Below are 56,664 nucleotides of genomic sequence, written 5' to 3' on the forward strand. Positions count from 1 at the left end.
TGGGGGTGTTTCAAACTTTGTTTTTTTTGGTTTTTTTTTTTTTTTTTTTGTCATTTTTTTTTTTTGGGGGGGTTTGTGGGGGGGGGGGGGGGGGCCCCCCGGGGCCCCCCCCCCCCCCACCGGCCTGTCCCGGCATGCGGGCGACCTATGGCGCCACGTCCTCCAGCCGCCGCCCGCTCGTCTCCTCCGCCGCCACCCCTGCCGTGACCGCTCCGACCAGGGCGACCGCGGCGAGGGTCACGAAGACGGTGCCGAGGGCGCCGCCCGCGTACACCGCGCCGACGACGATCGGGCCGAGGATGACGCCGAGCCGGTTCACGGCGCCTCCGAGGCTGGTGCCGAGGGCCCGCATCCGGGTCGGGAAGAGTTCGGGCGTGTACAGGTACAGGCAGATGTTGGCGCCGAAGAAGAACACCGCCGACAGGGACGTCCAGATCAGCACGCTGCTCGCCGAGCCGCCGGCGAAGAGGCCGAGGAACAGCAGGCTGAGGGCGGCGCCGCCCAGACACCAGGTGACGGTGTGCCGGCGGCCGACGCGGTCCACCGTCAGGGCGACGGCGAGGCAGCCGAGGAAGCCCGCGCAGGACGTCACGGTCGAGTACAGCAGCGCGTCGGACAGGCTCAGGCGGTAGTCCAAGGCGGCGCAGCAGTCCGGGACGGTCGCGGCGGGTCCGGCCGTGTGACGCCCCTGGGAAGGGCGCGGCCTGTTGGTCAGCCGGCCGTGCCCTCCCCAGCCGTATCGGATTCGACGATCGAGAGCTCCAGCCCGGACAGCAGCCGGGCGAGCTGACGGCGCTCGGTGAGGGTGAGCCCGCCGAGCATCCGCCGTTCGTTCTCCAGGTGCTCCGTGAACACCTCGTCCACCTTCTTCAACCCGGCGTCGGTGAGCCGCGAGTAGACCACGCGGCGGTCCACGGCGTCGCGTTCGCGCACCAGGAGTCCGTCGTTCTCCAGCCGGTCCAGACGCAGTGTCACTCCCGCCGAGGAGATCAGTCCGGAGGCGGCCAGCTGGCCGGCGGTGAGCCGGTAGGGGGCGCCGGCCCGGCGCAGCGCCGTGAGCACGTCGAACCCGGCGACCGACAGGCCGTGCTTCTCGATCTGCGCGGTGAGCCGCGACTGGTACTGCAGGTAGGCGCGGTGCAGCCGGGCGAGCACCTCCAGCGGCGAGGTGTCCAGACCGGGTCGCTCGCGCGCCCAGTCCTCCACGAGCCGCGCCACGGCATCCGGCCGCTTCGCCCTGCGCTGAGCCATTTCGTCCCTTCGCGGATTCCTGTCGGGAAACGCGGGCTCCGTGGCCTCGCGCAATCCCCGGAGAAATCTTAGCCCTGAAGCAACACCGAGCGACATCCACGGTCAGACCCGCAGGCCACCGCCCCCATGGGTTCACCGAATGCGGCGAGGGCTTCGCCCGAACGGGGGCGGCCGCGTCGTCGACGATCTCCCACCCCGACGGTGCGTGTTCCCGGCCACCGCCCGGCCACCGCGCGGGCGCCGGTGCGTCTCGCGGTCACCGGCGGGCGCGGCGTGCACCAGCAGGCTCAGAATGCTCATCGAATTCGAGTCTCCCGTACAACCCTTCGGCCGCGACGGACGTCTCCTGTGGAGGACCGGTGTTCCCCCACAGTTCACCCGACCGTCACTGTCGTTCGATCAGAGGACCTCATGCTCCACACCGCCCCCGGGCTCCGCGTGTTCCGCCAGACCGCCGGCGCCATGGGTGCCGTCGCCCTGATAGCGCTGGGCGCCACACCCGCCGCCGCCGAAGGCCCCACCCCCGGACTGGTGCTGGAGGAGATGACCCCGTACGAAGGGGTGAAGCCGGGCAGCACGCTCAAGGTGCCCGCCCGCTTCACGTACACGGGCTCCGAAGCCCTCGACAAGGTGTGGGTGCGGTACACGGTCAGCCACGGGATGAGCGTGGGGGACGTGCCCTCCAACTGCCGTTCCTGGCAGACCTGGGGCTACGACGAAATCCCCACCGGCGCCACAGCACTCTGCGCGTTCGACCAGACGGTGAAGCCCGGTGTCGTGTACGCACCTCAGGGCGGTCTGCGGGTCGATGTCCTGGACCGAGCGCTCTACGAGAGGCTCGGTGTCGTGGTCACCGACTACGACAACGTTCCGGGGGACGAGGCCAGTTCGGGTCCCGTGCAGGGCACCGGCCCCGCCCTGAAGCTGGCTGAGCAGCCCGACGCCCCCACCACGGAACCCGGTTCCGCGGTGGGCGAGGACGCGAACGTGCAGCAGGTCGCGGTGACCGCGGCGAACACCGCCGACTTCCAGGTGACGGGTGCCGGGCTGAAGGGACGCGTCGGACAGACGGTGGATCTGAAGGTCGGGTTCACCAACGCCGGGCCTGCCTGGGTGAACGAGGACAAGGGCGGCATCCCGTCGACCAAGGTCCTGGTCAAGATGCCCCCCGGCACGACGGTGACGAAGAAGGGCAGCTGCACGAAGGTCGCCTCCGGGGCCTACGAGTGCGGCTTCCGTCAGGTCTGGCTCGACGAGGGCGAAAGCACGTCCTACCCCTTCAAGCTGAGGATCGACAAAGCCGTCGCGGGTGCCAAGGGTTCCGTGACCCTGCCGGACGAGCCCCGGCCGTTCGACCCGGACAAGGCCAACGACAAGGCTGCCATCACGCTCGACGTGACCGGCGCCGGAGCGACCGGTGGTGGCTCGTCCTCCGGCGGCGGCTCCTCGTCCACCGGGGGCAGTGGTTCCACCGGCGGTTCCGGCGCCACGGGAGGATCCGGCACCGACGGGGGCTCCTCCGGCAGCGACGGGGGCTCCTCCGCCACCGGCGGGTCGGCGACCGGTTCCACCGACGCCGGGGTCTCCGGCGACCTCGCCAGCACCGGCTCCGGCTCGGTCCTGCCCATCGCGGGCGCCGCTGCCGCAGCCGTGGGCATCGGCTCGGGCGCCTTCCTGCTGGTGCGCCGACGCCGTACGGCACGCGGATAGCACCCCCGCGGGCGGGCCGGGCTCAGGGCAGTTCGGCCCGCGCGGGAGAGTCGTCGAGGAAACCTCCCGACTGGTGCTGCCACAGCTTGGCGTAGGCACCGTCCAGGGTGAGCAGTTCGTCGTGGGACCCCTGCTCGACGATCTGTCCGCGATCCAGGACGACGAGCCGGTCCATGCCCGCGACCGTGCTGAGCCGGTGCGCCACCACGAGCGCGGTCCGGCCGTCCATGAGCCGCCACAGCGCCTCCTGGACGAGGATCTCGCTCTCGGAGTCCAGGGCACTGGTCGCCTCGTCGAGCAGCAGGATCGGTGCGTCGCGCAGGATCGCCCGGGCGAGGGCGACCCGCTGGCGCTGGCCGCCGGACAGCTTGATGCCGCGCTCGCCCACCATGGTGTCGAAGCCGTGGGGCAGCGCATCGGCGAACTCCGTGACATGCGCCGCCTCCGCCGCGTGGCGGATCTCGGCGTCGGTGGCGTCCGGCCGGGCGAAGGCGATGTTGTCCCGCAGCGTGCGGTGGAACATCGCCGGGTCCTGCGGCACATAGGCCATCAGACCGCGCAGGTCCGCCTGGCGGAGCATGCTGATGTCCTGACCGCCGATCAGGATCCGGCCGCCGTCGATGTCCGTCATGCGCAGCAGCAGCCGGGTCAGCGTGGTCTTGCCGCCGCCGGAGCGGCCCACGAGGCCGATCTTCGCCCCGGCGGGCACGGCCAGTTCGAGGCCCTCGAACAGGGGCCGGCCACCGGCGTGGGCGAACGTGACCTTCTCGAAGCGGACGTCGGCGGGCGCGGGCAGCAGCGGCTCCGGCAACGGCGGATCGAGCACGGTCGGCGGCGTCAGCAGCAGTTCGGTGAACTGTGCGGCCTCCGTCATCGAGCTCTCCAGCCGACGGTAGATCTGATTGAAGTCGAACATGATCCGCGTCGCGTTGTTGTAGTAGGTGAAGGCCACCACGATCGCCTCCACACCGTGCGCGCCCCCGGCCAGCGTGACCGCGAGCAGCAGCCCCAGCGCGTTGGTCAGCACCGACATCGGCGCGACCAGCGTGTCGATGCGCAGATTGCCGTAGTCCCACGCCCGCAGGGTGAGCCGGCGTGACACCGCGACCCGGGAGCGGTGCTCGGCCGCCTCGCGCTCCTCGGCGCCGAACGCGCGCACCGTGTCCATGTTCATCAGGCTGTCGGCCACGTGCCCCGACACCCGGGCGATCGCCTCCTCCCGCTGGTCGACGAGGGCCTGACGGCGCCGGATGAGGGGCACCACACACCCCGCCGTCAGCGCGATCATCGCCAGCAGCCCGACGACGAGCAGCGGTTCGTAGCGCCACAGCACCACCGCGCCGAACACCAGCGGCACGAAGCTGCCCACGATCTGGAACGTCAGCGTGTCGACGAACTGCTCGAAACGCGAGGCGAAGCTCAGCACGCGCTTGGTGAGCGACCCGGCGAAGTTGTCGTGGAAGAACGCGGCGTCCTTCGCGAACAGCTCGTCCATCCCGATCACGTACAGATGCTCGATGCCGAGGGCGTCCAGCCGGTTCAGGCAGTGCAGCGCGACCCGCCACAGCGCCTCGGCCAGCAGCAGCACACCGACGAAGCCGAAGACGTACGGCAGCGTCGAACCGACCGTGACGTCCCCGCCGTCGGCGATGTCGCCGACGAGCTTGGCCACGATCAGCGGCGCGACGTAGTTGATGCCGATGTTGCCCAGCGCCGACAGCACCATCGCGGGAGCCGTCAGCAGGCGGAGCCGGGCCAACTCCCGTCCGTAGTAACGAAGTGCCAGAAGTACCGAGCGCCTGCCCGGCTGAACCTTGTGCGATTCAGGAGTTCCCATTTCGTCCCGAGTGTCCCGTGGCGGCGACCGCGGAGTCCAAGCGTTTTCCGGTCGGTGAGGGGCTCACAGGGGGCGCTCGGTGACCCGCGCCGGAGCGTGCGGTCGCACGGGAATCACGACTTTCCCGTACCACAAGTAACATGATCAACTTTGTCCTCAGGTGGACCTCGCAGTCACCGCGGCACCCGCTCCGCCACCGACCCCCCTTCCGTCGTCAACTTCGAGGACCTCGATGTCGTCTCAGACCGATGCCCTGCAACAGGCACGTGCCGACTACGAACACCACATGCAGACCTGTCGGCAGTGCTACGCCGACTCGGCTGCGTGCGCGGTCGCCAAACACCTGCTGCGCCTGTACAACAACACCCGTAGAAGCGGCGCCCAGCCGGGCGCGAGAGGCCGCTGACCCGTCACCCATGGAGGACCGCGTGCGACGCCTGCCCCGCTCCCCGTCCGGCTGGACCATGGCGGTGTTCGGCGTCCTCGCCGCCGTCATGGGCGCGGTGGGGCTCCTGGCCCCCGACGTGCTGCTCACGGTCATGGGCTTCGCCCCTGGGACGGGTTCCCGGCGCGCGGAGGGAGACCACACCCTGGTCTTCCTGACCGCTTCATCCATGGCGGCGCTCAACATGGGCGTCTACTACGTGCTGGCCGCGCTCTCAGACTGGAAGGCGTTCTTCCGCTGGACGGTCCCCTTCCGCCTGCTGACCTGCACGGTCTTCACGCTGGCGGTGATCACCGGCCGTGCCCCCGCCGGTTTCCTGGGCGTGGGCCTGTGGGAGGGGATCGGCGCGGTGGTCACGGGCGCGGCCCTGCGCCTGGAGAGCCGGCGCGCAGCGGGCTCCGGCCAGGTCGAGGTCGGGGTCAGCTGAGCACCGTCTCCCAGGTGTCGACGGCGTAGTGCACGGCCATGCCGTGCCGGGCGTACAGCGCGGGCGCCCCCGTGGGGTTGGCGGTGTCCACGCCCAGCCCCACCGTGTCCCGCCCTCGCGCCGCGAACGCGGCGAACGCGTGCCGCAGCAGCAGACCGCCGAGACCGGAGCCGCGTGCCTCGCTCAGCACGCCGATGCTCCGGATCCAGCCCATCGCCTCACGGTCGTCGCGCGCGAGCAGGAAGCCGACGTCCCCCAGATCCTCCGTACCGGCGATCCACACCAGCGACCAGTCGAGCCCCTCGGCGTCGACGTCGTGCAGCCACTGGTCGTAGCTGCGCGGCTGGAAGTCGAAGTGCTCGGCGAAGCTCGACTGGTACAGCGCGTGGACGCGGGCACGGTCCGCCTCATCGGCGCACGCCCGCAGCCGTATGCCGGTCGGGAGTTCCGGTACGAGGTCCACGGCGGCGTCAACGGGCCGTTGCAGCACGTGATAGCGCCGTACGACGCACCAGCCCCGTCGCTCGATCAGTTCCGTGTCGAGCGTGGGCTCGGTGTTGAGGTGCAGATGCACCACCGCCCTCGCCGCTCCGTTCGCACGGGCCTTCTCCAGGGCACGCGCCTCCAGCCGGTCCAGGATGAGTTCACCGGCCTGCTGGTGGTCGGGCAGCACATAGTGGTCGACGTCGACGCGCTCACTGGCCGATTCGTCCCACAGCAGGCCGTACGCGACCAGCCGGTCGCCGTCGAAGGCCAGCCAAGAGTCGCTTTCCAGAACCACGTCGGGCCGCTTCAGGTCGGCCTCGACGGTGTGCAGGTCGGTCTCGGGCCTGCCTATCTCGATGCGGTCGACTTCGTTGAGCAGTTCGGTGATGGCGGCCGCGTCGGTGAGGCCGGCCGGCCGAAGGGCATAGGGCATGGGCCAAGGGTCGGGGGAGGGGAGGCCGGCCGCAACGGATTTTCGGTGACCGCCCGCCCTCCCCGCCACTGACCCGAGGCCGATCAGCAGGTCGCGGTTGCGGGCAGGTCCCCGTACTCGTTGCCCTTGAGGTAGACCGCGCTCACGTAGCCCTCGACGAGCTTGACCCACACGTTGTTGGTGTAGCCGTTGTCGCGGATGGTCTCGCCGCGCACCCAGCAGTACGCGCCGCGCGGCTGGTTCGCCGCGACACTGCCGACCTTGTCGTACGAACGCGCAGGTCCGGAGCGGACGTTGACGGTCTCGTACGGTACGACGGCGTAGGGCGCGGCCATGATGCGGGCCCCGCCTGCGTCCTCGTCGGATGCCGCCACGGCGGTCGCGGCGGTGAGCGGCCCGAGCAGGGCCAGCGCACCGGCGCCGACGAGCGCGGCCCGGGCGAGGATACGAGTGGACATGATGTGTTCCCCCTGTTTCGACGGTCACGTGCCCGGCACTCGGCCGGTGCTCGGAACTCTAGGGAGACGCGAGGATCCACGGACCCTGAGATGTGTCAGGTACCGCGGACGGTCGGGGCCGGCGGCAACCGAGAGCGCCACGAACTCGTCTTCGGGATCATGGTCACCACAAGCATCGCCGGCACCCTGACGGCATCCTTGCGCCAGCTGCTCGATTTCGCCTGGATACAGACACGGTCCTGCGCCTTCGCCATCGCCCTGATGTCCGGCGTGGCCGCCTCCGCCCTGCTGCCCGGCCTTCCCGTGGCCCGCTACGACCTGCTCGTCGTCTACGGCGTGCTGCTGACGCTGTTGTTCTGGCTGCGCGGCTGGGAGAACGGGCGGGACGTCGCCGTCATCGCCGTCTGCCACGTCATCGGCCTGGCCTTCGAGCTGGTGAAGGTGTCCCTCGGCTCGTGGAGCTACCCGGAGCCCGCCGTACTGAAATTCGCGGGCGTCCCGCTGTACGGAGGTTTCCTGTACGCCGCGGTCGGCAGCTATGTCTGCCGCGCCTGGCACCTGTTCGACCTGGAGCTGGTCCGGTACCGCCCGCGGGCGACGGCCGTGGTCGCCGCGGCCATCTACGTCAACTTCTTCAGCCACCACTGGCTCCCCGACGCCCGCTGGCTCCTCGCCGCCCTGCTGCTGGCCGTCACCGCGGGCACCTCGGTCCGCTACACGGTGCGCACCACCCGCCGCCGGATGCCCCTGGCGCTTTCCTTCGTCCTGATCGGCTTCTTCCTGTGGGTCGCGGAGAACCTCGCCACCTACCTGGGCGCGTGGCGCTACCCCTACCAACTCGACGGCTGGCAGCCCGTGGGAGTGGAGAAGTTCGGCGCCTGGGCCCTGCTGATCAGTGTGACGTTCGTCCTCGCGGCGGTGACCCGGTCGCACCGTCGGCCTGCATCAGCTTGCGAGTGAAGCGATGCAGGTGGGGGTCCATCGAGTCGAGCGACTCGGCGAGCACCTGCTCGCGAGTCAGCCGGATCGCCGTGAACTCCTCCTCGTCGTAAGAGGTGAGGGTTCGCGCGTCCGCGGTGATGACGTACCAGAGCGAGTCGTCGGTGTGTTCCCCCTGGTTTTGTAGGCGAGAGTGGGCAACGTTTATCGACGGTTTCGGGCAGCACTTAGCGATCACAGGGCTCGAGATTGTCGATGAGAACTGGCAACGTTCTGCCGCCGTCCAGTGATTGCCCGTCGGGCCAGTAGGAGTGGAGCGCCGCGCTCCAAGTCGTGCATCTTGATCGTCTTTTGAGCGGCGCCTAGGCTCCCATGCTCATGGAGATGGGGGAGCCGGACTACGGTCGCAGGCCGTGGCGCGACCGGCTGGTCAGGCATCGTGCGATCGGGGGCCTGCTGGCCGGGGCAGCGGGGCTGGCCGTTCTGGGCGCGGTGCTCGTCGTCCTGCCGGGTGTGGTGGTCGACCACGATCTCGCCGGGGCGAGCGTCGCTGCACAGGACCGGTTGAAAGCGGTGAACGACGTCCGCACGACACTCCTGCAGGCCGTGGGCGGCATGGTCGTGTTGTTCGGCGCGTACGCCACCTGGCGGCAACTACGCGTCAGCCAGGACAGCTTGCGCGCCACCCAGGAAGGCTATGTCACCGACCGGTTCAGCACGGCCGTCGATCAGCTCGGCAGTGACAAGCTGGAAACACGCATTGGCGGGCTCCACGCGCTGTGGCGGATCGCGGAGCACTCCGCCCGCGACCGCGAGGCCGTCATCTCCATCCAGGCTGCTTACCTGCGCACACACCTGCCCTGGCCGCCCGCCGGACCGGAAGCTCCAGCGAGGGACGTCCCGATCAATGACGTCGTGCCCCTGGAGGTCCGTGCAGCCGACGCCCAGGTGGCGCTGACCGGGCTCGGCGTGTTGCTGCTGCAACCCCGGGAGCTGTCCTGGGTCAACCTCAGCGTCACGGACCTGCGCCGGGCCGACTGCGACGGGCTGTGGCTGCATGAGGTCAACCTCGACCGGTCCTGTATGGAGGCGGCGGGCCTGTACCACGCCAACCTGACGCAGGCGTCTCTCGTCTCGGTCAACCTGCGGCACGCCGACCTCAAGACGGCGATCCTGCGCCGGGCCCGCTGCGTTCTGGCTGACCTGCGGGGCGCCCGGCTGGTCGAAACGGACTTGCGTGACGCGGACTTCACCGAGGCCGACCTGCGCGAGGCGAACCTGCGCAAGGCCGACGCAGGTGGCGCTGTCTTCCGCCGCGCCGACCTGCGCCTGGCCGACTTGCGTGGCTCCGACTTGAGCACGGCCGACCTTATCCAGGCACGTCTGACCGGCGCGGTGGCCAGCGAGCACACTCGCTGGCCAGCTGGTTTCGACCACGCGGCGGCCGGCGTCGTTGTTACCGAGGATCCCGGCCCCGAACCTCCGCCACTGCTTCAGCCCTCAGGGATAACGACTCAGCACCCGCCCCTGCAGTCCATGCCGTGACCGGGAGTCCCGGGTGAAGACCGTTGCGTGCGGGAGGACCTGGCCGCCTTGACTCCTCCTCTGCGGCGTCAATGGGTCAGCTCGTGGCAGGGTCCTGCCCGGCGACTCGGGCCCTGGTGCTCGCGAGCCGGTAGGACTCGGTGCCGGTCTCGATGATGTTGCCGCCGAAGGTGAGCCGGTCCACGATGGCCGCGCAAAGCCGCGGGTCGGTGAAGGTCTTTGTCCAGCCTCCAAGCGATGCGTTCGAGGCGATGGCGACGCTGTTCTTCTCCTCACGCTCAGTCAGAACCTGGAACAGCAACTCGGCTCCGCGGCAGTCCAGTTCCATGTATCCGAGCTCGTCGATCGCGAGGAGGTCCACGCGGCCGTAGCGGGCGATGGTCTTGGTCAGCACCTTCTCGTCCGCGGCCTCGACCAGCTCGTTGACCAGCTTGGTGGCGAGTGTGTAGCGGACCCGGTAGCCCGCCATGGCGGCCTCGGTGCCCAGGGCGATCAGCAGGTGCGACTGCCGGTGCCGGAGTCGCCGATCAGGCAGAGCGGCAGTCCCTTCTTGACCCAGTCGCAGGTGGTGCGGGTGTGGATGACGGCCGGGTCGATGTGGGGTTGGCCTCGAAATCGAAGCCCCGCAGGGTTTTCTCCCGCGGGAAGGCGGCGGCTTTGATCCGTCGTTCGGAGCGTCGGCGGGCCCTGTCGTCGCACTCGGCCATCAGCAGTTCGGCGAGGAACCCGCGATACGACATCTGATCCCGGGCGGCGGCTTCGGCCAGGTCAGGGAACTGAGCCCGGATGGTCGGCAGCCGCAGCATGCGGCATGCCTGGTCGACGGCCGCGTCAGCGGCCTGCTCGGTCAGCCCGCGATGGCGTTGGAACGTCACGGCGTCACTCTCCCTGGATGGCGGGGCGGTCGGTCGACAGCCTGGCTTTCAGCAGCTGGTCGTAGGCCGCCACCGAAGGGGGCGGCCGGTTATCGGGCGGCAGATGGGCCAGCCGCCGATGGGTCAGGAACGTCACCGTCGCCCGGTCTGACGGGGCGGGGGCGGGTGGCTCGTCCACGTCGTCGGCCTCGGCCGCCTTTCGCGCCTCCAGCGCGACCGCGTCCGCGGTCAAGGCGCCGGCCCGCAGGGCGGTGGCGAGCCCGGCGACCAAGTGCTCGTGGGTCAAGTGGCGGTCCATCAGGAGCACCTCGATCAGCGCCCGGGTGCCGTCCCTGTCCCCGTGGGCCTTGCAGGCCGCGGCCCACCCGGCGTCATGCACCGGCGTGAACTTGCCCGCGGATTTCGCCTGTTCGAGCGCGGTCGTGCCCGGGAAGGCGCCGGGCTTTTTGACCAGGGCCTCCAGGTAGTGGTCCAGCAGGAGGCGGGCCTGACCCTTGGCGATGAGGCGCTCGTGCCGGGCGGCGGGTCCTCACCCGGCTCGACGTGCCCGCCCGGGGGCAGCCACAGGCCGGCTTTGCGGTGCGCGACCAGCCCCGCGCTGCATCTCGCATCGAGCGCGCGACCGGAGCCGAACACGGCGGGGGCTTCGCCACAGCCCCCGCCGCCTACCGCCAACCGCTCGTCGTCACTCGCCCTTCGGCCCCGCCTGCTGCACGACCTCGAAGGACCACAGCGTGGACCCGCTGGCCGCCGGCTTCGGGCGCTCGGCGCCTTCCTGGCCGCCGCCCTGGTGGGCCGACTTCATGGGGCCCTCCATCCAGGCCTGGAAGGACTCCTCGTCGCGCCAGCGCGTGTACACGAGGTAGGTGTCGGTGCCCTCGACCGGCCGGAGGAGCTCGAACCATTCGAACCCGTCCGAGTTCTCCACGGCGTGGGCACGGGAGGCGAAGCGCTTCTCCAGCGTCTCGCGCTGCTCGGCGGGCACGGTCAGTACGTTGATCTTGACTACGCTCATGGTCCTCATCCTGCCGCACGGCCGCCGGCAGCGGCGCGGCGGCTCGTGCTTCACAGGTGTGGCGCCACGAATCAGGTCCGGTGGATCAGGTCCGGTGCATCAGGCCGTGTGCAGGGTCAGCCCGTACCGGCCGAGTATCTCGTTCACCGGCTGGAACCAGGTCTCCCCGCCGCCGGAGCAGTTGCCCCAGCCGCCCGAGGTGACCCCTTGGGCCTGGTCACCGCTGATGAAGGAGCCTCCGGAGTCGCCGCCCTCGGCGCAGACGCTGGTCTTCGTCATCTGGTGCACCGCGCCCTGGCTGTAGTTGACCGTCTCGTTCTTGGCCAGCACGGCTCCGCAGTGCCAGTGCGTCGTGGAGCCGGAGCGGCATATGGACGTGCCGACGGGTGCCTCGGCCGAGCCGCGCACGAGCCGGTCCGGGACCGTGCCCCAGCCGAGGACCACCGGCACGGTCCACCAGCCGCTGCCGACGCTCACCCAGGCGTAGTCGTTGCCCGGGAACGAGGAGCCCTGGAACGTTCCGATGTGGCTGCCGTCCCAGCCCCGGACACTCGCTCCCTGTCCACCGCAGTGCCCGGCCGTGACGAAGCCGCCGTGCACCGAGAAGCCTATGGAGCAGCGGACGTTGCCGGTGTAGTAGGGATCGCCGCCGACCGTTCCGGCCGCGAAGGTGCGCGGGGCCGCCGCGACCGTGTCCACGGTGACGGGTCCGGCCGCACGGGCACGGGAGACGAAGTCGCGGACATCGTTGTCCGACCGCTGGTCGCGGACGACCTTCACGACGACCGTGTTGGCCACCGGATCGACGTGCCAACTGCTCACCCCGGACGGTGCCGGGAGGCGGTCGATGCGTGCCTTGGCCGCGTCGAGGTCGCGCGCACTGTGCGTGACGGTGCGCACCGTCACGCCGGCGGCGCGGACCGCCCGTACGGTCGCGGGCGCGGCGTCCGACGTGACGGCTACGGTGAGCCGCTCGCTCCTCGCGTCGAACCACGAGCCGCCGTAGGCGGACCCGGCGGCCTTGCGGGCCTTCGGTGCGACGTCCATGGCGGTGCGTTCCGCGGCCAGACGCGCCTCGGCCCGCTCCTTCGACAGGCCGAGGTCGCGCTGCATCGCCTGCAGCAGTGCGGGGGAGGCCGGTTCGGCATCCGCCACCGTGGGGGAGTCGTCCGCCGTGGCCTGCGCGGTTCCGCCCGCGGTCCAGCTGCCGAGGACCAGGAGCGCGGCGAGGCCGGCGTACGTGAGTCTGATGCGTCTCAAGGGAGTTGCCCTTCGTCGTTCCAACAAGGTGGGGTGGAACAACCGCAATCTGAGAGCGCTCTCATTCAGGGTTGGGCAGAGCCTAGCCCTGACGACGCATCAGGTCCATACCAGCGACCGGGTTCGAATGGGGGCCGGCGGCCCGGATGCCTCAGCCGAGGTTTCCGGTCCGCGCGTCCTGCCACAGGTCGACGCCGCCGTCGGTGGCGTACTTGTCGATCTCGGCCAGTTCCTCGTCGCTGAAGTCGAGGTTCTCCAGCGCGGCCACGTTCTGCTCCAGCTGCTCGGTGCGCGAGGCGCCGATGACCAGCGAGGTCACCCGCGGGTCGCGCAGGGCCCAGGCGAGCGCCATCTGGGCGAGGCTCTGGCCGCGGCGCGCCGCGATGTCGTTCAGCGCACGCAGCCTGCCCAGCATGTCCTCCGACAGCCACGTCTCGTCGAACGACTTGCCCTGCGTGGCACGCGAGTCGGCGGGGACGCCGTCGAGGTAGCGCCCGGTCAGCAGCCCCTGCGCGAGCGCGGTGAAGCCGATGACGCCGAAGCCCTCCTGCCCGGCGGCCTCCAGCAGGCCCTCGTTCTCGATCCAGCGGTTGAGCATGCTGTACGACGGCTGGTGGATGAGCAGCGGTGTGCCCAGCTCCCGGAGGATGGCGGCCGCCTCCCGGGAACGCTCGGCGTCGTAGGAGGAGATGCCGACGTACAGGGCCTTGCCCTGACGGACGGCCGTGTCGAGCGCCCCCATCGTCTCCTCCAGCGGCGTGCTCGCGTCGAGCCGGTGGGAGTAGAAGATGTCGACGTACTCCAGCCCCGTCCGCCGCAGCGACTGGTCGAGCGAGGCGAGCACGTACTTGCGCGAGCCGCCGCCCTGGCCGTACGGACCGGGCCACATGTCCCAGCCGGCCTTGGTGGAGACCACCAGCTCGTCCCGGTACGGCGCGAGGTCCTGCTTCATCAGCCGGCCGAAGTTGATCTCGGCGGAGCCGTACGGCGGACCGTAGTTGTTGGCGAGGTCGTGGTGGGTGATGCCGAGGTCGAAGGCGCGCAGGGCGATCTCGCGCTGGGCCTCGAAGGGCCGGTCGTCACCGAAGTTGTGCCAGTACCCCAGGGACAGCACGGGAAGGTCGAGTCCTGAGCGTCCGGTGTGCCGGTATCGCATGGTGCCGTTGTACCGCTCGGGATCCGCGACGTGGTTCATCGAGTGTTCTCCGCAGGGTCGGGGTGGTTCGGTCCAGGTGAGGACGTGTTCACTGTGCTCCTGCCTGATTCTGACGTCCAACGCATCCTTTTCATCGGATTCAGCGATGCCGTTTCTGAATGGCGCTCCGACCTCACGTGCGGGCCCGGCCCACGGTCGTCGTCGGCACGTTGTAGCCCTCCAGCCGTACGGCCGGCCTGCCGGAGGCGAGGGAAGCGGCCGGCCAGGACAGCGTGACGGTGCGGGACTCGCCGGGGAGCAGCCAGAGGTAGTTGTCGCCGTACAGCGTGGGCAGGACCCGGTGACCGGACCCGGCGTCGAGCAGGGAGAGCCGCACCATCGCCGCGACCGTCGTGCCGCGATTGCGTATGCGGGCGGTGAGGCCGTGGCGGTCGCCCGAGTGGTCCGTGTCGGTGATCTCCACCGACACCCTCGTCCGCGCGACCTGGTTCAGGGCGCGCATGTCGCCGGCCTCGCGGTACCGCCAGTAGGTGTTCTCGGCCAGCAGCTCCCCGCGCGCGTCCACCAGGCGCAGCCGCAGCAGATGGAGGCCGGGCTGGTCGTCCGCACGGCTCGCGGTGAACGCCGGCGCGGTCGACGAGGCGGCGACGTCCACGGTCGCGCGCTGCTCGGCGCCGAGACGACGTCCGGAGAGGTCGTAGCGGCGCGCCGAGAGCGTCGCACCCGAGATACGGCGCGGGGTGTGGTTGACCGCGATCACCTCCCCGCTCACCGGATCGGCCTGCACATGCACGGCCTCGCTCGCCTTGCGGACCCCGTAGTAGGCACCGTTGACGTCGAAGTCGTAGTCGTACGTCTGCCACACCGTGCTGTACCAGGCGGGATGGGACATCCACAGCATCAGCCCGCTCGCGTCGTCCCACAGCCGGCCGTTCCACGCCTCGAACATGGCCCGGAAGTTCTCGTAGTTGACGAACTGCGCCTTGCGGCAGAAGTCGTCGAGGTCCTTCGCCTCGCCGAGCCTCGCCTCGATGGCCGCCCGGTAGTTCTGCGGTGCCTGGTTTCCGCGGGTGCTCCAGTCGTGGTAGTACCAGGCGCCCTTGACGGGCCACTCCGGCTCGTCGCCCACGAGCCGGCGCATGGTCTGCGCGGTCGGCAGCACCGGCATGCCGATCTCGGTGTGGAAGCCGAAGCTGCCGCTGCCGTAGGTGGTCGCGGAGGAGTAGCGCTGCGGTTCGACCCAGCCGTACGGGCCGCCGCCGGAGACGATGCCGCCCGCCGAGTTGTTCTGGTACAGCAGGTCGGGCGCCTCCGCGCGGACCGCGGCGCGCATGCCGTCGTCGACCGGGCCGGGAGGGTTGCCCTCGTTGGCGCCGCACCACACGACGATGCTGGGGTGGTTGCGGTAGCGGCGCACGGTGTCCTGCGCCAGGCTCAGGAAGGCCTCGTGGTCGGGCGGGTCCATGGCCCAGGCGTTGGGGAAGTCGTTCCAGACCAGCAGGCCGTGCTCGTCGCAACTGGCGTAGAACTCCTCGCGGTTGCTGGACCCGAGCCAGTTCCTGATCATGGTGAAGTTCATGTCGCGGTGCATCCGCACGGCCGCGTCCATCCGCTCGGCGGGCATCCGCCGCAGCAGCTCGTCCCAGCCCCAGTTGCCGCCCCGGCAGAACACCCGTACTCCGTTGACGCTGATCTTGAGCGGCACGGTCGAGTTGTCGACGGACTTCACGTCCGTCCAGTCCTCGCCGTCGTCGGACACCTGGACGGTGTACTTCTTCGCGTACGCCTGCTCCCACAGGATGACCACGCGGTCGAACGTCACCCGCTCGCCCAGGTCGACCTGGATCGACTGCTCGTCCTCGTACGCCGAGGACCAGCGGGTGCCCGGATCGCCGTCCACGGCGTTGGCCGCTCTGCCCCCCACGCCCTCCTCCGAGGACGCGGTGGCCGCCTTGCGCAGCGCCAGGTCAGTGCCGGGGGAGGAGCTGTTCACGACCGACAGGTTCCACATCGACGCGCCCCAGCTCGTCGCCCGGCTGTGGCACAGCACCCGGACGTGGCGCGCGATCCGCGCCTCGAACTCCACGTTCTGAAGGGCCGCCGCGCCCGCGGTGCGGAAGGGGAGCGGAGCAGCGGTGTTGTCGACGGCCGAGGCATCCCGCCAGTCGGTGCCGTCGTCGGAGACCTGGACGGTGTACGTCTTCGCGTACGCCTGCTCCCATGTGACGACCACGCGGTCGAAGGACACGGCGGCCCCGAGGTCCACCTCGATCCACTGCTCGTCCTCGAACTCGGACGACCAGCGCGTCTTCGGATCGCCGTCCGTCACGTTCCCGGGCCGATGGGCAGGGTCGTCCACGGACGACGACGTAGCAGGCTTGTGCAGGGCCAGGTCGGTGCCGGGCGACGTGCTGTCCACGACCGACAGGTTCCACATCGACGCGCCCCACTCGGTGGCCCGGGTGTGGCACAGGATCCGCACGTGACGTGCCTTCTGCCGGGCGAAGTCGACGGTCTGTGCGTAGGCGTCGCCGCCGGACTGGAAGGTGAGCGGGACGTCGTACTCGTAGCCGAACTGGCGGATGCCGAACCGGGTCGTGCGCCGGTCACTGACCTCGCCCGCGACCGAGGCGGTGAGGGTCAGGCGGTGCAGGGCGGGCTCACCGTAGCCGTTGGGCCACCACAACTTCGGCTTGCGGACGCGCAGTTGCGGGTGATCGGCCGGGCTGAAGGTGACGTCGGCAGTCTCGCCCGCGGGAACCGTGACCGTCCGGGTCAGCCGTACGTCGTCGAAGGCGGCGGAGACGGTGACGCTCCGGGCGGCGGAGTCCGCGTTGCGCACCGGGACCACCACGGTCAGCTCGGCCGTGCCGGTGTCGGGCAGGTCGGGCAGCCGGGTGTCCACGCGCGGGTCGCCGATGACGGCCGCTCCCGTCGAGCGGAGCCGGACGTGGTTCCAGATCCCGGCGGCCCGGTCGCGCACCGCCGGCATCCAGTCCCAGCCCGAAGCGGCCAGATACGTCGGCGAGTTGCGGTTCATCATGTTCGCCCCGGCGTCCACGAACGCCAGACCGGCCGGACCCTTGTCGCCGGGGCTGCCCGGGTACGGCATGGGCTTGATCCGCACGGCCAGGGCGTGATCACCGCCGCCGGTCAGGAACTTCGTGACGTCAAAGGCGGCGCGCGCGAAGGGGAACACGACGGTGCCGAGCCGGCTGCCGTCGAGCCACACCTCGGCCTCGTGGTTGACGCCGTCGAACTCCAGCCAGACGCGGCGCCCGATGCCGGTGCGCAGTCCCTTGGGCAGGCGGAACTCACGTCTGTACCACCAGGCGTGCCGGGAGAGAGCCTCCGGTACGTGGAGGTTGTTGAACCCGGCGACCGGGTCGGGCAGATGTCCCTGGTCCACCAGGGAGGACAGCACGGTGCCGGGCACGGTGGCCGGCAGCCAGCGGCTGGTGTCCACCGACGGCTCCGACAGGTCGGTGCCCTCCCCGCCGGCCCAGTCGTCCATCGTCAGGTCCCAGCCGGACTCCAGCGGTACGGTGCCGTCCGCGGCGACCTTCAGCGCCTCAGGCGTGCGGTGCCGGACGCCCCAGTCCGTCCAGCCGGTGGCGTCCGGGCGGCGCTCGCCGCACGTGCCGTACACCTGGAGGCCGTTGAGGCCCAGAGGGTTGGCGTTGGAGCGCTTGTGGACGGTCATGCGCACCCACCGCGCGCTGACCGGCCGGGGCAGCGCGATCTCCACGACGCCGCCCCGGCCGGACTCGGTGCGGTACACGGACGTCCACGAGTCGCGGTCGCGCGAGGTCTCGATCACGAAGCCGACCGCGCAGCTGGACAGGATCTCCTGTCCGGTGGTGTTGTCCCGCGGATTGCCCCCGGGCGCGTCGACGTAGGGCGGATCGTCCACCGTCGCCTCGAAGGTGAGCCGCATCGACTCCACCTCGCACAGCGCCTGGAGATCGACGCAGATCCACTGCGGGTCACCGCCTGCGGCACGCCAGCCCGTCCCACGCACCCCCACGCCGTCGAGGCCGTCCACCGCGAACTCGGCCGGCGTGGGGGCATAGTCGGTGGAGGAGACCGACACCGGTCGGTACGCGGCGAGTTCGCCTCGGGTGGGAGCTTGGCGCGGTTGGCCGGTTCCGGCCGCGGCGGCGCCGGGCGGCAGGCTCATGCCGATCCCGAAGCCCGCGAGGAGGGTGGACCCGGCGGTGAGTACGGCACGGCGGGACGGCACAGAAGGCTGATCCGGCATGGGACAAGGGCTCCGATCAGGGATGTCCGGTGAACGAGGCGACCTGTAAGCAGGGTTGTGACAACGTTGTCGAGCGGCGGCTGACAACGTTGCCAAACCCTGCACCGCGGGCGTGAGCCCGTCAAGACTTCCAGCACGGCCGAATCCGTGTTTCTTTAAATTAGTAATTAATATTGACAGGGTTCCGGCCGCGCGCCACAGTCATCGCCGTGACGCCGACGGCCCCGGCCTCCGGCGCGGCCCGCGTCACACCTCCTCCTGTTTCCCAACCTCCGGGAGAGGCACGTGACTTCACTCGCTCTCGCGACCGCGATCTCCGTGGTCCTGACCGCGTCGGCGGCCCCCACCGCCACCGCGCACACCACCGTGGACCAGGGCGCGCCCGACTACTACGACAGCGGTCTCGCCCCCACGCCGTACATGGGCTGGAACACCTACTACGGGCTCGGCGCGCCCACCGAGAAGGAGGTCCGGGCCGTCGCCGACAAGCTCGTCAGCAGCGGGCTGCGCGACAGCGGCTACGACATCGTGTGGCTGGACGGCGGCTGGCAGGCCGACAACCCCCGTGACGCGCAGGGGCGGTTGACGGCCCACCCCGACCGCTTCCCGTCCGGCATCCCGGCCCTGGTCTCCTACCTCCACCGGCGCGGACTGAAAGCGGGCATCTACACCGACGCCGGCGCCTACGACGGCGGCAAGACCTGCGGGCTCGGCAGCCGCGGCCACTACGACCAGGACGCACGGCAGTTCGCCGACTGGAAGGTCGACGCGATCAAGGTCGACTTCCTGTGCGGAATCGGCGCGAAGCTCGATCCCGGGCCCGCGTTCAAGGAGTTCAGCGACGCCGTCGCCAAGTCCGGCCGCAGGATGCTGCTCAACCTGTGCAACCCGCTCACCGACGACTGGGGCCTGCCGCACACGCCCGAGCAGGACGCGCACAACACCTACGCCTACGCCCCGACCATCGCGGACTCCTGGCGCACCGGGACCGACATCGCCTGGGGCACGCCGAGCCCGGGCCAGTGGCCCAACGTGCTGCGCAACATGGACGCCAACGCCTGGCACCCCGAGGCTCAGGGGCCCGGTCACTACAACGACCCCGACTACCTCATCCCGATGCGTCGCATGAGCGACGGGTCGTACGAGCTGACGCAGGAGGAGTCCACCACCCAGTTCGTGATGTGGGCCGAGATGGGCTCGCCGCTCGTCCTCGGCTCCGACCCGCGCACGCTGTCCGAGTCGATGATCAAGACCCTGCGCAACCCCGAGATCATCGCCGTGAACCAGGACCCGCTCGCCGTACAGGGCGTCCGCGTGGCCACCGACTCCGTGGGCGACGTCTACAGCAAGGTCCTCTCGGGGCACGGCCGGCGCGCGGTCGTTCTCCTCAACCGCTCCGACCAGCCGGTCCAGCGCACCGTGAACTTCGCCGACGCGGCGCTGGGCGGCGCGGTCGAGGTACGTGACCTGCGGGCGCGCGCCGATCGCGGCACGCACACCGGGTCGTACACCGTCGAGGTCCCCGCCCACGGCACCGCGTTCCTGAAGCTGACCGGGGAGGACGACCTGCCAGGCACCGGCCTGGGCGAGAAGGCCACCGCGAGCCCTGCCGTGGTGCGCGACGGCCACACGCTGACCACTTTCTACCGCGGACCGCGCGGGAACCTCGTGCAGCACACGGCGTCCACGAACGGCGACGGCCCAGCGCGTACGAGGGACCTCGGAGGCCCGGCCGGGGCCGGGATCCTCGGTCAGCCCGCCGCCTACGCGTCCTCCGGCGGCCGTATCGACGTGTTCGTGCGCGGCGCCGACTCCCGTGTGTACCGCCGGGTGTTCGCCGACGGGCGCTGGGTCGGCTGGCAGAGCCTGGGCGGACGGGTGACCGACGCGCCGTCGGTGGCGTTCACCGACCCCGCGCACTGGACGCTCGTCGCGCGCGGCGCGGACGGGCGGATCGTGCAACGAGGGCCGTCCTCCGGCTGGTCGTCGCTCGGTGCGCCGGGCGACCGGCCGACATACGGCAGGCCGTCCGCCGTCGTCGACGCGCGGGGGCGGGTCCATGTCGCCGTGCGGACCTCGGCGGACGACGTGTGGACACGGGTGCGGGACGCCTCGGGGGAGTGGTCGCAGTGGAGCTCGCTCGGCGGGACCGTGAGCGGCAGTCCGACGCTCGTCGCCGTGGGGGATGCCGTGGTGCTGTACGCGCGGGCCGGTGACTACACGCTCTGGCAGCGCCGCTACGACGGTGCCGCGTGGCAGGACTGGTCGAAGCGGGAGGAGTTCCCCGGCGCGGCCTTCGAGGGCTCGCTCGGGGCGGTCGCGGGGGAGGGCGGCGCGGTCGACGCCGTGTTCCGCGGGGTCGACGGGTACGTCCACCGGACCCAGTTCAAATAAATTAGTAATTAATCTTGACGTGGTGGAAGCGCCACGCGAACCTGGATCCGCCGCGCGGACCCACAGGGAGCCCTCCATGACCAACCCCCAGCCCAGCCCACGGCGCTTCCTCGCCGGACTCGGCGCCGCCGGGACGGCCTCGCTGCTCAGCGGCTGTGTCACGTCCACCTCCTCCTCGAAGTCCTCGTCCACGGGCGCGGTCACCCTCCAGTCCAACCTGTCCGCACCGCAGGCCAAGGCGGCGATGGAGGACATCGTCGCCGCCTACGGCAAGAAGGACGCCGGGAGCGTCAGCCTGAACACGGTCGCCGCGGAGACGTTCCGCACGCAGTTGCCGACGTATCTGACCTCCGCCAACCCGCCGGACGTCTACACCTGGTACCCGGGCTCGGTGGCGGACGCCTACGCGAAGAAGGACCTGCTGCTCGACCTGGGCGAACTCTGGGACTCGCCCGACCTGGGGCGCTACTCCAAGGCACTGAACTCGCTGTGCACCGCCGGCTCCGGCAAGAAGGTCTTCGTGCCCACCACCTACTACTGGTGGGGCATGTTCTACCGGAAGTCCAACTTCGCCAAGTGGGGCGTGAGCGAGCCGAAGACCTGGGACGACTTCCTCGACCTGTGCGACAAGCTCAAGAGCCAGGGCGTCGCCCCGATCGGGCTGGGTGCCGGCGGCAACACCGCCTGGGTGGCCTCCGCCTGGTTCGACTACCTCGACATCCGCATCAACGGAGCCGAGTACCACCGCCAACTGCTCGCCGGACAGCACCGGTTCGACGACCCCGAGGTCCGCAAGGTCTTCGACCGCTGGCAGGAAGTGCTGCCGTACTTCGACCCGAACGGCACGGCCGGCGCCTTCCAGGACGCCACGACCGCCCTGCTGAACGGCCGCAGCGGCATGATGCTGATCGGCACCTTCTTCGCCGACGCGGCACCCAAGGACGCCCTCGACGACATCGACTTCTTCCGCTTCCCGGTCATCGACGCGAAGGTCCCGCTCGCCGAAGAGGCCCCCACCGACGGCTACTTCGCCAGCGCCCGCACCGGCCGCCGCGACGGGGTGCTCGACCTGCTCGGCTACCTCGCCACGGCCGAGGCGCAGGAGATCTACATCAAGGGATCGTCCGGCACGGCCCTGCCCTGCCACCCCGACGCCGCCGACGCCGGCACCGCGCTGGTGAAGAAGGGCCGTAAGCACATAGAGGAGGCGGCCGAGATCACCCAGTTCTTCAACCGCGACTCCAGCGACGCCCTCCAGCCCACCGCCGACACCGCACTGACCAAGTTCCTCGCCAGGCCCAAGGAGATCGGGAGCATCCTCACCGACTGGCAGCGTGAAGCCTCGAAGATCTGGAACGCCTGACATGGCCGTCCTGACCGCCCCCCACCGCAAGCTCCCGGTCCCGGCGCCGTCCCGTGGCGGCCGGGGCCGGGGACCGAGGCGCACATCCCCCATGGTGGTCGCCTTCGTCCTCGTCCCGCTGCTCGCCGAGGCGGTGTGGGTGTTCTGGCCCGCACTGCAGGGCTTCTACCTCGCCCTGACCAGCTGGGACGGCGTGTCGGCGCCGAAGTTCGTCGGCCTGGACAACTTCCGGGAGATGGCGGGCGACGACGTCTTCCGCGGCGCGGTCGGGCACACCGTGCTGTGGCTGGTGCTGTTCGGCGGCCTCTCCGCCCTGCTGGGACTCGCCGCCGCCCTGCTGCTCCAGCAGGAGCGGCGCGGCATCGGCTTCTACCGCGCAGCCCTCTTCCTGCCCGTCGTGTTCTCCCTGGTCGCCACCGCCCTGGTCTGGCAGGCCATCTACCAGCCCGACGGCGTACTCAACCAACTCCTCGAGTCAGTGGGCCTCGGCAGCCTGCGGCACGCCTGGCTCGCCGACCAGGACACCGCGCTGTACGCGGTCATCGTGCCCGCACTGTGGCGGCAGATCGGCTACGTGATGGTCCTCTACCTCGCCGGGCTCAAGGGCATCGACCCGGCGCTGTACGAGGCCGCCAAGGTCGACGGCGCGAGCGCCTGGCAGCGCCTCCGGCATGTCACCCTGCCCCAACTGCGCAGCGTCAACGCGGTCGTCGTGTCCGTCATCATCATCGACTCGCTGCGCTCCTTCGACGTCGTGTGGTCGCTGACCCGTGGCGGCCCCTACCACTCGTCCGAACTGCTGAGCACCTACATGTACTCGACCGCCTTCCAGTCCCTGCGCCTCGGATACGGCTCCGCCCTGGCCGTCGTCATCTTCCTGCTGGCGTTCGGCGTCATCGCCTCCTACCTCGTGCGCGCATTCCGGGAGGCCGACTGATGGCGACCACCCGTACCGACGCCACCCGTACCTCGCCCACGCGCACCTCCGCCGGGTCCGCGGCGCTGCGCCGCCGCCGTACCGCCACCGCCGGATTTCACCTCGGCGCCGGTGCGCTCGCGGTGCTGTGGCTGCTGCCCATCGCCCTGGTCCTGGTGACCAGCCTGCGCTCCTTCGACGACATCGCCGCGCACGGCCTGGGCAGTTGGCCCCACTCCTTCACTCTCGACAACTTCCGGCTTGCCTGGGTCGACGGCGGCCAGCAACGCGCCCTGATCAACAGCCTGCTCGTGACCGTCCCGTGCGTCCTGGTGACCCTGGCCCTGGCGGCCATGGCCGCGTTCGCCCTCAGCCGCTACGAACTGCCCCTGCGCCGCTCCCTGTTGCTTCTCATGCTCGGCGGCAACCTGCTCCCGCCGCAGATCCTGCTCATCCCGGTGTCCAAGCTGAGCGAGCTGATGGGTGTCCACGACACCCTGACCGCGCTCATCGGCGTGCAGATCGGCTTCGGTGTCGGCTTCTACGTCTTCGTCCTGCACGGCTTCATGCGGGCGATACCGGCCGAGATCCAGCAGGCCGCGGTCGTCGACGGCGCCGGCCCCTGGCAGATCTTCTGGCGGATCATCCTCCCGCTGACCCGGCCCGCCCTCGCCGCGCTGAGCGCCCTGTCGTTCACGTGGATCTTCAACGACCTGCTGTGGGCCATCACCGTGCTGCGCAGCGACACCAAGATGCCGATCACCGCCGCCCTCATCGGACTCCAGGGCCAATACGTGTCGATGTGGAACGTGATCGCGGCCGGCTCCGTCATCGCCGCCGCGCCCACGGTCGCCGTGTTCCTGCGGTTCCAGCGGCACTTCGTGGCCGGACTCAACCTGGGAGCGGTGAAGTGACCTCGCACCGGCGCTGGACCCTGCGCACCGAGCACACCAGCTACACCGTCCGCATCTCTGCGCAGGGCCCGTGGGCCGAACTCGACGCCTGGGGCCCGCTCGGCGTCGAGCACGGCCCTTCCGCCCTCGACCGGTCCCGGCGTACCCACTTCATCACGCCCGCCGACGCGGCCCCCGCCGAGTATCTGCCGCACGGACTACGGCCGTTCACCGGCGCCGACCTCATCGCGGCACGCCCGGGCGAGGAGCGAGGCGTGTGGTGGGACTTCGAGGGAGCGGAGGAAGGGGAGGGGTCGCTGCGGCTCGCCTTCACCGACGAGGCGCTCGGCCTGCGCACCGTCCTGTGCTACGAGACCGTGCCGGGCACGGACGTGATCCTCCGCTGGACCGAGCACACCGGCAGGGAGGAACTGCGACTGGAGCGGTTCGACTCCGCAGCCGTGAACATCCCGGTGACGGACGCGGCCCGGCTCACCTACCTCACCGGCCAGTGGTCGCAGGAGTTCCAGCGCACCCAACTCGACCTGCCCAGAGGGACGTTCACCATGGGCAGCCTCCAGGGCGCGCCCGGACACGCGTACGCGCCCTCGCTCGCCGTGCAGGACGGGGACGCGCAGGCCACGTACGGCATCGCGCTCGAATGGCCGGGCAACTGGCACATCACCGCCGAGGCCGAACCGGGCGGTTCGGTGCGTGTGCGCGCCGGGCGGGTCCCCCACGAAGGCGCGATCCTCCTCGCGCCCGGAGACACCCTCGTCACTCCCCGGCTCGCCTGCGCCTTCAGCCCCGACGGACTTGACGGGTTGTCCCGCATCTGGCACCGCTACGAACGCCACCTCGCGGGCGACCGGCTGCACCGCCCCCGCAAGGTCCTCTACAACTCCTGGGAGGCCACCGGCTTCGACGTCGACGCCGCCGGACAGCTCGAGCTGGCGAAGGCGGCGGCGGACATCGGGGCCGAACTGTTCGTCGTCGACGACGGGTGGTTCACCGGCCGCAGCGACGACACCGGCGGGCTCGGCGACTGGTACCCGGACCCGGCCGCCTTCCCGCAGGGCTTCGACGGGTTCGTCGACGAGGTGCGCGGCCTGGGCCTCGACTTCGGCCTGTGGGTCGAGCCCGAGGCGGTCAGCCCCGGCAGCCGCCTGCACACCGAACACCCCGACTGGCTCTACCGCATCGACGGCCGGCCGACCCGCCTGATCCGCAACCAACTCCTGCTCGACCTGGGCCGCACCGACGTCCAGGACTTCGTGATCGGCACCCTGGACCGGCTCCTGGGCACGTACGACATCAGTTATCTGAAGTGGGACACGAACCGCCCGCCCACCGAACGCGGCCGCCCCGGCGCCGGGCCCGCCGACCGCCTCGACCTGGACGCCGAGCACGTCCACGGCTACCTGCGCGTCCTCGACCACCTGCGCACCACCCACCCTCACGTCACCGTCGAGGGCTGCGCGGGCGGCGGCGCCCGCGTCGAACACGCCACCCTGGCCCGCACCGACGTCGTCTGGCCCAGCGACAACACCGCCCCGCTGGACCGGCTCTCCATCCAGTACGGCTTCCTGCACGCCCACGCCCCGCACGTCATGGGCTCCTGGGTCACCGACGCGCCCGGCGTCTTCGACCCGCGCCCGCGCAGCCTCGCCTTCCGCTTCGTGAACGCCATGTGCGGGGTCCTGGGCATCGGCGCTGACCTGCGCGCATGGACGAGCGAGCAGCGGGCCGAGGCGGCGCGGTGGATCGCCCGCTACAAGGATCTGCGCGAGGTCGTCCACCACGGTGAGGCCCGGCTGCTCGGCTCTCCGGCCGACACCACCTGCGGGGTGCAGTACGACGCGGGGGAGCGCACGGTCGTCGCCGCGCTCAGCACGGGGCGGCTCGACGGTTCGCCCCTCGTACCCGGCCGCCCCGACCGGCTCCGGCTGCGGGCACTGGAGCCGACGGCACGCTATCGGGACACCGCCACCCGGACGACGTACAGCGGCGCCCATCTGCTGCACTACGGGCTGCCCTTCGCCTGGAGTGCCGAGCACGACGCGGACCTCGTGGTACTGACACGTCAGTGAGCCGCATATGTTTCCCGCACGGCCTGTCCCCGCTCACGGAGCACGCGCGACACGCTCACGAAGGAGTCGACCCACGATGGACCGCTTCACCGGCCGCACGGCCGTCGTCACCGGTGCGGCCTCCGGAATCGGCGCCGCCACCGCCGCACGCCTCGCGGCTGAGGGAGCCGCCGTCGTCCTCGCCGACGTGTCGCAGGAACGCGGCACGGCGGTCGCCGAACGGATCACGAAGGACGGCGGCAGGGCCCGGTTCGTGCGGGCCGACGTGGCGGCGGAGGACGACTGGCAGCGGATCGTGGCCGCCGCCCACGGCTTCGGACCCGTGGACGTGCTCGTCACCAACGCCTACACCGTCGACGTCGTCCCGGCCCACGAGATGACCCTGGAGTCCTGGCAGCGGCAGCTCTCCGTCAATCTCACCGCGAGCTTCCTCGGCTTCCGGGCGGTGCTGCCCGATCTGCGGGCCCGGCGCGGGGCGGCCGTGCTGACCTCGTCCGTGCACGCCCGCGTGGGCATTCCCGGCCACCCCGCCTACGCCGCGTCCAAAGGCGCGCTGCTGTCCCTGTGCGGTCAGCTCGCCGTCGAGTACGGGCCCGACGTCCGCGTCAACGCCGTCCTGCCGGGTCCCATCCTGACCGCGGCCTGGGACCGGGTGCCGCCCGAGGACCGCGAGCGCAGCGTCGCCGAGACGGCCGCCCGACGCTTCGGCACCCCCGAGGAGGTGGCCGCCGCCATCGCCTTCCTGAGCGCCGACGAAGCCGCCTACATCACCGGCACGAGCCTCGTCGTGGACGGCGGCTGGAGCGTCGTGAAGGCGTCCGCATGACCGCCGCCGTCCCCACTCCCCAGCAGAAAGGCTGTACGACATGACGCCCTACGCCCGCCGCGGCGTGCACGGCCAGACAGTGGAGGCCCTCGCCCGCCGCATCCTGGGCGGCAGGATTCCCGAGGGAGCCACACTCGACCTGGTGGCGCTGCAGAGCGAGTTGGACGTCAGTCTCACCGCCCTGCGCGAGTCCCTGAAAGTCCTTGCCGCCAAGGGGATGGTTGACGCCCGCCAGAAACGCGGCACCTTCGTCAGAGCCCGCGCCGACTGGAACCTCCTCGACGCCGACGTGCTGCGCTGGCAGTTCGAGGGCGCCGACCTCGCCACCGACGCCGACCGGACGCTGCTGGCCGACCTCGCCGAGGTACGCGCCATCGTCGAACCGGCCGCCGTGCGCCTCGCCGCCGAACGCCGTACCGACGCCGACCTGGCGGCCCTGGACGCGGCGCTGGAGGCGATGGGCGAGCAGGGCTCCGACCCGGGGCAGGCCGTGGACGCCGACCTCGCCTTTCACCGCGCCCTGCTCAGCGCCACCCACAACGAGCTGCTCCAGCGCATGGAGATGGTCATCGAGCCCGGCCTCGCCCACCGCGACCGCATCGTGCACAGCCACCCGCACAGCGAGGACCCCGTGCCGGCACACCGCGCGGTCCTGGACGCCGTACGTGACCAGGACCCGCAGGCCGCCGAGACGGCGATGCGCGCCCTGCTCGTCCAGGCGGGGCGCGACCTGGACCGGATCGACGGACCCGACGACACGAAAGGCACCGGCGGCAAGTGAAGATCACCCGCATAGAAACCTTCCTGGTCCCGCCGCGCTGGCTGTTCTGCCGGATCGAGACCGACGACGGCGTGGTCGGCTGGGGCGAACCCGTCGTCGAGGGCCGGGCCGAGGTGGTCCGCGCCGCGGTGGACGTCCTCGCCGAGTACCTCGTCGGCCAGGACCCGCTGCGCATCCAGGACCACTGGCAGGTCCTCACCAAGGGCGGCTTCTACCGCGGCGGCCCCGTCCTGTCCAGCGCCGTCGCCGGGCTCGACCAGGCCCTGTGGGACATCGCAGGCAAGACCTACGGTGCCCCCGTGCACGCCCTGCTGGGCGGCCCCGTGCGCGACCGCGTCCGCGTCTACGCCTGGGTCGGCGGCGACGAACCCGCCGAGCTCACCGAACAGATAGCCGCCCAGGTCGAGGCCGGTTTCACCGCGGTCAAGATGAACGGCGCCGGCGCCACCTCGCCGATCGGCACCGCGGCCGAGACCGCGGCCGTCGTCGCCCGTGTGGCCGCCGCCCGCGAGGCACTCGGCCCCGACCGCGACGTCGCCGTCGACTTCCACGGCCGCTTCAGCGCCGCGAGCGCCCGCCGGGTCCTGGCCGAACTCGCCCCGCTGCACCCGCTGTTCGTCGAGGAACCCGTCGTCCCCGAACACGGCCATCTCCTGCCCGGCCTGGTCGCCGCGACCCCGATCCCCGTCGCCACCGGTGAACGCCTCTACTCCCGCGCCGAGTTCCTGCCCGCCCTCACCGCGGGCATCGCCGTCGCCCAGCCCGACCTGTCGCACGCCGGCGGCATCTCCGAGGTCCACCGCATCGCCTCCCTCGCCGACACCTACGGCGCCCAGCTCGCCCCGCACTGCCCACTCGGCCCGATCGCGCTGGCCGCCAGCCTCCAAGTCGCCTTCGCCACCCCCAACTTCCTGATCCAGGAACAGAGCCGCGGCATCCACTACAACAAGGACGCCGACCTGCTGTCCTACCTCGCGGACCCCGCGCCGTTCCGTTTCGTGGCCGGCCACGCACCGCTGAACGACGCCCCGGGACTGGGCATCACCATCGACGAGGCGGCCGTACGCGCGGCCGACCGCAGCCCGCACGCCTGGCGCAACCCCGTCTGGCGGCACGCCGACGGCTCGTTCGCCGAATGGTGACGGCCGTGCCGGTCATCACCACCGACCCCGCGCACGGCGGCCGCTGGACGTCTCTGCGTTCGGCGGGCCGTGAATGGCTCTGGCACCGTTCGGCGCCGGAACGGGACAAGGTCGTACCGGGTGATGCGTTCGTGGACGCGGGCGGGCTGGAGGAGTGCATCCCCACCGTCCGCGGCCTCCCCGACCACGGCGACGCCTGGTCACGCCCCTGGACCCGCACCGGCGACACCGAACACGTCGAGTGCGAGTCCTTCGCCCTCGCACGGTCCATCCGCGACACGCCCGACGGCACCCAGGTCGACTACACCCTCACCGCTCGGCCGGGCTTCCGCTTCCTCTGGGCCGCGCATGCCCTGCTCGACCTCTCTCCGCACGCCACCCTGCGCATGCCGGCCGGCGCGGCCACCCGCCTGTTCCCCGAGGCCGCCCCGCTCCTGGCCCGGACCTGGCCCGCCGCGGCACCCTGGATCACCGGCAGCTGGCCCGCGCCCCACGGACTTCCTCTCGACCGGCTCGGCCCCGACGACGGCACCGCGGTCGGGGCGGTCGTCGACTCGGCACGCTGCTGCGTCCACGACGACCGCGACCGGCTCGCCCTGGAGCTGGTGGCGGACGGACAGCCCGTGTCGACCGCCCTGTGGCGCAACCTCGCCGGCCACCCCCAGCCGCACCCGTACCGGAGCACGGGAGTGGAGCCCATGCTCGGCCGCGTCTTCGATCTCGCCGACGCGGGCCCCGACGACGCCGCGCGGGTACCGGCGTCCGGCGAGGTCCGCTGGCGTCTCAAGCTCGCCGGGGCCTGCCGCTGCCCCTCGACCCCCGCACCGAAGGAGCACCGTCCGTGGACCTGACCGCCGCGCTGGCCACCCACCGCCTGGTCGCGATAGTGCGGGGCGGCGACCCCGATGCCGCCCTGCGTACCGTGCTGGCCCTGGCCGAGGAGGGCGTCGAACTCATCGAGGTCTCCCTCGCCGCCCCGGACGCCCTCTCCGTCATCGAACGCGCCCGGACCACGCTCGGCCCGGGGCGCCCCCTCGGCGCCGGCACCGTCCTTACCGCCGCGGACGCCCGCGCCGCGCACAGCGCCGGAGCCGACTTCGCCGTCACGCCCGGACTCGGCGACGGCGTCCGCGCGGCGCAGGAGCTGGGCATGCCGGTCCTGGCCGGCGTGCTGACCCCGACCGAGATCATCGCGGCCCGGGCCATGGGAGTGGCCGCGCTGAAGGTCTTCCCGGTCGCCCAGGCCGGGGGAGCGGCCTATCTGAAGGCCCTGCGCGGCCCGTTCCCCGACGCCGCGTTCGTCCCGGTGGGCGGAGTCGACGAGGACGTCGCCCGTGCCTGCCTCGCGGCCGGGGCCATCGCGGTCGGCGTCGGCTCCCCCCTCGTCGGCGACGCGGCCGACGGCGGCAGCATCACCGCCCTCAGGGAGCGCGCCCGCGCCTTCCGCAAGGTCGTGGACGGAGCCGCGCGATGACCGCGGGGCTCCGCCCCACCCGACCGGACCGCCTCGAACTGGGCGAGGGCATCCGCTGGACCGGCTCCGACGTCGTCCTCGTCGACATCCTCGCCGGCCGCCTCCTTTCGGCCCCGGACGACCCCACGGCACCCCTGCGCACGGTGGCCCAACTCCCGGTCCCGCTGGGCGCCGTGGCACCGCTTGCCGGTCACTCCGACACCTGGGTCGCGGCCGCGGGCACCGGCATCTGCCTTCTCCACCCCGACGGCAAGCTCGCCTGGCTGGCCCGGCCGGAGGACACCGCCCGGCCCCGGATGCGCATGAACGACGCCGTCGCCGACGCGTTCGGCCGCTTCTGGGCCGGCAGCATGGCCTACGACGCCGAGGAGGGGGCCGGTTCGCTGTACCGCCTCGACCGGGACGGCACGGTCGTACGGGTACTGGAGGGCATCACCGTGCCCAACGGCCCGGCGTTCACGCCGGACGGCGGCGTCATGTATCTGGCCGACAGCGCTCGAGGCGTGGTCCGGCGCTATTCCGTGGACCCCGTCACTGCGGCTCTCGGCGCACCGCAGGAGTTCGTGACCGTCGGTGAGGGCAGCCCCGACGGCATGGTTGTCGACGTGGAGGGCGCCGTGTGGATCGCCGTCTGGGGCACCGGCACCGTCCGCCGCCATCTCCCCGACGGCACGCTCGACCGCACGCTGCGGTTGCCTGCACTGCAGCCGGCCGGGCTGTGCCTCGCCCACGACGTTCTGCACATCACAACTGCCCACGTGGGCCTGGCAGCACCGGGCCCGCACGACGGGGCCCTGTTCACCGCCCGCGTGGTCGTGCCGGGCACGCCGACGCCCGCGGTTCGGCTGGACATCGCCCGGCATGCTGCGACCACCTGGGATCGGACCAGCCCGACCACCGCCGGCGATCCCCCGACGCCCACCGCCGCCGGAGACCAACCGTGACCGCCGCGCGGCCGTCGGGTACGGCATCAGCTGCCGCTGCTGCAGCCGCGGAGACATCCGGGCCTGTCGGGCCGTCGTGCCGCATGGCGGCCGTACGGGCATCCGGCACCGCGGCTGCGGACGCATCCGGCTTGGCCGGCGGGCCGCCATTTGGTGTGGGAGCGCTGGGGGCATCCGTGACCTCAATTGCCGAGGCGTCCGCGACGGCTGCTGTTCTGCTGTCCGCTGCCGTAGTCGCCGAGGCATCCGGGGTGCCTGTCGGGCCGTCGTGCGGTACGGCGGTCGTAGGGGCATCCGGCACCGCGGCTGCGGACGCATCCGGCTTGGCCGGCGGGCTGCCATTCGGTGGGGGAGCTCTGGAAGCATCCGTGACCTCAATTGCCGAGGCGTCCGCGACGGCCGCTGCCCGGCCGTCCGCTGCCGTAGTCGCCGAGGCATCCGGGGCGCCTGTCGGGCCGTCGTGCGGTATCGCGGCCGTAGGGGCATCCGGGACCGCAGCCGGGGACGCGTCCGGCATGGCCGGCGCGCCGCCATCCGGTACGGCACTCCCAGAGGTACCCGCACCCGCTGCGCCCGCGGCACAGCCGTCCGGCAGGACCACCCCCTGGCGTCCTGCCCCGGGCCCGGTCGTCTGCGTCGGTGAGACGATGGCGGCCCTGGCCCCCGACCCACCGAGCCCGCTGGTGACCGCGCCGCACCTGCGGCTGTCCGTGGCGGGAGCGGAGTCGAACGTCGCCATGTACCTCGCTGACCTCGGCGTCCCGGTGGCCTGGCTCTCCGCAGTCGGCGACGACCCCCTGGGAGTGCGCGTGCGCACCGCTGTCGCCGCTGCCGGCGTCGACGTGTCGCACGTGCGAACCGATCCCCACCGTCCGACCGGCCTGCTGGTGAAGGACCCGGGGCCCGACGGGACGCGCGTGCATTACTACCGACGTGGCTCGGCCGCCTCCGCCATGGGCCCCGAGGTCCTGGACAGTGAGCCCCTGCGCACGGCCTCGCTGCTGCACCTGACCGGCATCACACCGGCGCTCTCCGAGCCGTGCCGTCGGCTGGTGGCTCGGGCGCTGACCGCCGAGGGCGCCGCACGCCCATACGGGGTGAGCTTCGACGTGAACCACCGCGCCGCCCTGTGGCCGGACGGGTCGGCCCCGGCAGTGCTGCGTGAGCTGGCGGACCGGGCGGACATCGTCTTCGTCGGCCTGGACGAGGCACAGGCTCTCTGGGGCGAGCACCTGACACCGGCCGACGTACGGGAGCACCTCCCTCGTCCGCACATCCTCGTCGTCAAGGACGGGGCGAACGCCGCGACCGCGTTCAGTGACGAAGGCACCCACACGGTGCCGACGCCGCGCACGACCGTGGTGGAGGCGGTCGGCGCCGGCGACGCCTTCGCGGCCGGCTTCCTCGCGGGCCTGTTGCGGGGCGGGAGCACGGCACGCGCCCTCCGACTCGGTCACATCACGGCCGCGTCCGCACTCCAAGTGACCGCAGACCACGGGCCGTTGCCCGACGCCCAGGCGACAAATGCGCTGCTCGACCTCACGGCGCAGGAGTGGGCGGAGCGGGCCGCCGTGGCGCCGTCGGCCTGAGCCGGTCGACGCCAGGGGTGGGCGTCCGCCCCGGCCTGGCCCCGGCTCGACGCGCGGTGCGGCATTTACCTCCCTATGCTCCATTTGTGTGACGAACATTTTCGATGAGCTCGTGGAGAAGCAGCGCGCGGCCGAGCAGGCGCACCACCGCGTGGAGGAGCTGCGGGGCATGTACGGGCCGCCCACTCAGGAGAGCGGCTGGAGCCCGCGGCAGACAAGCACGTACAACACGGCCTTGCGGGCGTGGCGGGACCTGGCCCGCGACGTGCGGACCGCGGTCGCCGACTACGCGAAGGCGCAGGGCGAGCCGCGCGGCGATGTCGAGACACAGGTCAAGAAGGCCGTCCTGCAGGCGGAGACGGGCGACGTCGACGCGTGAGGGGCGACGTGCGAGGGGCGAGGACACGCGCCCAGCCTGGCTCCGCAAGGCTCTTGACGCAGTGAGTCTTGTTACGCAACTCTGAAGGTCACGGGCCTTCGTCGGGGATGGAGTTGGTGCGGAGTGGAGTGGACGGGCGCACGGTATGCGGACACACCCACGGTCGAAGTGCGGACGTGGTTGGACGCGCCGCCGGACCGGGTGTGGGAGATCGTCTCCGATGTGACGCTGATGCCGGACCTGAGCGACGAGCTCCAGTCGGTGCAGTGGCTCGACGGCGCGGTCCGGCCCGCCGTGGGTGCCCGGTTCGTCGGCAGGAGCAGGCACGAGTCCCTGGGGGAGTGGGAGACCACCTCGTTCGTCGTCGAGTGCGAGCGCCCGCGTGTTCTCGCCTGGGCCGTGTCGGACCCTGCCAGTCCCTCCGCCGTCTGGCGCTTCAGCCTCGAGCCCAAGGACGGCGGGACGGAGCTGGCCGAGTGGATGCAGATGGGGCCCGGGCGGTCCGGCCTGTCCTTCGCCATCGACGCGATGCCGGACAAGGAAGAGAAGATCGTGTTCGTACGCCTGCGTGAGTTCGAGCGCAGCATGACCGCCACGCTGGGGCACATCAAGAAGCTGGCGGAGGCGTGATGAGGACCGCGATCACGGTCGAGGCGTCAGGGATCGGCTCCTGGACCCGGCAGGCGGACTTCGTCGTCGAGGCGGAGAAGCTGGGCCTGGACATCTGCTGGGTGGCCGAGGCATGGGGCTCGGACGCGCCCTCCGCCCTCGGCTACTACGCCGCCCGCACCGACCGCATGCTGCTGGGCTCCGGAGTCATGCAGGTCGGGACCCGCACCCCGGTCGCGCTCGCGCAGACCGCGATCACCCTCTCCAACCTGTCCCAGGGGCGTTTCCTGCTCGGCCTCGGCCCCTCGGGCCCGCAGGTGATGGAGGGACTGCACGGCGTTCCCTTCGCCCGCCCGCTGGCCCGCGTCCGCGAGACGGTGGAGATCGTGCGGCAGGTCCTGGCCGGCGGCAAGATCGACCATTGCGGCACCGAGTACCGGATCCCGTTGCCCGGCGGTGACGCCGTACCGATGAAACTGTCGATGCGGGCCGAGCACCCCGTGCCGCTCTACCTGGCCGCGCTGTCACCGGCCATGCTCCGGCTCACCGGCGAGGTCGCCGACGGCTGGCTCGGCACCAGCTTCGTGCCCGAGGGAGCGGCGGGTGCCTACTTCGCTCACCTGGACGAAGGGCTGGCCCACGGCGGGCGGGCACGAGCGGATCTGGACGTCTGCCAGGGCGCCGAAGTGGCCTTCGCCGACGACGAGGAAGCCCTGAGCGCCATGGTGGCCGGCCGCAAGAGGGAACTGGCCTTCAGCCTCGGCGGCATGGGCTCGGCGTCCACCAACTTCTACAACCGCGCCTACAGCAGGCAGGGCTGGGCCGAGGTCGCCGCGGAGGTACGGCAGCGCTGGCAGGCCGGCGACCGGGACGGGGCGGCGGCGCTGGTCACCGACGAGATGGTCCTCGCGACCACGTTGATCGGCACCGAGAACATGGTCCGGGAGCGGCTGCGCGTCTGGCGCGAGGCGGGCGTGGACACCGTCCGCCTGTACCCGGCCGGTGCCGACCTGGCCGCCCGGCTCGACACCCTGGGCCGCGCGATCGAGCTGGTCCACGAGGCCGGAGTGCGGGCATGAGCGCGCGGACGTCCTTCGCGAACTGGCCGTGCTCCATCGCGCGGACCCTCGACGTGGTGGGGGACGCCTGGACCCCACTGGTCCTGCGGGAGGCGTTCTACGGCTGCCGCCGCTTCGACGAGTTCCAGGGCGAGCTGCGCGTCGCCCGGAACACGCTCACCGACCGGCTGCGCCGCCTGGTCGAGGCGGGGCTGCTGGAGCGGCGGCTCTACGAGAGCGAGCCGCCCCGGCACGAGTACCTGCTGACGGAGAAGGGCAAGGACCTCTTCCCGGTCCTCGCCGCGATGGCGAGTTGGGGCGACCGATGGCTCGCCGGACCCGAGGGACCTCCGGTCACCCTGCACCACGAGGCCTGCGGCCACGACGGTCAGGCGGAGGTGGTGTGCTCCGCATGCCACGAGCCGCTGCACGCCGACGACACGACCGCACGGATGGGCCCCGGCTACCCGGACCGCCTGAAGTCCCGGCCCGACGTACAGCGCCGATTCTCCAAGGAGTGAACTACCAGCAGATGCAAGCGAGTTCATGCGAGCGCACTTTCGCCGGCCCGATCGTCGACAACTGACCGCCCTTCACCGGATCCGGTGCAGCTTCCAGAACGGGTTGAGATCTTTGCCCGTCACGGCTTGTGCGGCCTCCTTGAACTCCGCGGTGGTGGAAACGCCGTACCAGTGGTCGCGGGCGTACTGCTTGAGAAGGCGGGCCATGGTGTCCGCGCCGAGCGTGCGTTCCAGGTCCGCCAGCGCGCAGGGGCCGGCCGTATAGAGGAAGTGGTATTCGCCCGGGTGCTCGGCCCAGTACGCCATCGATCCGGTCAGTGCCGTTTCGTCGCTCGGCCACTCGACCTCGGACCAGCAGTCGCGGGTTTCCCAGCCGTAGAAGCGGGCGTTGGCGTACTGGGCGAAGCTCTCGTCCAGCCAGGGCGCGCCGTATTCGTCGTTGCCGACGATGCCGTACCACCACTGGTGGGCGACCTCGTGGACGACGGCACTGCCCTCGTCGGTGGTGCCGAGGAGGACCAGGCCGGGATACTCCATGCCGCCGCCGAACCCGCTGGTCATCACGAGATCGATCTCGCCGTACGGATAACGGCTGAACTCCTCGCCGAAACGGTCGACGGCGGCGGCACCGTCCTGACGGGTGAGGCGCACCCCCTGCGCGGACGTGCCCGGCGCCCAGTACGACCTCACCCGCACGCCTCCGGGCGTCGTCTCGGTGGCGGTGCGGAACGGGCCCGCCGCCCATGCGAAGTCCCGCACTCGGTGCGCGACGCTGAGCGTGAGGCTGCGACCGGGCTTGCCGGGACGCGTCCAAGTGCGGCCGGTGGCAGGGACCTCGAGGGTCGCGGGATGGTCGATGGCCACCCGGAAATCGCTCGCCAGGGTGTAGAAGCTCTCCCCGGTCGGCACATACGGATCGAGGTGCCATCCCCCGGAATCGCGCACGGCCAGCACCGGCAGCGCATTGCCCAGGAAACGGAAGGCGCCCTCGCGGCCGAACCGGCTGTTGCGCTCGGGCACCGTGATGGACACGTCGAAGGCGACGACCGCGCGATCCCCGCGCGCGAGCGGCCTCGGCAGGGCGATCCGCAGAGCCGTGCAGTTCACGGAGAGCCGGCCCGCAGTGCCCCCGCTGACCCTGGACACCTCGACGGGTGACGGCGCGCCCGGCGAGCCGCATGCGTCCACGCCGTTGCCCCAGAGGCGGACGTACACCTCACGCAGCGGCCGATCGGAGGAGTTGCGCAACGACACCCGCTGCCGGCCCGTCCAGCGAGAGCCGTCGGCGTTGCCCCGCAGCGTCACGTCGTAGCGAATCCGGTCGGGTGTGGCGGTGTGCGTGGTCGTGGCCTCAGACCCGGCTGCCGTGACGGCATCGGCGCCGGTGCCGCCCTGCGCGGCGAGCAACGCGAGCAGGACAACCAGCAGACGGCCAACGGCCCTTGACGGCCACGCGGGTAACGACGGCATGGGAGCGGATCATGCCACAGCGGGTGAGGCATGGACCCTCACCCGCGGGAAGTGGCGAGCTCCGCTCCGCTCTCGGTGGCGTACGCGGGAGGTGGTGAAGACTGTGGGCATGGAGTTCTTCTGCTACCACCGTGATCGGCCCGACTCCCTGGAACTGCGCGACCGGCTGCTGGAGGAGCACTGGTCCTACATGGACCTCTTCGCCGCGCAGATGATCGCCCGGGGGCCGACGTTCGCCGCCGACGGCGAGACTCCTTCCGGCAGCGTGCACATCCTCGACCTGCCCGATGCCGCCGCCGCCCGCGCGTTCGCCTTCGACGGGCCCAACTATCAGGCCGGCGCGTACCGGGACGTGCTGCTGCGCCGTTGGCGGAACCTGCTCGGGCGCACCATGTGGGACTTCCCCGGCGGCGCCACCGAAGGCAACCGCTACCTGGTGCTCGGCCTCGGCTCGGGACAGGCCGCCGACCATGATCTGCCGCCCGGGCGGGAGGAGCTGATCGCCTACGGGCCCCTGCTGTCCGACGACGGCTCCACGTGGCTGGGGACGGCGGCACTGGTGCGGGCGCCGGACGCGGCCACGGCGCGTGCCGTACTGACGCGTGAGCGGTACGCCGATGTCGAGGTCCACGACTGGCAGTTCGGCGGGCGGTCGTAGCGCAGAGACCGGCCCTGTGGCACGCCCCCGCATCATGCGAGTGGCGGCGCCAAGGTCGCGGGGGTGGGTCCGTCGGGGCGGACGGTGATGCCGTACGTGGTCTTCTCGGGGGTCGAGGAGAAGACCGGAACGTGGGCCGGCAGCAGGTGTTCGAGCAGCACGGTCGATTCGCGGAGTGCGAATTGCAGGCCGAGGCAGGCGCGCGGGCCGATGCCGAAGGGGAAGTAGGCGCCCGGGTGGGTGGGGCGGCCGTCCGGGGTGAGGAAGCGCCGGGGGTCGAAGTGCTCGGGGTCCGGCCACAGTTCGGGATCGCGGTGGGTGAGGTAGGGGCAGACCAGGATGTCGGTGCCCGCCTCGACGGTGTAGCCGGCGAGGGTGTCGGCCTCGGCGGCGTGGCGGGGCAGCAGCCAGGCGGACGGGTAGAGGCGGAGGGTCTCGTGGATGAGCGCCTGGACGGCCTGGCGGCGCTGCGGTGAGCCAGCGCTGCCGGCGCCGAGAGCTTCTTCGCGGGCGGCGGGGTGCTGGTCCAGGAGCAGGTAGAGCCAGGTCAGGGTGGAGGCGGTGGTCTCATGTCCGGCCGCGAGCAGCGTGACCAGTTCGTCGCGGATCAGCTGGTCGGTGTACTCGGGATGCTCCGCGGCTGCGTCGGTGAGCACATGCACCAGCCCCGGGCCGTCGGGTCCGGACACCCCACTGCGCGCGGCCTCGATGGCCCGCCCGGCGACCGCGGCGATCCGCGCCAGATCGGCGGCGACGGCGTCGCGGGCTGCGGCGGCATCGGCGGGCAGGGACGGAAGAGCCGACCCCACGGCTGTCACGGCGGCCAGTTCGCGCTCGGTGTCGTCGTCCAAGGGGTGCCCGGTCAGGGAGCGCCAGATGGCGTCGAGGGCGAAGCGGTGCATCTCCTGGCCGACTTCGAAGGTCTGCCCCGTACGGGCGTAACGGTCCCAGCGCTCCGCCGTGGTGCGGGCCGCCGCGGTGATCCGCTGCTCGTAGCGGCGCATCCCGACCCCGGTGAACTGGGACTGCAGCAACCGGCGTTGGCGCTTCCAAGCCGCACCTGTGGCGGCCATGACGCCGTCGCCGATCAGCAGGCGGGCGCGGTGCGAGCGTTTGACGTACAGCTCCGGGTGCAGCGCCAGCACGTGCTGGACCGCCTGCGGGTCGGTGACGAGAACGGTGGGGCTCGGCCCGAGCCTGAACGCGGTGACGCCGCCGGTCCGCGCGCGCACCTGGGCCAGCAGTTCCACCAGCTCACCCCCGTCCGAGCGCCACCGCTCCACCAGTGCACGCTCGGCTTCGGGGACCGGCCGCCGCGTTGCCGGGACGTGAGGGAGGGAGCCGAGACCGGCTTCGGTGTCCATGGTTCTACTCCTGGTCAGCCGCTGGGCTGCTCGGCCTCGGCCAAGCGCGCGTGTCACGGACTGTACGGGAGAAGACGCATACGGTGACAGCCCGCCTGGGTGCTCCGCTCGTCCAAGGGATGAAGCGGGCGTGCGCGGGCCGTTGTACTGACCGCCGGCACGGACCCCGACCAGCAGCTCGGCGTCTGGACGGCGGAACCCGGAACCCCCTCGCCTGACGGACTTCGCCTCCTGGCCCCGTGGTCGGCGACGGGCGACCGTTGCGCGACGGACGCGCCCGGCTGACGTTCTCAGACGGGGTAGGCGTGCGTCTGTGTCGCCTTCACCGTCGCCCAGACCTCAGCGCCCGGATGCAGATCGAGTTCGGCGGCGGCGACCGTGGTGAGGTCGGCGGCGAGGGGGAGTTCGCCGGTGAGATCGGCGCGGATCTGGTCGCCGTGCGTCTCCAGTCCGGCCACCTGGCACTGCCACAGGTTACGGGCGCTGGAGCCGGTCGGGCGGTCGCGGTGGAGCGTGACCGCGCTGGGCGGGAACGCCACGAAGACGGGGCCGGACAGATCCTCCGTCGTGGTGACGGACGGCCCGGCATCGAGTCGTACGGTGTGGCCCTCGGCCTCACCCCGGTAGAGGTTCAGGCCGACCAGCTGGGCGATGTAGTCCGTACGGGGGTGGCGGGCGATGTGCGACGGGGCGCCCTCCTGGACGACTCGGCCGTGCTCGACGACGACCAGGCGGTCGGCCAGGACCATGGCGTCGAGCGGATCGTGCGTGACGAGTACGGCGACGGCCTCGAACTCGGCCAGGTGGCGGCGCAGTTGGGCGCGGACCTCCAGGCGGGTACGGGCGTCCAGCGCCGCCAGCGGCTCGTCGAGCAGCAGCAGCCGGGGGCTCGTGGCGAGCGCGCGGGCGAGGGCGACACGCTGGGCCTGGCCGCCGGACAGCTTGCGCGGCTTGGAGCCCTCGTGGTCCGTCAGCCCCAGGCGGCCGAGCCACTCGGCGGCCTGCGCCCGCGCCTCGGCCTTCGACGCCCCCTGGCAGCGTGGCCCGAACGCCACGTTGTCGAGCGCCGTCAGGTGGGGGAAGAGCAGGTAGTCCTGGAAAACGACGCCGACCGGTCGGGACTCGGGCGGCGTACGGTCCAACTCCGCACCGTCCAGCCGCAGATGACCCCCGCTGAGCGGGGTCAGCCCGGCGAGGGCGCGCAGGGCGGTGGTCTTGCCCGCACCGTTCGGGCCCAGCAGCGCGACCACCTCGCCGGGCGCGACCGTCAGCGCCACGTCGAGGCGGAACGCGCCACGGTCCACGACGAGGCGGGCATCGAGCCCGTCCAGAACGGCGTCGGTACGGACGTCGTAGGTCTCGGTCATCCGGCAGTCATCTCACGGTCGGGCAGGGCCTGGCCTCGGGTGGACGGGCGATCCTGCGGTGGTTCAGGGGGCACGGAGGGCGGGTCCCCCGGTTGCTGTCCAGCGGTGGGTAGGCGGGGCGTCGGGTGTCGGCCGATGGCCGAGGAGGCCGGGTGTACTGGGCTGCCGTTCCTCGGGCGGGCACGCCGGGTGTCGGGCTGTGGTCCGCCGGACGCGCAGGCCCGGCGGTCGGGCTGCCTTCCGGGATGGTCACGCGGGTGGCCCGGTTGTCGTTCTGCCGCTGGGGAGGCCCGGGTGTGTGACTGGCGCCCTGGGGTTGCGGGGGACGGGTGGTCGGGTTCGCCCCCCGGGGCCGGACAGGGCCGGTGGCCGTGCGGTCGCCCGCGAGTGGGGACACCGGATGGTCCGGCTGACCTCCCACGGTCCCGCACCCGCGCTCATCCCGCTGTCATCCATCGGTCCCGCAACCCCGCCAGTACCGCGATCGACACAGCCAGCAGTACCAGGCTGAGCGCGATGGCCGCCTCGGGGTCGCTCTGCAACGCCAGATACACGGCCAGGGGCATGGTCTGGGTGCGGCCCGGGAAGTTGCCGGCGAAAGTGATCGTCGCGCCGAACTCGCCGAGCGCGCGGGCCCAGGCCAGGACCGCGCCCGCGGCGATGCCGGGGGCGATGAGGGGCAGTGTGACGCGGCGGAACGCGGTGAAGCGGGAGGCGCCCAGGGTGGTGGCGGCCTCCTCGTAGCGGGGATCGGCAGCACGCAGGGTGCCCTCGACGCTGATGACGAGGAACGGCATCGCCACGAACGCCTCCGCGACCACGACCCCCGCCGTGGTGAACGGAAGCGTGATCCCGAACCACGAGTCCAGCCACTGCCCGACGATGCCGTTGCGGCCGAGCGCCATCAGCAGCGCCACACCGCCGACGACCGGCGGCAGGACGAGGGGCAGGGTGACCAGGGCCCGTACGAGGCCGCGGCCGGGGAACTCCACCCGGGCCAGCAGCCAGGCCAGCGGCACGCCGATCACCAGGCTCACCGCGGTGGCGGCCGTGGCGCAGACCAGGGACAGCTGGAGTGCCTGCCACACCTCGGCGCTGGTCAGCTGCTCGGGCAGACTGCGCCACGGGGTCCGTACGAGCAGGGCGATCAGCGGCACGATCAGGAACGCCAGGCCGATCAGGGCGGGGAACAGCAGGGGCAGCGGCACGCCCGTACGGATGCGCCGACGCCGCGGCCCACCCCGGAGGGAGTCGGTCGCGGCGCCGGCCTTGTCGCTCCGGATCACGGCTTGAGGAACCCGGCCGCGGTCAGGACCTTCTGGCCCTCGGCGGACTGCACAAGCGCGATGAACGCCCTGGCGGCCTCGGCGTTCTGAGCGTCCTTGAGCAGGGTGATCGGATAGTCGTTGACGGCGTCGGCGGACTCGGGGAACTCCACGCCCTCCACCTTGTCACCCGCCGCCTGCACATCCGTCTTGTAGACGACGGCCGCGTCGGCCTCCTTCAGCTCGACCTTCGTCAGGGCGGCCTTGACGTCCTGCTCGTACGACACGGGCGTGAGCTTCAGGTCGCTCGCCCCCAACGCCTTCTGCGCGGCGGCGCCGCACGGCACCTCCTTGTCGCAGAGCACGACCTTCAGGCCCGACTCGGTGAGGTCCTTGAGGGAGGAGATCTTGCCGGGGTTGCCCGGCAGCGTGGCGATCTCCAGTTCGTTGCGGACGAAGGTCGAGGGCGTGCCGGAGGCGTCCCCCGCATCCGTGACGATCTTCATCGTCTTGGGGCTGGCCGAGGCGAACACGTCGGCCGGAGCGCCGCCCGTGATGCTCGCGGCGAGCGAGTCGCTGCCACCGAAGCTGAAGGTGACCTTCGTACCCGGGTGCTCCTTCTCGAACTCCCTGCCCAGCGTTGTGAAGCTCTCCTTCAGCGATGCCGCCGCGAAGACCGTCACCTCGCCGGAGAGCCTGCCCGACGAGGAGGCGGACGCGGCGGAGTCCGACCTCGTCGAGGAGGACTCGTCGGAGGACGAGCAGGCGCTGAGCGCCAGCAACGCGGCGGCGCCCGCGCCGGCCATCTGCACGGTCCGGCGGTTTCGGCGCGCGGTACGGGTCATCACGGGTCCACTCCCTCTGGTCCTGACGGACGCGCAATCACTCGCGGTCCCGACGGACCACGCCGCCATTCGGCCGCATCCGTCGATGATAATGCCGCAGATGCTAGGGGAAAGTCTCTTGTCTCATTGCATGAGCTGGGCGAGATGCCCATCGGGGCGGCATGTGCGTTTGTACGAGACGGCGATACGGTCACCACCGTCGCTCTCACCGGCGGTCCGCCCGGTAGCCACGACCGCCGGCCATCACTGTCCGCGGCGACAACTAAGCTCCCGCCCATGAGTGAGGCAGACAGAGGTCCCGGTAGACGAGTCGTCGACGGGCGCTTCGAGTTGGAGGCCCGCCTCGGTGGCGGCGGGATGGGGACGGTCTGGCGGGCCAGGGATCTGGTGCTGCACCGGCTGGTGGCGGTCAAGGAGGTCCGCCCGCCCGACCGGGACCTCGCCGAATACGATCCCGACAGCGCGCGGATGCTGCGCGAACGCGTACTGCGCGAGGCCAGGGCCCTGGCCCGGATCGACCATCCGAACGTCGTCACCATCCACCACATAGTCGACGGCGGTGACGGCACCTACCCGTGGATCGTGATGGAGCTGGTCAGTGGCGGCTCGCTGGCCGACCGGCTTGCCCAGGGCCCGATGCGGCCGGCCGAGGCGGCGCGGATCGGCCGGGGAGTGCTCGCCGCACTGACCGCCGCGCACGACGCCGGCATCCAGCACCGGGACGTGAAACCTGCCAACGTCCTGCTGCGGCCCGACGGGCGTCCCGTCCTCACCGACTTCGGCATCGCCGCGATCCGTGAGTCGACCAACCTCACCGCCACCGGCTCCATCATCGGTACGGCCGACTTCATGGCGCCGGAGCGCATCTCGGGTCACGAGGGCGGCCCCTCGTCCGACCTGTGGTCGCTGGCGATGATGCTGTACAACGCCGTGGAGGGCCACCATCCGCTGCGCAGGGCCAACACCCTGGCCACCCTCGCCGCGGTCCTCCACGACGACGTGCCGCCGCCGCTGCGTGCCGGCGCGTTGGGGGACGTACTGATGAGAGTGCTCGTACGGGACCCGTCGGCGCGGCCGTCCGCCGCCGTGCTGGACCGCCAGCTGGCGGAGGTCGAGTCCGGAACGGGCGGCTCGGCGGTGCGGGACGACGCCACGTCGTATCCGCTCAGCCCGCCGCCCGCCCACACCTACCCGTCCGCCCCCGGCTCCGCCCCTGCGGCCCCCACATACCCCGGCGGGGCTGCTGCCTCGCCGACCACCTCCGTGCCGTCGGGCGGCCCCGCCTCGGCGCCCACCCCCGCGGGGTTCGGGCCGCCACCGTTCCATTTGTGGCCGGGGCACACCCCTCCCCAGCCGCTGACGGTGCCCGCGCAAGCAGCCCCCCGTCGCTCGGGCCGGACCACCCTGCTGGCCGTCTCCGGGACCTCGCTCGCCGGCGCCCTGGCTCTGCTGTGGTGGCTGCTGCCCGTCGGGGGCGAGTCGGGTGACGCGGACGCGCGCGGGAACACGCCCGCCACATCGACCCCGGGGTCGACCGTCTCGCCGACCGGCGCGGACGCCGGCGCCGATCCGGCGGCCCGGCAGTCGGAACGGCCGACGACCGGCACCCTGCTCACGCCGGACGGCATCCGCGAAGCCATCAAGGCGCTCAAGGAGGAGACCGGCCGGGACCGATTCGGCGACTTCACCGTCTACCCGGACTACGCGTCAGCCGAGCTGATGGTCGACGGCAGCGACACGAAGTACGACTCCTACACCTACCGCCCGGGGCAGGGAGTGGAGAAGGGCATCATCTCCGGCACCCTCTCCGGCGGTGACCAACCCGTCCGCCTCGACGAGTTCAACTGGGACCGGATTCCCGCGCTGCTCGAAGAGGCCGAGAAGAAGCTCAACGTCGACAAGCCGGAATCCCGTTACCTGCTGGTGCGACAGCCCAACGACGTCTTCGACACTCCGGCCGGAATCGCCGTCTACCTCACCGACGCGTACCAGGCCGGCTACCTGGAGGCCGACACCAAGGGCAAGGTGACGCGCGTGATGCCCGCGGAGGGCTGACACCACGCGTCCCGGACGCATGCAGTTATTCAGGAACGTCGCGCCAGGGGCTGCTCCGCGCCCACCTCGTCCCAGTGGACCGTGCGGTCGCACCACCGCTGCAGCAGCGTGCGGTCGTGCCCGATGGCCAGTACGCCGGCGCCGGTGCTCCGGCGGTAGCCCTCCACCACGGCCACCAGGGCGGCGGTCGTGGACGCGTCGAGCATGGCCGTCATCTCGTCGCACACCAGCCAGCGCGGGCGCAGCACCAGGGCGCGGGCGAGGCAGGCGCGCTGGAGCTGGCCGTCGCTGGCCTCGTGGGGGCGCCGGGAGAGCAGGTCGGGGGTGAGGCCCACGGCTTCGGCCAGCTCGGCGACCCGTTCGGCCGAGCCCTCCCGTCGGCCGGTGGCGAGCAGCGGCTCGGCGATCAGCTGGGCGATGCGCAACCGGGGGTCTGCGGAGAGGCGGGGTTGCTGGAAGACGACGCCGAAGGCGGTGCGCTGTTCGCGCGGGGCGGCGTGGCGCCAGCGGCGTACGGGGGAGCCGTCCAGGAGGACGGTTCCGCCTTCCGGGCGGTGCAGGAGCGCGGCGACGCGGGCGAGGGTGGACTTGCCGCAGCCGCTGGGCCCGAGCAGCCCGACGGTTTCGCCGGGTTCGACCGTCAAGGAGGCGTCCCGCACTACGGGCGCGCGTCTGTCGTATCCGGCGGTGATGGCGCGCAGTTCAAGCACGGGCGTCCTCCGGGACGTGCGGATGGTGGCAGGCCACGGCCTCGGTCACCGGGGGCAGACCGGCGCAGGCGTCCGTGGCACGGTCGCAGCGCGGCGCGAAGGCGCAGCCGGCGGGGAGGTCCCCGAGCTCCGGGGGCATGCCGGGGATGGGTGCGAAGGCGCGGTCGGGGAGAGCGTCGAGGAGGCCGCGGCTGTAGGGGTGCCGGGGGCCGCAAGTGCCGAAGAAGGCGGCTGCGGCGGCGAGTTCGACGATGCGGCCCGCGTACATGACGGCGACCCGGTCGGCGATGCGCTCGGCCGCCGCCAGATCGTGGGTGATCATCAGCAGCCCCCGGTCGCCGTCGTCGATGTGGCGTCGCAGTTCGTCGACCGTGTGCTCCACCAGATCGCGGTCGAGCCCGGTGGTGGGTTCGTCGGCGAGCAGGAGGGGCGCGTCGCCGACCAGGGCGAGGGCGGTCGCGGCGCGTTGGGCGAGCCCGCCGGACAGTTCGTGCGGGTGGCGGTCGAGGTGGTCCGCGGGGAAGGCGGTGCGCTCGGCGGCCGCCTCGGCAGCGGCACGTACGGCCGTCCGCCCTCGCACGTCCGTCAACGCCGTGACCGTCTCCTCCAGTTGGGAGCGGATGGTACGCACCGGGGTGAGGTGTGCCGCCGGGCTCTGCGGGACCAGGCCGATACGGCGGCCCCGTACCGTGCGGGCGAGGGTCCGTTCGTCGGCGGTCAGCAGGTCGAGGTCACCGAGCCGCGCCTCGCCGGCGGTCTGGGCGTTGGCGGGCAGCAGGCCCAGGAGGGCGGAGGCGAGCACGGACTTGCCGCAGCCGCTCTCACCGATCAGGGCGAGGCATTCGCCGGCCGCCACGTCGAACCGGGCGTCGGTGACGGCCGCGACACGGCGTCCGCCGGGCATGAGGAAGCGCACGGACAGCCCACGCACCGACAGCACGGGAGGTCGCTCGGTCACAGCATCAGCTCCGATCGGCGGCGCGGGTTGATCCGCTCCCGCCACGCCCCCGACAGTCCGGCGATGGCGAGAGTGGGGACGATGATGAACAAGCCCGGGAACAGGGTCGGCCACCACTGTCCGGCGAGCAGCGAGCCCCGCGCGCCCTGGATGAGGTTCCCGAGACTGGCCAGATGCGTGGGCAGTCCGAGTCCCAGGAAGGACAGCGCCGACTCGTGCCACATGGCGTGCGGCACCATCAGCACGGCGGCCAGCGCGGCCTGGGGGAGCACGGCGGGCAGCAGGTGCCGTACCGCGACCCGCCGACGCGACGCACCGCCGGAGACGGCGGCGTCGATGTACGGGCGTGAACTCAGGGACAGGACCTCGGCGCGCACGATCCGGGCGGTGGACAGCCAGTGGGTGAGTGCGACCGAGACGATCACCGGCCAGACGCCCGGCCGGAACATCGCGACGATGAAGATGCCCAGCAGCAGATGGGGCACGGCGGAGACCGTGTCGACCACCCGCATCAGCGCGCGGTCGGCCCAGCCGCCCAGCGCCCCGGCCGTGGCGCCGACGGCCGTGCCGATGACGGTCGCGGTGAGCGCGGCGGCCACGCCGACCAGCAGGGAGACCCTGAGGCCGTAGACGCAGCGCAGCAGCAGGTCCCGGCCGACGTCGTCGGTGCCGAAGGGATGGGCCCAGGACGGCGGTTGCAGTTTGGCGGCCAGGTCGACGGCCTGCTGGTCGAGCTGCGCCAGCGGCGGCACGAGCAGCACTGCGAGAACGGTCATGGCGACCAGTGCGGCCGAGGTGCGGATGCGCAGCGTGCGGGTCGAGCGGCGCTCGGTGCCGGGGGAGCGCCATGCGGGCCCGGACCGCACGTCGGTCTCAACTGGGGTCATGGGAGTCACATTTCACTGAGCTTCACCCTCGGGTCGAACAGTCCGTAGAGGAGGTCGGCGAGCAGGTTGCCGACGAGGACGGCGGCGGCAGCCAGCGTCGTGAGAGCCGCGAGCAGGGGGAAGTCGACGGCGGTGGCCGCCTCGACGGTGGCCGCGGCGATGCCCGGCCAGCTGAAGACGGTCTCCACGAGCAGGGCGCCCGTGATCAGTTCGGGGACGCGGGAGCCGATCAGCGTGAGGACGGGCAGGAGACCGGAGCGCAGCGCGTGGCCGAGCAGGACCCTGCTCTCGCTCAGGCCCCTGGCCCGGGCGCCGCGTACGGGGTCCTCCGCCAGGGCGTCGCCGACTCCCTGCCGTACGTACAGGGTGAACCAGGGGAGTTGGGAGACGGCGAGCACCCCGGCGGGCAGGATCAGATGGCTCGCCACCTGTCCCGGGGTGACCTGTTCGCTGGCGGTGTCCGTGAGGCCGCCGGCCGGGAGGACGTCCAGCTGGAGGGCGAACAGCCAGACTGCGAGCAGCGCGATCCAGAAGACCGGCGCCGCTTCCAGGGTGTACGCGAGCGAGCTGACGGCCCGGTCCGGCATCGAGCCCGGGCGGCGGGCGGCCAGCACCCCGAGCAGGGTGCCGATCAGCACGGCGGCGACGAACGCGACCGTGCACAACAGCGTCGACCACACGAGGCGCTCACCGATCACCTGCGCCACGGGCTGCCGCAGCACGCTGGAGTGCCCCAGGTCGCCGCCGAGGGCGGAGGTCAGCCAGTGCCACCAGCGGGCGGTGAAGGGCTGGTCCACGCCGAGGTTGTCCCGCAGCCGGTCCAGGGTCTCCTGGTCGGCACCGAGGGCGGCCGTACCGGCGTACGCCTTGACCGGGTCGAACGGGGATGCCGCGGCGATGGCGAACACGCCGAACGTGACGACCATCAGGACGGGGACGGCGAACAGGGTCCGCCGACCCGCCAGGCGTGCCATCGCTCCCCAGGGCAGGGACCTGGTGCTCACTTCTTCGGCTGCCAGTTCTCGATGTTCCACCAGGGGCCGCTGGCGAAGCCGTGCTCGTGCGGTTCGAGCTGCGTGGTCAGCCCGTCCCAGCGGTCGGCGAGCACATAGAGGTGGTCGATGTGGGTGAGGAACGTGTACCCGGGGTCCTTCACGAGCTCGCGCTGGACCGTTTCGTACGCGCTCTTGCGCTCTGCCGCGGCCTGGGTGCGGCGGCCGGTGTCGAGGGCCTTGTCCACGGCCGGATTGCCGTAGCGGGCCATGTTGTTGAATCCGTCACCGGCGAGGGAGGAGTGCAGCAGGGTGTAGAGGCCGAAGTCGGGGTCGCCGGTGCTGCCGAAGCCCGCGAGGACCGCGGTGTCCTTCATCCGCGGTTCGATGACCTCCCAGGTGGCGCTCTCCACAGTCACCTTGATGCCAACCTTCTTGACGTCGGAGGCGTAGGCGAGGGCGTGGTCCTGGCGGACCTTGTCGCCCGACGGATAGAGCAGCGTGAACGCGGCCTGCTGCCCGCCCTTGGCGCGGACGCCGTCCTTGCCTGTCTCCCAGCCCGCCGCATCGAGAATCCGCTCGGCCTTGTCCAGGTCCTGCTTCCGCTCGATGCCCTTGGCGAACGCGGGATCGTCGACGGGCAGCGGCCCGTACGCCGGTGTGCCCGCCCCGTCGAGGATCTTGTCGACCATGGCCTCGCGGTCCACGGCGGCATCCAGCGCCTGCCGGATCGCACGGTCGCCGGTGACCTTGCCGGCCGTCGGGAGGGTGACGGCGCGGAAGTCGTAGGACCTCGCCTCGTACGACTTCGTGCCCTCGTCGTTCTTGAAGGTAGCCGCGAGGTTGGGCGGCAGGACCGCGCCGTCCAGGTCGCCGGAGCGCAGTCGGGTGGCGCGCACGTTGTCGTCGGCGATGACCGCCATGGTGAACGTCTTCACCTTCGGCGCGCCGCCCCAGTAGTCCGGATTGGCCTTGAAGGTGAGCTTCTCGCCCTTGCTCCAGGCGGACAGGACGTACGGGCCGGTGCCGACGGGCTTGGTGTTGAAGGAGCCGGTGTTGGGGTCCTGCTCGCCCGCGACGTGCTCGGGGACGATGGGCAGGACGGTGCGCCCGGCGAACGGCGCGTACGGGTACTTCAGCGTGAAGACGACCTTGTCGTCACCGCTCGCCCGCACGTCCTTGACGGCGTCCAGTTCGCTGCGGGCCGTGTTGTTGGTCTTCTCGTCCAGGATCGTCCGGTAGGTGAAGACCACGTCGTCGGCCGTCAGCGGCTCGCCGTCGCTGAACTCCACGCCGTCGCGCAGGGTGTACGTGTAGGTGAGGCCGTCGGCCCCGATCTCGGGGAGCGCCTCCGCGAGGGCGGGCCTGAGCTTCAAGTCTGCATCGCGCGCGAGCAGACCCTCGAAGAGCTTCGAGTTGCCGTCCTTGCCGTAGCCGAGCAGGGGGCTGAGGGTGTCCGGCTCGGAGGCCACGCCGATCACGACGGAGTCGGCGACCCCGGCCACCATCGCCGCCGCCGTCGCGGCAGCACTACGTATTCGACGGGTCGTCATGAGCGTCACACCCTTGTTGCTTGTCAATAGTTGTTGCGATCTTGTGCGAGGGGAGGGTCATCCAGGCTCGCCGCGCATCAGTCCGCTGCGCGGGCGGCGGGCCTGAGCGGCAAGGAATCCCGGGGCCGGGAGCATCTCGTCCGCGCGCAAGCGGAGTTGCGGGGCGGTCATAAGGACGGAGTGGCGCTCTGGGTGCCGGCGTGGTCCCCGGCGCACGACGGCTCGACGCCGAGCCTGATCGGAGCTCGCACGGACCTGCCCCCCTCTGCACTTATCTCGTTATTGCGATGAGTATGCAATAAGGGTCGGGGTGCTGTGTACCCGGGGGCCGCGTGCAGGCCGACGGCATGGCGGAGGGTTCCCGCAAGCACGTGACGTGCGGGAGCCCTCTGGCGGCCGGGGCCGGATCTCGGGGGATGGCAGTTGCCGCAGGCGGCAAGGGTGACGGCCAAGGGCCTCAAGGAGCGCGCCGGTTCGTGTCAACTCGCCTTGTGCGCCGCGGCATCCAGGAGGGGGCCGAGCTCGCGAGCCACGGTCGTCAGCGCCCGGACGTCCCGCTCCGCCCGCGCGATGAGGATCGCCCCCTCCAAGGCGCTGATCATGACAGTGGCGAGCGCACCGGCCCGCTCCTGCGGCACACCCATGTCGGCCAGGGCCCCGGCCACCGGCTCGGTCCAGGTGCCGAACGCGGCGGCCACCGCCTCCCGCGTCGACTCGGTGGACTCGGCCCAGTCCACCGTGGCGGCTGCCACGGGGCAGCCGCCCGCGAAGCCGGCGGCTTGGTACTCGTCGGTCCACTGGCGGACCATCTCCGCGAACAGCCCGCTGGGCGTCGGCTCGTCCAGCGCGGCAAGGAACCGGGCGACACGGTTGCCCGCATACCGGCCCGCCCACCCGACCGCCTCGTTGACCAACTGCTCCTTGCCGCCGGGGAAGTAGTGCTGCAGCGAGCCGCGCGGCGCCCCGGCATGCGCGGCGACCTCACGCATCCCCGTGGAAGCGACCCCGTCGCGCCGGATGAGCTGGGCAGCGCTGAAGACCATCCGCTCACGCGGCCCTCGTTCGGACATCGCCATCCCGACCTCCAGCGCCCGGTCCTCAATGTTCCGCGGTCCAGTCTATGACAGTCGTCATAGTGCCGGGGTATTATGACCACCGTCATAGTGGGCAGGGGCGGGCGACGGCTCGGCCCCGGCGCGGAGACGGAAGCGGCGTGCCGTGCGACAAGTGCCGTGCGGTGAGAGAAGCGGCGTGCCGTGCGACAAGTGCCGTGCGGTGAGAGAAGCGGCGTGCCGTGCGACAAGTGCCGTGCGGTGAGAGAAGCGGCGGTGCATCGTGTACGTGGGATTCATCGGTCTCGGAGTCATGGGACAGCCCATGGCACTCAATCTGGCTCGCGCGGGAACACCCCTCGTGGTGTGGAATCGCACCCGCGGCCGCTGCGAACCCCTGCGCGCCGCCGGCGCCCACATCGCGGACACTCCCGCCGAGGTCTTCGCCCGGGCGCAGACGGTGGTCCTCATGCTGGCCGACGAGGCCGCCGTGGACACGGTCCTCGGGCGTGGCACCCCCGACTTCGCCGCGCACGTCGCCGGGCGCACCGTCGTCCACATGGGCACGACCGCGCCGGAGTACTCGGCCGCCCTCCAGGACGCCGTCCGGGCCGTGGGCGGGCGCTACGTCGAGGCGCCGGTCTCCGGCTCCCGCGTCCCCGCCGAACAGGGCGACCTGGTGGCGATGCTGGCCGGCGACGACGACGCCGTCTCGGCCGTACGCCCCGTCCTCGCGCCCATGTGCCGCGAGACGTTCGACTGCGGCGGGGTGCCGGACGCCCTGCTGATGAAGTTCTCGGTCAACCTGTTCCTGATCACCCTCGTCACGGGCCTGACCGAGGCGTTCCACTTCGCCGACCGGCATGGGCTCGACCAACGCCTGCTCCGCGACGTCCTGGACGCGGGACCCATGGCCAGCGCCGTCTCCCGGGTCAAGGGTCCCAAGCTGCTGGCCCGGGACTTCACGGTCCAGGCCGGGGCCGCGGACGTTCTCAAGAACAACCGGCTGATCGCCGAGGCCGCCCGCGAGGCCCAAGTGGCGTCTCCGCTCCTCGACGTCTGCCACACCCTGTACGGCGAGACCGTCGCCCAGGGCCACGGCGGCGAGGACATGGTGGCCGTACTGCGTGCACTGGAGGCCCGCACGGACGGCTCCCGCGTCCCCGGCCCGCCGGACAACAGCGGTGCGCAAGCCCCGTCGCGCACAAGTCCACGTCATGAACGGGGACTTGAGCCGTCCTGAACGGCGACTCGGAACCGGGGCCGTCCCCGGGGGTGCCGTTCCCGCGGCCGTGGCAGCTGCGGCGCCGTCAATGACCGGTGACCGTTTAAGGTCATCCGATGACGAGTAGCAGCGGGTCGCGGGCTCCGGTCCTCGACAGCACCCCTCCGACGGCAGCGCCCAGCGACTGGCAGGCCCGTCTGCGCCGGTTCGGATACGTCGGGGGCCCTCGGACCGACACCCGCGAACGTCTCGTTCCGCCCTTTCCCGAGCCCTCGACCCGTCTTTGGGAGCACTTGGGCCTCCGCCCGTCACGGGCGCGGCGCGCCGCCCAGGTGATGGACTGGACGGGACCGGTACTCGTCGCCGTCCTGGCCGCGGCGATCCGCTTCTGGAACCTCGGCCGTCCGCGGGACGTCGTCTTCGACGAGACCTACTACGCCAAGGACGCCTGGTCCCTGCTGCAGTTCGGCTACGAGGGCACGTGGCCGGACCGCAAGATCGCCGACCCGCAGATCCTCGCGGACCCCCAGGTGATCCCGCTTTCCGACACCGGCGCCTTCGTCGCACACCCGCCGATGGGCAAATGGGTGATAGCCGTCGGCGAGTGGATGTTCGGCCTGGACCCGTTCGGTTGGCGCTTCATGACGGCGGTCCTGGGCGCGCTGTCGGTGCTGATGCTGTGCCGGACAGGACGCCGCCTGTTCCGCTCCACGGCGCTGGGCTGCCTGGCCGGCGCGCTGCTGGCCGTGGACGGTCTGCACTACGTGATGAGCCGTACGGCGCTGCTGGACCTGGTCGTCATGTTCTTCGTGCTGGCGGCCTTCGGAAGTCTGCTGATCGACCGGGACCACGCCCGGGCCCGGCTCGCGGCCGCCCTTCCCGTCGGCCCGGACGGCCGTGGCCGCCCGGACGGGCACACCGGCGACCACGCCGGGACGGGCGTACGTCCATGGCGGCTCATGGCCGGGGCCTTCCTGGGACTCGCGGCCGCGACCAAATGGAACGGCCTGTACTTCCTGGCCTTCTTCATGCTGCTGACCCTGCTGTGGGACGTCGGCGCCCGCCGCGTGGCAGGGGCGCGGCACCCTTACCGGGCGGTCCTGCGCAAGGACCTCGGATGGTCGGTGCTCTCCGTCGTTCCGGTCGCCGTGGTGACGTATGTGGCCACGTGGACCGGCTGGTTCCGCTCCGACACCGGCTACGCACGCCACTGGGCCGACGGCCATGGCGGCACCTGGTCATGGATCCCGGCTCCGCTGCGCAGCCTGTGGCACTACGAATACGGGGTCTACCAGTTCAACGTGGGACTGCACAGCTTCCACAAGTACGAGTCCAACCCGTGGAGTTGGCTGGTCCTCGGCCGCCCCGTGCTGTTCGACTACGAGTCCCCGAAGCCCGGAACGGACGGCTGCCGCACAACGGTCGACTGCTCGCAGACGGTCCTCGCCCTGGGGACGCCCCTGCTGTGGTGGACGGCGTGCCTCGCCCTGGCGTACCTGCTCTACCGGTGGGCCCTGCGCCGCGACTGGCGTGCCGGCGCCATCCTGTGCGCGGTGGGCGCCGGTTACCTGCCCTGGTTCCTGTACCAGGACCGCACGACCTTCTCCTTCTACGCGGTCGTCTTCGTGCCGTACCTGTGTCTGGCCGTGGCCATGATGATCGGGGCGCTGCTGGGTCCGCCGGGGGCGGGCGAGACGCGCCGTACCGGGGGTGCGGTCGCGGCGGGCGCACTGGTCCTGCTCATCGCCTGGAACTTCATCTACTTCTTCCCGATCTACAGCGGGCAGACGATCCCGTACGCCGACTGGCACGCCAGGATGTGGCTCGACACCTGGATATGAGTCCGACGGGGCCCGGCTACCGGGTCTTCGAGGATCGTCCCTCGCAGAGCGCCGTCCGGACGGCCGCCTTGATGTCGTCGCTCTGTGCGTCCGGCCCACCCGGGCCGAGGTTCACCATGACCGTCGCCTGCCGGCCGTCGACCGTGGCGCCGCCCGCCGTCTCGTACCCGGGAATGTCACCGGTGTGCCCCCAGTAGCGGCCACCACAGGGCAGTGGCCTGCTCTCCAGGCCATCTCCCGCAGTTGCGCCGGGCGCAGCAGTTCGCCGCGCAGGAGAGCGGCGAGGAAGCGGTTGACGTCGCTGCCGCTGGAGATCAACTCGCCGGACGGGCCCGCGACCGAGGGGTTGATCGCGGTGATGTCCCTGAGCGGCGCGTCCACGCCGGGCCGTACGTACCCGCGCGGGTGCGGTCCGGGGATCGCCGAGGCGTCACCCGGCACGTACGTCTCGCGCAGACCGAGCGGCGTGATGACGCGCCGGCGGATCTCCTCGCCGTACGTACGGCCGGTCACCCCAGGACGAGGAGTCAGGGTTGCCGGGCCAGGGCCCGGGCGATCGGCACGCGTTGGCGCTCGCTCCCGGAGAGCCGGCCGAAGGGGCGGCCGGCCAGGTCGGCGCCGTCCACGGCGGTGAGCGCCGACTCGATCAGCGCGGCGTCCTCGGAGGTGTCGCCGTCGAGCAGCCGCGTGTGCGGAGTACGGCCCGCGGCGACGATCGCACGGTCCGTCAGGTCGAAGTCCGCGCCGGGCTCCTGCGGTGGTGCAGGAGCCGAGCCCGCGGGCTCCTGCACCACAGCGGCCACCGTGCGGGCCACCTGCCGCACGGGCAGTGACCTGGCGTCGGTGCCGTCGACACGGACCTCGCCGCCGGCGGGGCGCAGGTCGCGGTAGACGGCGCGCAACAGGCTGGACTCGCCGCTGCCGTTGAGGCCCACGAGGCGGATCACCTCGCCCGGGCGGGCGATGAGGGAGACGTCCTCCACCAGGTGGTGCGCACCGCCGGTGAGCGTGACGCCGGCCTCAGGGCCGGGGAGGGAGCGCCGACGCGCCCTCCCCGGCAGATCACTCCCGATCGCTGCCGGTCTCAGGACGCGGAGAGTTCCGCACGGACCGTGCGGGCGGCGGTGACCAGGTTCTCCAGTGAGGCGCGGGTCTCGGGCCAGCCGCGGGTCTTCAGGCCGCAGTCGGGGTTGACCCAGAGGCGTTCGGCGGGGATGGCCTTGAGGCCGGTGCGCAGCAGGGACGCCGCCTCCTGGGCGCTGGGGACGCGTGGGGAGTGGATGTCGTACACGCCGGGGCCGGCCTCGCGCGGGTAGCCGTGGGCGGCGAGTTCGCGGGCGACCTGCATGTGTGAGCGGGCGGCCTCCAGGCTGATGACGTCGGCGTCCAGGTCGTCGATGGCCTGGACGATGTCGCCGAACTCGGCGTAGCACATGTGGGTGTGGATCTGGGTGTCCGGACGCACACCGCTCGTGCTGAGCCTGAACGCCTCCGTCGCCCAGGCCAGGTAGGCCGGACGGTCGGCGCAGCGCAGCGGCAGGGTCTCGCGCAGAGCGGGTTCGTCGACCTGGATGACCGAAGTCCCGGCTGCCTCCAGGTCGCCCACCTCGTCGCGCAGGGCGAGGGCGACCTGGCGGGCGGTGTCACCGAGAGGCTGATCGTCGCGGACGAAGGACCAGGCGAGCATGGTGACCGGGCCGGTGAGCATGCCCTTGACGGGGCGGTCGGTGAGGGACTGGGCGTACTGCGTCCAGCGCACCGTCATCGGTTCGGGGCGGGAGATGTCGCCGGCCAGGATCGGCGGACGGACGTACCGCGTGCCGTAGGACTGCACCCAGCCGTGCTGGGTGGCGAGGTAGCCGGTGAGCTGCTCGGCGAAGTACTGGACCATGTCGTTGCGTTCGGCCTCGCCGTGCACCAGGACGTCGATCCCGGTCTTCTCCTGGAAGGAGATGACCTCCTGGATCTCGGCCTTGATGCGCTCCTCGTACCCTGCGGCGCCGATGCGCCCGCCGCGCAGGTCGGCGCGTGCGGCGCGCAGTTCGCCGGTCTGCGGGAAGGAGCCGATGGTGGTCGTCGGCAGCAGGGGCATGCCGAGGTGGGCGCGCTGGGCGGCGGCGCGTTCGGAGTACGGCTGGGAGCGGCGGGCGTCGGCCTCGGTGACGGCGGCGGCGCGGGCGCGGACGGCCGGGTCACGGGTGATCGGCGAGCCGGCGCGGGACGCCAGGTCGGCCCGGTTGGCGGCGAGTTCGGCGGCGACGGCGTGCGTGCCCTGGGCGAGGCCCTTGGCGAGCGTGACGATCTCGGCGGTCTTCTGTTTCGCGAATGCCAGCCAGCGCAGGACCTGCGGCTCGATGTCCCGCTCCAGGCCCGTGTCCAGGGGCACATGGAGCAGGGAGCAGGAGGCGGCCACGTCGACCCGGTCGGCCAGCCCGAGCAGGGTGCCCAGGGTGGACAGGGACTTCTCCAGGTCGTTGACCCAGATGTTGCGGCCGTTGACCACACCGGCGACCAACCGCTTGCCGGGCAGCCCGCCGACCGCGGCGAGTGCGTCCAGGTTCGCTGCGGCGGACCCGGTGAAGTCCAGCGCCAGCCCTTCGACCGGGGCCTTCGCCAATACCGGCAGGGCGTCGCCGACCCGGTCGAAGTACGAGGCGACCAGCAGCTTCGGGCGGTCGGTGAGGGCACCGAGGTCGCGGTAGGCCCGCTCGGCGGCATTCAGCTCGGCCGGGGTGCGGTCCTGGACAAGGGCGGGCTCGTCCAGCTGCACCCACTCGGCGCCGGCCGCGCGCAGGTCGGCGAGGACCTCGGCGTACACCGGCAGCAGGCGGTCCAGGAGCGTGAGCGGCTCGAAGTCCGCGGCGACCCCGGGGGCGGGCTTGGCGAGCAGCAGATACGTGACCGGGCCGACCAGGACTGGGCGGGCGGTGAGACCGAGCGCGAGGGCCTCCTTCAGCTCGGCGACCTGCTTGGTCGAGTCGGCCGTGAAGACGGTGTCAGGGCCCAGCTCCGGCACCAGGTAGTGGTAGTTCGTGTCGAACCACTTCGTCATCTCCAGCGGCGCCACGTCCTGCGTGCCGCGCGCCATGGCGAAGTAGCCGTCGAGGGTGCCGGCCGTGACGGAGTGCCGGTGGCGCTCGGGGATCGCGCCGACCATGACGGTGGTGTCCAGGACGTGGTCGTAGTACGAGAAATCACCGGTGGGCACCTCGTGGATGCCGGCGTCGGCCAGCTGCCGCCAGTTGGCGGCGCGCACGTCGGCGGCCGTGGTGCGCAGGGCGCCAGCGGTGACACGGCCCTTCCAGTAGCCCTCGACCGCCTTCTTCAGTTCCCGGTTCGCGCCCT

Annotated in this window: 48 protein-coding genes and 2 pseudogenes (1 of these 50 only partly in view); 25 read left to right on the plus strand and 25 right to left on the minus strand. The window is 71.6% G+C overall.

Translation table 11 applies throughout. The features are described 5' to 3' along the window. Positions 1–145 precede the first annotated feature (145 nt). Together ACFY5C_RS31890 and ACFY5C_RS31895 are read right to left on the minus strand one after the other, a co-directional pair. Positions 146–637 (minus strand): MFS transporter, encoded by a 492-nt coding sequence (locus ACFY5C_RS31890; RefSeq protein WP_389450731.1) that lies wholly within the window; start codon positions 635–637, stop codon positions 146–148. Between the two features lie 74 nt (positions 638–711). Next, on the minus strand, positions 712–1,251 hold the full coding sequence (locus ACFY5C_RS31895) for a MarR family winged helix-turn-helix transcriptional regulator (protein ID WP_389450734.1): 540 nt from the start codon (positions 1,249–1,251) through the stop codon (positions 712–714). Positions 1,252–1,662: 411 nt separating this feature from the next. Here ACFY5C_RS31895 and ACFY5C_RS31900 point away from each other — a divergent pair, with 411 nt between their 5' ends. Further along, a complete protein-coding gene (locus ACFY5C_RS31900) occupies positions 1,663–2,961 on the plus strand; it encodes a hypothetical protein (RefSeq protein WP_389450737.1) in 1,299 nt (432 codons plus the stop codon). A 22-nt stretch (positions 2,962–2,983) separates the two neighbouring features. Here the strand turns inward: ACFY5C_RS31900 and ACFY5C_RS31905 are convergent, their stop codons facing one another. After that, a complete protein-coding gene (locus tag ACFY5C_RS31905) occupies positions 2,984–4,798 on the minus strand; it encodes an ABC transporter ATP-binding protein (protein WP_389450739.1) in 1,815 nt (604 codons plus the stop codon). Between the two features lie 232 nt (positions 4,799–5,030). On the opposite strand from ACFY5C_RS31905, the gene ACFY5C_RS31910 reads away from it, so the two are divergent. After that, complete coding sequence (locus ACFY5C_RS31910; protein ID WP_328877322.1) at positions 5,031–5,204, plus strand: hypothetical protein; 174 nt, start codon at positions 5,031–5,033, stop codon at positions 5,202–5,204. Positions 5,205–5,262: 58 nt separating this feature from the next. Then, the gene (locus ACFY5C_RS31915; protein ID WP_389451181.1) at positions 5,263–5,670 is read left to right on the plus strand and encodes a hypothetical protein; all 408 of its coding nucleotides are present in this window, start codon (positions 5,263–5,265) and stop codon (positions 5,668–5,670) included. On the opposite strand, the gene ACFY5C_RS31920 is transcribed toward ACFY5C_RS31915, so the two are convergent. Then, the gene (locus ACFY5C_RS31920) at positions 5,663–6,589 is read right to left on the minus strand and encodes a GNAT family N-acetyltransferase (RefSeq protein WP_389450742.1); all 927 of its coding nucleotides are present in this window, start codon (positions 6,587–6,589) and stop codon (positions 5,663–5,665) included. The two genes, ACFY5C_RS31915 and ACFY5C_RS31920, sit on opposite strands and share 8 nt — an antisense overlap. Positions 6,590–6,672: 83 nt before the next feature. Continuing rightward, a complete protein-coding gene (locus tag ACFY5C_RS31925; protein WP_389450745.1) occupies positions 6,673–7,047 on the minus strand; it encodes an SH3 domain-containing protein in 375 nt (124 codons plus the stop codon). Positions 7,048–7,206: 159 nt separating this feature from the next. Between ACFY5C_RS31925 and ACFY5C_RS31930 the strand changes: the two genes are divergently transcribed. Further along, positions 7,207–8,007 carry a DUF817 domain-containing protein gene (locus tag ACFY5C_RS31930; protein ID WP_328877319.1) on the plus strand — a complete coding sequence of 267 codons (801 nt, stop codon included), beginning with the start codon at positions 7,207–7,209 and terminating at the stop codon, positions 8,005–8,007. 357 nt (positions 8,008–8,364) lie between these two features. Continuing rightward, positions 8,365–9,531, plus strand: a complete 1,167-nt coding sequence (locus tag ACFY5C_RS31935) for a pentapeptide repeat-containing protein (protein WP_389451184.1) — start codon at positions 8,365–8,367, stop codon at positions 9,529–9,531. 76 nt (positions 9,532–9,607) lie between these two features. Here the strand turns inward: ACFY5C_RS31935 and istB are convergent. From istB to ACFY5C_RS31965, 6 genes and pseudogenes are all read right to left on the minus strand, one after another. Then, positions 9,608–10,406: pseudogene (gene istB / locus ACFY5C_RS31940) on the minus strand (IS21-like element helper ATPase IstB). A 4-nt stretch (positions 10,407–10,410) separates the two neighbouring features. Continuing rightward, the gene (locus tag ACFY5C_RS31945; RefSeq protein ID WP_389450748.1) at positions 10,411–10,785 is read right to left on the minus strand and encodes a hypothetical protein; all 375 of its coding nucleotides are present in this window, start codon (positions 10,783–10,785) and stop codon (positions 10,411–10,413) included. Between the two features lie 306 nt (positions 10,786–11,091). Next, the gene (locus tag ACFY5C_RS31950) at positions 11,092–11,421 is read right to left on the minus strand and encodes an antibiotic biosynthesis monooxygenase (RefSeq protein ID WP_328419826.1); all 330 of its coding nucleotides are present in this window, start codon (positions 11,419–11,421) and stop codon (positions 11,092–11,094) included. 99 nt (positions 11,422–11,520) lie between these two features. Then, positions 11,521–12,681, minus strand: coding sequence for a S1 family peptidase (locus ACFY5C_RS31955; RefSeq protein WP_389450751.1), 1,161 nt, complete (start codon positions 12,679–12,681; stop codon positions 11,521–11,523). Positions 12,682–12,832: 151 nt separating this feature from the next. Beyond that, positions 12,833–13,876, minus strand: a complete 1,044-nt coding sequence (gene mgrA / locus ACFY5C_RS31960; protein WP_389450754.1) for an L-glyceraldehyde 3-phosphate reductase — start codon at positions 13,874–13,876, stop codon at positions 12,833–12,835. Between the two features lie 133 nt (positions 13,877–14,009). Further along, the gene (locus ACFY5C_RS31965; protein WP_389450757.1) at positions 14,010–18,098 is read right to left on the minus strand and encodes a discoidin domain-containing protein; all 4,089 of its coding nucleotides are present in this window, start codon (positions 18,096–18,098) and stop codon (positions 14,010–14,012) included. A 285-nt stretch (positions 18,099–18,383) separates the two neighbouring features. On the opposite strand from ACFY5C_RS31965, the gene ACFY5C_RS31970 reads away from it, so the two are divergent. The 16 genes from ACFY5C_RS31970 (at position 18,384) to ACFY5C_RS32045 (ending at position 35,077) form a co-directional block, all read left to right on the plus strand. Further along, the gene (locus tag ACFY5C_RS31970; RefSeq protein ID WP_389450760.1) at positions 18,384–20,492 is read left to right on the plus strand and encodes a glycoside hydrolase family 27 protein; all 2,109 of its coding nucleotides are present in this window, start codon (positions 18,384–18,386) and stop codon (positions 20,490–20,492) included. A gap of 76 nt (positions 20,493–20,568) precedes the next feature. Further along, positions 20,569–21,855 (plus strand): ABC transporter substrate-binding protein, encoded by a 1,287-nt coding sequence (locus ACFY5C_RS31975; RefSeq protein WP_389450763.1) that lies wholly within the window; start codon positions 20,569–20,571, stop codon positions 21,853–21,855. 1 nt (position 21,856) lies between these two features. Continuing rightward, the gene (locus tag ACFY5C_RS31980; RefSeq protein WP_389450766.1) at positions 21,857–22,792 is read left to right on the plus strand and encodes a carbohydrate ABC transporter permease; all 936 of its coding nucleotides are present in this window, start codon (positions 21,857–21,859) and stop codon (positions 22,790–22,792) included. Then, entirely contained in the window at positions 22,792–23,685 is an 894-nt protein-coding gene (locus ACFY5C_RS31985) for a carbohydrate ABC transporter permease (RefSeq protein ID WP_389450768.1), read from the plus strand. Before ACFY5C_RS31980 ends, ACFY5C_RS31985 begins: the two co-directional genes overlap by 1 nt. After that, on the plus strand, positions 23,682–25,754 hold the full coding sequence (locus ACFY5C_RS31990; protein ID WP_389450771.1) for an alpha-galactosidase: 2,073 nt from the start codon (positions 23,682–23,684) through the stop codon (positions 25,752–25,754). The genes ACFY5C_RS31985 and ACFY5C_RS31990 overlap by 4 nt, the downstream gene beginning before the upstream one ends. A gap of 76 nt (positions 25,755–25,830) precedes the next feature. Continuing rightward, positions 25,831–26,580 carry an SDR family NAD(P)-dependent oxidoreductase gene (locus tag ACFY5C_RS31995; RefSeq protein WP_389450774.1) on the plus strand — a complete coding sequence of 250 codons (750 nt, stop codon included), beginning with the start codon at positions 25,831–25,833 and terminating at the stop codon, positions 26,578–26,580. Positions 26,581–26,620: 40 nt separating this feature from the next. After that, positions 26,621–27,361 carry a FadR/GntR family transcriptional regulator gene (locus ACFY5C_RS32000; RefSeq protein WP_389450777.1) on the plus strand — a complete coding sequence of 247 codons (741 nt, stop codon included), beginning with the start codon at positions 26,621–26,623 and terminating at the stop codon, positions 27,359–27,361. Beyond that, positions 27,358–28,503, plus strand: a complete 1,146-nt coding sequence (gene dgoD / locus ACFY5C_RS32005) for a galactonate dehydratase (protein WP_389450779.1) — start codon at positions 27,358–27,360, stop codon at positions 28,501–28,503. Before ACFY5C_RS32000 ends, dgoD begins: the two co-directional genes overlap by 4 nt. Then, positions 28,497–29,354 (plus strand): hypothetical protein, encoded by an 858-nt coding sequence (locus tag ACFY5C_RS32010; RefSeq protein WP_389450782.1) that lies wholly within the window; start codon positions 28,497–28,499, stop codon positions 29,352–29,354. The genes dgoD and ACFY5C_RS32010 overlap by 7 nt, the downstream gene beginning before the upstream one ends. Beyond that, the gene (locus ACFY5C_RS32015; protein WP_389450785.1) at positions 29,345–29,977 is read left to right on the plus strand and encodes a bifunctional 4-hydroxy-2-oxoglutarate aldolase/2-dehydro-3-deoxy-phosphogluconate aldolase; all 633 of its coding nucleotides are present in this window, start codon (positions 29,345–29,347) and stop codon (positions 29,975–29,977) included. Before ACFY5C_RS32010 ends, ACFY5C_RS32015 begins: the two co-directional genes overlap by 10 nt. Continuing rightward, on the plus strand, positions 29,974–30,921 hold the full coding sequence (locus ACFY5C_RS32020; protein WP_389450788.1) for an SMP-30/gluconolactonase/LRE family protein: 948 nt from the start codon (positions 29,974–29,976) through the stop codon (positions 30,919–30,921). The genes ACFY5C_RS32015 and ACFY5C_RS32020 overlap by 4 nt, the downstream gene beginning before the upstream one ends. A gap of 515 nt (positions 30,922–31,436) precedes the next feature. Next, positions 31,437–32,510, plus strand: coding sequence for a sugar kinase (locus ACFY5C_RS32025; RefSeq protein ID WP_389451187.1), 1,074 nt, complete (start codon positions 31,437–31,439; stop codon positions 32,508–32,510). 88 nt (positions 32,511–32,598) lie between these two features. Next, complete coding sequence (locus ACFY5C_RS32030) at positions 32,599–32,889, plus strand: hypothetical protein (protein ID WP_389450790.1); 291 nt, start codon at positions 32,599–32,601, stop codon at positions 32,887–32,889. Between the two features lie 123 nt (positions 32,890–33,012). Next, complete coding sequence (locus tag ACFY5C_RS32035) at positions 33,013–33,519, plus strand: SRPBCC family protein (protein WP_389450793.1); 507 nt, start codon at positions 33,013–33,015, stop codon at positions 33,517–33,519. After that, positions 33,519–34,577 (plus strand): LLM class flavin-dependent oxidoreductase, encoded by a 1,059-nt coding sequence (locus tag ACFY5C_RS32040; protein WP_389450796.1) that lies wholly within the window; start codon positions 33,519–33,521, stop codon positions 34,575–34,577. The genes ACFY5C_RS32035 and ACFY5C_RS32040 overlap by 1 nt, the downstream gene beginning before the upstream one ends. After that, a complete protein-coding gene (locus tag ACFY5C_RS32045) occupies positions 34,574–35,077 on the plus strand; it encodes a winged helix-turn-helix transcriptional regulator (RefSeq protein WP_389450799.1) in 504 nt (167 codons plus the stop codon). The genes ACFY5C_RS32040 and ACFY5C_RS32045 overlap by 4 nt, the downstream gene beginning before the upstream one ends. Before the next feature lie 72 nt (positions 35,078–35,149). Here the strand turns inward: ACFY5C_RS32045 and ACFY5C_RS32050 are convergent, their stop codons facing one another. Beyond that, positions 35,150–36,547, minus strand: a complete 1,398-nt coding sequence (locus ACFY5C_RS32050) for a M1 family metallopeptidase (protein WP_389450802.1) — start codon at positions 36,545–36,547, stop codon at positions 35,150–35,152. 109 nt (positions 36,548–36,656) lie between these two features. On the opposite strand from ACFY5C_RS32050, the gene ACFY5C_RS32055 reads away from it, so the two are divergent. After that, positions 36,657–37,205, plus strand: coding sequence for a YciI family protein (locus ACFY5C_RS32055; protein ID WP_389451190.1), 549 nt, complete (start codon positions 36,657–36,659; stop codon positions 37,203–37,205). A 32-nt stretch (positions 37,206–37,237) separates the two neighbouring features. Here the strand turns inward: ACFY5C_RS32055 and ACFY5C_RS32060 are convergent, their stop codons facing one another. The 4 genes from ACFY5C_RS32060 to modA all read right to left on the minus strand — a co-directional run bounded on the left by ACFY5C_RS32060 (position 37,238) and on the right by modA (position 42,046). Continuing rightward, entirely contained in the window at positions 37,238–38,569 is a 1,332-nt protein-coding gene (locus tag ACFY5C_RS32060) for a cytochrome P450 (RefSeq protein WP_389450805.1), read from the minus strand. 290 nt (positions 38,570–38,859) lie between these two features. Then, positions 38,860–39,936, minus strand: coding sequence for an ABC transporter ATP-binding protein (locus ACFY5C_RS32065; RefSeq protein ID WP_389450808.1), 1,077 nt, complete (start codon positions 39,934–39,936; stop codon positions 38,860–38,862). A 437-nt stretch (positions 39,937–40,373) separates the two neighbouring features. Continuing rightward, positions 40,374–41,222, minus strand: coding sequence for a molybdate ABC transporter permease subunit (gene modB / locus ACFY5C_RS32070; RefSeq protein WP_389450811.1), 849 nt, complete (start codon positions 41,220–41,222; stop codon positions 40,374–40,376). Further along, positions 41,219–42,046, minus strand: coding sequence for a molybdate ABC transporter substrate-binding protein (gene modA, locus ACFY5C_RS32075; RefSeq protein ID WP_389450814.1), 828 nt, complete (start codon positions 42,044–42,046; stop codon positions 41,219–41,221). The genes modB and modA overlap by 4 nt, the downstream gene beginning before the upstream one ends. 276 nt (positions 42,047–42,322) lie before the next feature. Between modA and ACFY5C_RS32080 the strand changes: the two genes are divergently transcribed. Then, positions 42,323–44,101, plus strand: coding sequence for a protein kinase (locus ACFY5C_RS32080; protein WP_389450816.1), 1,779 nt, complete (start codon positions 42,323–42,325; stop codon positions 44,099–44,101). Positions 44,102–44,130: 29 nt separating this feature from the next. On the opposite strand, the gene ACFY5C_RS32085 is transcribed toward ACFY5C_RS32080, so the two are convergent. From ACFY5C_RS32085 to ACFY5C_RS32110, 6 genes are all read right to left on the minus strand, one after another. Further along, positions 44,131–44,811, minus strand: coding sequence for an ABC transporter ATP-binding protein (locus ACFY5C_RS32085; protein ID WP_389450819.1), 681 nt, complete (start codon positions 44,809–44,811; stop codon positions 44,131–44,133). Next, positions 44,804–45,769 (minus strand): ABC transporter ATP-binding protein, encoded by a 966-nt coding sequence (locus tag ACFY5C_RS32090; RefSeq protein WP_389450822.1) that lies wholly within the window; start codon positions 45,767–45,769, stop codon positions 44,804–44,806. The genes ACFY5C_RS32085 and ACFY5C_RS32090 overlap by 8 nt, the downstream gene beginning before the upstream one ends. Further along, on the minus strand, positions 45,766–46,656 hold the full coding sequence (locus tag ACFY5C_RS32095) for an ABC transporter permease (RefSeq protein WP_389450825.1): 891 nt from the start codon (positions 46,654–46,656) through the stop codon (positions 45,766–45,768). The genes ACFY5C_RS32090 and ACFY5C_RS32095 overlap by 4 nt, the downstream gene beginning before the upstream one ends. 5 nt (positions 46,657–46,661) lie before the next feature. After that, the gene (locus ACFY5C_RS32100; RefSeq protein ID WP_389450828.1) at positions 46,662–47,630 is read right to left on the minus strand and encodes an ABC transporter permease; all 969 of its coding nucleotides are present in this window, start codon (positions 47,628–47,630) and stop codon (positions 46,662–46,664) included. 26 nt (positions 47,631–47,656) lie between these two features. Then, entirely contained in the window at positions 47,657–49,201 is a 1,545-nt protein-coding gene (locus ACFY5C_RS32105; RefSeq protein WP_389450831.1) for an ABC transporter substrate-binding protein, read from the minus strand. 479 nt (positions 49,202–49,680) lie between these two features. Further along, positions 49,681–50,277, minus strand: coding sequence for a TetR/AcrR family transcriptional regulator (locus tag ACFY5C_RS32110; protein ID WP_389450834.1), 597 nt, complete (start codon positions 50,275–50,277; stop codon positions 49,681–49,683). A gap of 301 nt (positions 50,278–50,578) precedes the next feature. On the opposite strand from ACFY5C_RS32110, the gene ACFY5C_RS32115 reads away from it, so the two are divergent. Together ACFY5C_RS32115 and ACFY5C_RS32120 are read left to right on the plus strand one after the other, a co-directional pair. Further along, positions 50,579–51,496, plus strand: coding sequence for an NAD(P)-dependent oxidoreductase (locus tag ACFY5C_RS32115; protein ID WP_389450837.1), 918 nt, complete (start codon positions 50,579–50,581; stop codon positions 51,494–51,496). A 98-nt stretch (positions 51,497–51,594) separates the two neighbouring features. Next, positions 51,595–53,319, plus strand: a complete 1,725-nt coding sequence (locus tag ACFY5C_RS32120; RefSeq protein ID WP_389450840.1) for a dolichyl-phosphate-mannose--protein mannosyltransferase — start codon at positions 51,595–51,597, stop codon at positions 53,317–53,319. Positions 53,320–53,430: 111 nt separating this feature from the next. On the opposite strand, the gene ACFY5C_RS32125 is transcribed toward ACFY5C_RS32120, so the two are convergent. The 3 genes and pseudogenes from ACFY5C_RS32125 to metE form a co-directional block, all read right to left on the minus strand. Continuing rightward, positions 53,431–53,832 (minus strand): serine hydrolase, encoded by a 402-nt coding sequence (locus tag ACFY5C_RS32125; protein WP_389450843.1) that lies wholly within the window; start codon positions 53,830–53,832, stop codon positions 53,431–53,433. A gap of 17 nt (positions 53,833–53,849) precedes the next feature. Further along, a pseudogene (locus ACFY5C_RS32130) lies at positions 53,850–54,380 on the minus strand (ABC transporter ATP-binding protein); the annotation flags it as partial. Between the two features lie 23 nt (positions 54,381–54,403). Next, positions 54,404–56,664: the 3' portion of a 5-methyltetrahydropteroyltriglutamate--homocysteine S-methyltransferase gene (metE, locus tag ACFY5C_RS32135; protein WP_389450846.1), read on the minus strand. 58 nt of this gene lie beyond the right edge of the window; only the last 2,261 of its 2,319 coding nucleotides appear in the window; its start codon lies off the right edge, out of view; it ends in the stop codon at positions 54,404–54,406.

This window comes from Streptomyces sp. NPDC012935 (genome assembly GCF_042900345.1).
Taxonomy (GTDB): Bacteria; Actinomycetota; Actinomycetes; order Streptomycetales; family Streptomycetaceae; genus Streptomyces.

What these genes read in the sequence shown, in the direction of transcription:
- ACFY5C_RS31920 (WP_389450742.1), bottom strand. Translation starts at nt 6,589, where the DNA reads ATGCCCTATGCCCTTCGGCCGGCCGGCCTCACCGACGCGGCCGCCATC.
- ACFY5C_RS32105 (WP_389450831.1), bottom strand. Translation starts at nt 49,201, where the DNA reads ATGACGACCCGTCGAATACGTAGTGCTGCCGCGACGGCGGCGGCGATG.
- ACFY5C_RS31985 (WP_389450768.1), top strand. Translation starts at nt 22,792, where the DNA reads ATGGCGACCACCCGTACCGACGCCACCCGTACCTCGCCCACGCGCACC.
- ACFY5C_RS32115 (WP_389450837.1), top strand. Translation starts at nt 50,579, where the DNA reads ATGGCACTCAATCTGGCTCGCGCGGGAACACCCCTCGTGGTGTGGAAT.
- ACFY5C_RS32050 (WP_389450802.1), bottom strand. Translation starts at nt 36,547, where the DNA reads ATGCCGTCGTTACCCGCGTGGCCGTCAAGGGCCGTTGGCCGTCTGCTG.
- ACFY5C_RS31915 (WP_389451181.1), top strand. Translation starts at nt 5,263, where the DNA reads ATGGCGGTGTTCGGCGTCCTCGCCGCCGTCATGGGCGCGGTGGGGCTC.
- ACFY5C_RS31935 (WP_389451184.1), top strand. Translation starts at nt 8,365, where the DNA reads ATGGAGATGGGGGAGCCGGACTACGGTCGCAGGCCGTGGCGCGACCGG.
- ACFY5C_RS31950 (WP_328419826.1), bottom strand. Translation starts at nt 11,421, where the DNA reads ATGAGCGTAGTCAAGATCAACGTACTGACCGTGCCCGCCGAGCAGCGC.
- ACFY5C_RS31905 (WP_389450739.1), bottom strand. Translation starts at nt 4,798, where the DNA reads ATGGGAACTCCTGAATCGCACAAGGTTCAGCCGGGCAGGCGCTCGGTA.
- ACFY5C_RS31980 (WP_389450766.1), top strand. Translation starts at nt 21,857, where the DNA reads ATGGCCGTCCTGACCGCCCCCCACCGCAAGCTCCCGGTCCCGGCGCCG.
- ACFY5C_RS31910 (WP_328877322.1), top strand. Translation starts at nt 5,031, where the DNA reads ATGTCGTCTCAGACCGATGCCCTGCAACAGGCACGTGCCGACTACGAA.
- ACFY5C_RS31995 (WP_389450774.1), top strand. Translation starts at nt 25,831, where the DNA reads ATGGACCGCTTCACCGGCCGCACGGCCGTCGTCACCGGTGCGGCCTCC.
- ACFY5C_RS31965 (WP_389450757.1), bottom strand. Translation starts at nt 18,098, where the DNA reads ATGCCGGATCAGCCTTCTGTGCCGTCCCGCCGTGCCGTACTCACCGCC.
- ACFY5C_RS31925 (WP_389450745.1), bottom strand. Translation starts at nt 7,047, where the DNA reads ATGTCCACTCGTATCCTCGCCCGGGCCGCGCTCGTCGGCGCCGGTGCG.
- ACFY5C_RS31900 (WP_389450737.1), top strand. Translation starts at nt 1,663, where the DNA reads ATGCTCCACACCGCCCCCGGGCTCCGCGTGTTCCGCCAGACCGCCGGC.
- mgrA (WP_389450754.1), bottom strand. Translation starts at nt 13,876, where the DNA reads ATGAACCACGTCGCGGATCCCGAGCGGTACAACGGCACCATGCGATAC.
- ACFY5C_RS32120 (WP_389450840.1), top strand. Translation starts at nt 51,595, where the DNA reads ATGACGAGTAGCAGCGGGTCGCGGGCTCCGGTCCTCGACAGCACCCCT.
- ACFY5C_RS32055 (WP_389451190.1), top strand. Translation starts at nt 36,657, where the DNA reads ATGGAGTTCTTCTGCTACCACCGTGATCGGCCCGACTCCCTGGAACTG.
- ACFY5C_RS31930 (WP_328877319.1), top strand. Translation starts at nt 7,207, where the DNA reads ATGGTCACCACAAGCATCGCCGGCACCCTGACGGCATCCTTGCGCCAG.
- ACFY5C_RS32025 (WP_389451187.1), top strand. Translation starts at nt 31,437, where the DNA reads ATGGCCGGCGCGCCGCCATCCGGTACGGCACTCCCAGAGGTACCCGCA.
- ACFY5C_RS31975 (WP_389450763.1), top strand. Translation starts at nt 20,569, where the DNA reads ATGACCAACCCCCAGCCCAGCCCACGGCGCTTCCTCGCCGGACTCGGC.
- ACFY5C_RS31895 (WP_389450734.1), bottom strand. Translation starts at nt 1,251, where the DNA reads ATGGCTCAGCGCAGGGCGAAGCGGCCGGATGCCGTGGCGCGGCTCGTG.
- ACFY5C_RS32110 (WP_389450834.1), bottom strand. Translation starts at nt 50,277, where the DNA reads ATGGCGATGTCCGAACGAGGGCCGCGTGAGCGGATGGTCTTCAGCGCT.
- ACFY5C_RS32080 (WP_389450816.1), top strand. Translation starts at nt 42,323, where the DNA reads ATGAGTGAGGCAGACAGAGGTCCCGGTAGACGAGTCGTCGACGGGCGC.
- ACFY5C_RS32010 (WP_389450782.1), top strand. Translation starts at nt 28,497, where the DNA reads ATGGTGACGGCCGTGCCGGTCATCACCACCGACCCCGCGCACGGCGGC.
- ACFY5C_RS32000 (WP_389450777.1), top strand. Translation starts at nt 26,621, where the DNA reads ATGACGCCCTACGCCCGCCGCGGCGTGCACGGCCAGACAGTGGAGGCC.
- ACFY5C_RS32065 (WP_389450808.1), bottom strand. Translation starts at nt 39,936, where the DNA reads ATGACCGAGACCTACGACGTCCGTACCGACGCCGTTCTGGACGGGCTC.
- ACFY5C_RS32060 (WP_389450805.1), bottom strand. Translation starts at nt 38,569, where the DNA reads ATGGACACCGAAGCCGGTCTCGGCTCCCTCCCTCACGTCCCGGCAACG.
- ACFY5C_RS32100 (WP_389450828.1), bottom strand. Translation starts at nt 47,630, where the DNA reads ATGGCACGCCTGGCGGGTCGGCGGACCCTGTTCGCCGTCCCCGTCCTG.
- modA (WP_389450814.1), bottom strand. Translation starts at nt 42,046, where the DNA reads ATGACCCGTACCGCGCGCCGAAACCGCCGGACCGTGCAGATGGCCGGC.
- ACFY5C_RS32045 (WP_389450799.1), top strand. Translation starts at nt 34,574, where the DNA reads ATGAGCGCGCGGACGTCCTTCGCGAACTGGCCGTGCTCCATCGCGCGG.
- ACFY5C_RS32040 (WP_389450796.1), top strand. Translation starts at nt 33,519, where the DNA reads ATGAGGACCGCGATCACGGTCGAGGCGTCAGGGATCGGCTCCTGGACC.
- ACFY5C_RS32020 (WP_389450788.1), top strand. Translation starts at nt 29,974, where the DNA reads ATGACCGCGGGGCTCCGCCCCACCCGACCGGACCGCCTCGAACTGGGC.
- ACFY5C_RS32095 (WP_389450825.1), bottom strand. Translation starts at nt 46,656, where the DNA reads ATGACCCCAGTTGAGACCGACGTGCGGTCCGGGCCCGCATGGCGCTCC.